Origin of the sequence: Secundilactobacillus hailunensis (assembly GCF_005405185.1) — a bacterium.
Taxonomy (GTDB): domain Bacteria; phylum Bacillota; class Bacilli; order Lactobacillales; family Lactobacillaceae; genus Secundilactobacillus; species Secundilactobacillus hailunensis.
This window is the reverse complement of the sequence record NZ_BJDO01000004.1, coordinates 1-57,671: the sequence shown is the minus strand read 5'-3', so window position 1 is coordinate 57,671 and position 57,671 is coordinate 1. Positions and strand designations below refer to the sequence as shown.

The following is a 57,671-nucleotide window of genomic DNA, read 5'->3' as shown; positions in this document are numbered from 1 at the left end:
GATCCCGTTCTTCAGGAGGAATAAAGCCCAAATGATAGTCAGTGGTCAGCACCATGGTACCGGTTAATTTCAGCCGGTAAGCCGTAACCACTACGTCTTTATTATCTAACTTAGTCGTCACTGGCTGAGCAATGACCCGGTAAAGTGCTTCGTCACCGAGATCGCCCCACATCCGGCCCTTTTTATCCAGCGTGATCGACAGCATTAACCGGTCACCGCGTTGAGGCCAGAGCGCGTTAATTTCCGGTAAATTATCCAGCGAGACCACAATGTCCTTATTAGGTAAGCCGATATTGACGAACACGCCTAAGCCGTGCTGCACCCGCACCACTTCACCAAAACCGTAATGGTCGACCTGCACTTTAGGCGCATTTCGCGTAATCTGCAGTTGGTGCTGTTCGTTTTCGTAAGCAAACCCTTTAAAGCGGCTACCCAGCTTCAGGGGCTTTTCGATTTCAGTCTTGTCGAGTCGAAACGTTAAGCCATTCGTCTGGACGTAATATTCCTTGTCATTTTCATCAGTGACTTCGCCGCTAATGACTCGGCCAAGTAACTGCGTTAATTCATTATTCATTTTAGTATCCCCGTTCGTTCTCTTGGATTGCATATCTCTTGGTATTATCGCACATATTGCTCTGCGGTGGTAGTTTATTCTCCAGACAACGGTCAAGATTGGCATGACTAAATTGCGTCATTTAGCCAAAAAAAAGCCTAACCCGCAGGCTAGACTTTTTAAATTGTAATCAATTAAATGATTAAAGTGCGTTTGAAGCACCGTGGTAAACGACACCGCGACGTGAGTCAACAGTGATCAATTCGCCATCAGAGATCTTTTCTGAAGCACCCTTAGCACCAACGATAACTGGAATCCCCATTGAGATACCAACTACGGCTGCGTGTGAAGTTAAACCGCCATTTTCAACGATAACGGCGCTGGCCTTTTCGATAGCTGGCAAGTAGTCCTTGTCAGTGTTCTTAGCAACCAAAACGCTGCCTTCAGTAGTCTTAGAGTTAGCTTCCTTGGCATTGCTTGCTAAAACGGCTTTACCAATCACAGTGTCATCGCCGACACCTTGGCCGCGAACTAACTTTGAACCGATCAATTGAACTTTCATCAAGTTAGTCGTACCGCGTTCGCCAACGGGCACACCGGCAGTGATCAAGATCAAGTCGCCTTCCTTAGCTAAGCCGGTTTCAACAGCTTTAGCAGCTGCTAAATCAAACATAGCATCAGTGTTAGCTGGCTTTTCAGCAACGATTGGGTAAACGCCCCAGTTAACCATCAAGCCACGACGAGTACGGTCATCAAAAGTAACGGCCAAGATGTTTGCATCTGGACGGTACTTGCTGATCATCCGAGCAGTGTAACCTGATTCAGTAGCTGCAACGATGGTCTTAACACCCAAGCTCTTAGCAACACGGGCAACTGAAGCACCAATTGATTCAGTAACATCAGCATTAGCTAAGTCCATGTGGTCAGTACCAAAGTCCTTCAAAGCATTTTCAGCCTTGATGTCGATCCGGTTCATAGTAGTAACGGATTCTACAGGGTATTCACCGTTAGCACTTTCACCAGAAAGCATGGTTGCATCAGTACCATCAAAGACGGCGTTAGCAACATCAGATGCTTCGGCACGTGTAGGACGTGGGTTTTCTTGCATTGAATCCAACATTTGAGTAGCAGTAATAACTGGCTTACCAATCTTGTTGCATGCCCGGATCAAACGCTTTTGTACCAATGGTACGTTTTCAGTAGGAATTTCAACACCCATGTCACCACGAGCAACCATCAACCCATCAGAAACCTTGAGGATATCGTCAAAGTTGTCGATACCTTCTTGTGATTCGATCTTAGGGAAGATTTGGACGTGTTCCATGTGCTTTTCTTCCAATAATTCACGAATGTCCATAACATCTTGTGGCTTACGAACGAATGAAGCGGCAATGAAGTTGATTTCGTGATCCAAACCGAAGCGGATATCAGAAGAATCCTTTTCGGTGATCCCTGGTAAGTTGATTGAAACGCCAGGTGCGTTAACACCCTTACGTGAACCGAGCATACCATCGTTTTGCATGGTACCAACTAATTCTTTGTTGGCATCGTCCTTTTCATCAATGACCATGTCAAGCAGACCATCATCGAATAAAACGTGACCGCCAACACTAACATCGTCAAATAAACCAGGATATGTGACCGCGATCTTATCCTTAACACCTTCTAAGGAGTCGTCCATAGAAATCCGGAGCTTGTCGCCAGTGTGATATTGGATCTTACCATCTTTTTGAACGGTAGTCCGAATTTCAGCACCCTTAGTATCAAGCATGATACCAACGGTCTTACCAGTAATCTTTTCAGCTTCGTGGACCTTGTTTAAACGGTCTAAATGTTCTTCATGGTCACCATGAGAAAAGTTGAACCGGAAAATATTTGCACCGGATTCAATTAATTTAACAATAGTGTCCACATCAGTACTAGCGGGACCAAGGGTACTTACGATCTTGGTTTTCTTCATAAGAAAAATCTCTCCTTTGAGTTTAGGACTAATTCATTCGCTTGGCTGTCTTGTGACAGTTATCACATTTAAACCAGTCCAATTTGGAATCCGTAAGTTATTTTAGCACTTTTCAAATTTAATGTCTGCGGTGTTTGTCCAAAAACTGTACATTTCCGGTATAAAAGCGTTTTCATGCCCTTTATTAAGATTATCTTAACTAACAATTTTAAGGTTTGACCTGTAATACGACGTTATGGTCACCCAAAATTTGCTCTAATGGTTTCACTAATTGCTCACTGGCTGGCAACCAAAATGACTGGCTTAAAAGCCGTTTACTGTCATCGCTGACCCGGTAAACGATCACTGGCGTTTGTCCCGCGTGGGCTTGTAAAAACTGGGTTAGCTTAGTCATCGTAACCGTTTCATCCGCGGTGGCCGTTAACCGCAAAAACCAGCGGTCACCGTGCAGCTCTTTAGCTGACGACTGCGCCGGCTTAATTGATGCTGCCTGCACCACCGAGTCAGCGACGACTTGAATGCTGCCCCGGTTAGTCTCGGTTTTACCGGTCACTAAGATCACCTGCTCTTTGGCCAGCCACGGTGCAATCTGCCGGTAGGTGTTAGGAAAGACCGTAATACTGATCTCACCCGTTAGATCACTGGCTGTCAGAAACGCCATTTGATCCCCGCGCTTGGTGCGAATCGTGCGAATCCGAGTAACGTAGACCACTAGGGTAACGTGCTGGTCGACACTAACATCACCAATCGTGACTGCCCCGCGCTGCTGCGCTAATGCAGTAAATTGTTCAACGGGGTGCCCTGACAGATAAGCGCCTAGGTATTCGTTTTCTTTTTCCAGCCGTTCATTTAATGGAAAATCCGGCTGGTGTTTAATTTTAGGTGCCAGTACTTCAAATAGATCCACACTGTTACCGCTCAGTTCCACGCTGCTGAGAAATTCCGGCAGACTAGCAATCAGTTCCGCCCGGTTATAACCGAAATCGTCAAAGGCACCAGAATAGATCAGCCCTTCGATCAAGTCCGCTTTTAGCCATTTAGAATCCAGCCGCACCAAAAATTCGTGTAACGACTTGAAGCGCCCATTGGTCTGCCGCTCAGTCATAATGCTCTGCAGCAAGTCTCGTCGCATCCCTTTGATGGAGACCAAACCAAACCTGATCTGGCCCTTTTCAAGTCTGAAGTAACTGCCGCTGTAATTGATATTGGGCGGTAAGACGGTGACCTGATGCCGTTTAGCTTCCATCAAATACAGCTTAGTTTTAACACTGTTATTTAACACGGAGTTCAGTAACGCGGTAAAGAAGGCCGCTGGATAATGGGCTTTTAGGTAGGCTAATTCAAACGCCATCTTACTGTAAGCCACGGCGTGCGAGCGGTTAAAGCCATAGTTGGCAAACCGGTCAATATAGTCAAAAGTGGCTTGGGCAACTGACGCTTCATGCCCCTTGGCAACTGCACCATCAATAAACCGTTTGCGCATGGCTTCCATGGTGGCCTTTTTCTTTTTACTCATGGCCCGCCGCAGTAAATCGGCTTGACCCAGTGTAAAGCCGGCCATTGCTGACGCCACTTGCATGACCTGTTCTTGATATACGATGATGCCATACGTGGGTGCCAGAATGGTCTTTAAAGACTCATCCGGATACGTCACGGGTTCCTGGTTGAACCGGCGCTTAATAAAGTGGTCAATATTTTCCATTGGCCCTGGCCGGTATAAAGCGTTAACAGCTGCCACGAGTTCAAAGGAATCGGGATGCAGCCGTCTCAAAACGTTCTTGATCCCGCTAGATTCAAACTGGAACACGCCATTGGTATCACCCTTTTGAAACAGTTCTAAGGTTGCTTGGTCATTCAAATTGATCTGACTGATATTTAACTCGTGCCCTGTTTGAACCTTAACGTACTTCAAGGCAGCAGCTAATAAACTCAGGTTCCGCAGCCCCAGAAAATCCATTTTCAGTAGACCCACCTGTTCAACGTAGTCCTTAGTGTACTGGGTCATTAACATGGTTTCCGACCCGTTTTGAACCGGCACGATGTCCGTTAACGGCTTGTCACTCAACACAATTCCGGCCGCATGGGTCGAATAGTGCCGTGGCAATCCTTCTAGTTTAGACGCTGTTTCAAATAATAATTTGTTAGTGGCAGAATCCGCCACCATGTTGCGCAGTGGCTGTGACTGTTCATAGGCTTCTTTCAGAGAAATATGCAGCACGCTGGGAATCGTTTTACTCCATTCGCTTAATTCGTACGGTCGTAAGCCAAATACCCGACCGACGTCACGAATCGCCTGTTTGGTGGCTAATGTGCCAAAAGTAATGATCTGCCCGACCCGTTCATGACCGTACTTTTGGTGAACATATTCCAGTACTTCTTCCCGGCGGTTATCCGGAATATCCAGATCGATATCTGGCATCTGCGCCCGTTCTTCGTTCAAGAAACGTTCGAACAGCAGATTATATTCCAATGGATCCACATCCGTAATGCCCAGCACGTAGGCTACTAGTGACCCGGCAGCCGACCCCCGTCCAGGGCCAGTGGTGATCCCAGCACGTTTTGTAAACTGCATAACATCCCAGACAATCAGAAAATAATCGTTAAAGCCCATTCGGTCAATGACGTCTAGTTCATGATCTAAGCGCCGTTGATAGGGTATGGCATCCGTCACGTGATTTTCCTGCAGCCGGTTGATCAGCCCCGTTTGACATTGGGTCAATAAATAAGCCTTAGCAGATTGCTGATCCGGTGTCTGAAATTGAGGCAATTGCGGGTGCTGAAACTTTAACTGAATCTGACAGGCTTTCGCTACCGTTGCCGTTAGTTCCGCAGCAGCTTTTAAGCCTAGATCCGCATACAAACTGGTATATTCAGCGGCTGGCCGCAACCAGTACTGACCAGTCTGTTGCTTAGCTTCTGCCAAATTACTGATGGTCGTGCCATCCTTGATCGCATTTAACACGCTCACCGCAAACCGGTCATTGGCGTCTAAATAACGGACTTCGGGCAATGCTACAACCTTCACGCGGGCATCCGCCGCTAACTTGGTCAGCAGCTGGCGCACCGTTTGCGACTGGGTGGGTGCGATGCCGATCAATAGGCTGTCTGCATCCACGACTTGACCTAACCGGGTCAATAACTGGTGCACATTATCCTGCTGCCCCTGGTCTAACCAGTACTGCAGTTCGCTTTCGCTGGGTAAGATCACCATCAAATCATGCAACCACTGCTGGACTTGTGCCACCGTCACCGGTTCCTGATCCGAGCGGGTTTGCAGAAACGACGAAATCGCCATTAAATGCTGGTAACCGGCTTGATTCTTCGCCAGCAGAACCATGGGAAAAGTCTGTTCCGTGGCAAATAAGCCGGCTAAATCAACCGTTAAACCGATAACGGGCTGAACCTTATATTTTAAACAAGTCTGATAAAATGCCACCGTCCCGTACATCACGTTACGGTCGGTCAGCGCCAATGCCTGATAACCGCGATCAGCCGCCGTTTTAACCAGCTCGTCCAGTTGATTGGTACTCTGCAGCAGACTGTAGCTGCTAATGACTTGTAAGGGGACAAATGTCATGTCTTCTCGGCTTCCTTTCTCGTTAAGATTCTGCTCTTTATTATAACAGAGACTCGCAATTGAAGGCTTTCAATTTGGTCAACAATATGCTAAAATTTCAGATGATTGCGAGGTGTCTACAATGAAAATATTAGAAGCAAACTTGGTTGTCATCTTTTGGGCAGTCATCTTTGGTGAAGTCATTGGTTACATCGGTAGCCAACTGGAGCTGATGAACTACGTCCCAATGCAAATTGGCATCGTAGCAACCATTGCTGCTTTGATCTTTACCAACGGTGTTAAATTAGTTTCAAATTCGGATACAAAAACCAACAATTAACGGTTATAAAAAAGCGGTGGTCCCTGAATCAGGGGCTGCCGCTTTTTTATTTTCAGTTAGGCTTTTTCACTCACAGCATCGTTATTAGGTGTTGCACTCGTGTTAAATACCAAGCCATCACCGGCATCATTTAAAGCCAGCTCAACCGTGCTATTGGCACTGACCTTGCCGCCAATGATCAGTTTAGCCAACGGCGTCTCAACCACGTTCGTAATAGTACGCTCTAGCGGTCTTGCTCCATAGGCTGGCAGATAACCGCGCTTGGCTAACCACTGCGCTGCTTCTGAAGTAATCGTCAACGTGATCTGCTGTTCTGCCAGTCGAGCAGACAGACGTTGAATCAGTTTGCCAACAATCTGCTCCACGTCACTCATGGTTAATGGTTTAAACATGATCGTATCATCGATCCGGTTTAAAAACTCCGGTTTAAACGACCGCTGCAGTAGACTAGCGACCTGCTTTTTGGCATCGTCTGAAATCTGGCCTTGCGCATCCGTGCCTTCCAGCAAAATATCCGAACCCAGATTAGAGGTCATGATCAACAACGTGTTCTTAAAGTTGACCGTCCGACCCTGACTATCCGTTAATCGGCCATCGTCTAAGACCTGCAGCAACAGGTTAAAGACGTCGGGATGGGCCTTCTCAATTTCATCGAATAATACAATGGAGTACGGGTGCCGGCGAACCGCTTCCGTTAATTGGCCACCTTCTTCGTAACCAACATAGCCGGGAGCCGCCCCCACTAAACGCGAAACGGATTCTTTTTCCATGTATTCCGACATATCAATCCGAATCATTTCGCTTTCTGAATCAAACAGGGATTCTGCCAAGGCCTTTGCCAGTTCGGTTTTCCCGACACCAGTTGGTCCGAGAAATAGGAAGGACCCCAAAGGCTTGCTAGGATCCTGCAAACCGGCCCGTGACCGTAAAACGGCGTCCGAAACGGCCTGAACCGCTTCGTCTTGACCAATTACCCGTTTGTGTAGATTATCCGCTAGATGCAGCAGTTTTTCCCGTTCAGTGGCTACCAGGCGGTTAACGGGGATCCCGGTCATTTTAGCAACCACCGCGGCGATTTCTTTTTCGGTGACCGATTCTTCAACCAGCCAGTCGTCGGAATGGTCCTTTTGTTCCATTGCAGCCAACTCTTTTTTCAGTTGAGGAAAGGTCCCGTGCTGTAAGACCGCGGCCTTATCCAAATCATACTGGGATTCGGCTTCGTTTAAATCGTGATTTGCTTTATCCAATTCCCGCTTTTTCTTACTTAAGGCGTCCAAGGACTGCTTTTCGTCTTCCCAGCGAGCGTTCAAACTGCCAACGGTTTCCTTCACGTCCGCCAAGTTCTTTTGAACTTCTTTCAGCCGGTTTTGTGACGCTTCATCAGTTTCCTGCTTTAAAGCCGCTTCTTCCACTTGCAGCCGCATCATTTGCCGCCGTGCTTGATCCAATTCAGTGGGTGCGGAATTCATTTCTACCCGAATGGAAGCGGAGGCCTCGTCGACGAGGTCTAACGCCTTATCCGGCAAATAACGGTCCGTAATGTAGCGATCGGACAACTTAGCTGCCGCTACTAAGGCATTATCGTGAATTCGGACGCCGTGGTGCACTTCATAGCGTTCCCGCAGTCCCCGCAAAATGGTGACCGTATCTTCAACTGACGGTTCTGCCACAGGAACTTTCTGGAACCGGCGCTCAAGTGCCCGGTCCTTTTCCATGTACTTCCGGTATTCATCAGTGGTCGTAGCCCCGATTAAATGCAGTTCGCCACGGGCTAACATCGGCTTTAACAGGTTCCCAGCATCCATGCTGCCTTCCGTTTTACCGGCACCGACAATGTTGTGAATTTCATCAATGAACATGATGATGTCCCCGTTGGACTTCTTCACTTCTTTTAAGACGGACTTCAGCCGTTCCTCAAATTCACCACGGTATTTCGCCCCGGCAATCAAGGACCCCATGTCCAGTGAGAAAATCGATTTGTTCTTCAAATTTTCCGGTACGTCACCACGGGCGATTCGTTGAGCCAAGCCTTCGACAATCGCCGTTTTACCGACCCCGGGTTCCCCGATCAGAACCGGGTTATTTTTGGTCTTCCGCGACAGGATCCGGGTGACCGTCATGATCTCGTCATCCCGGCCAATAATCGGATCGCGTTTGCCGCTGCGCATGGCCTTAACTAAGTCCGTCCCGTATTTCTCTAAGGCTTGAAAACCCTCTTCTTGATTTTTTGACGTGATTTTTTCACCCCCACGAATTTCAGTGACCTTATTTTTAACTTGTTGCAGGGTCAGTCCCTGTTCTGTTAGATAGTCACCGAGTCGGCTGCCGCTCATCTGAACGACGGCAATCACCAGCGTGTCACTGGCAATATATTCATCGCCTAAGTCTTTACGGACTTCATCGCCCTTTTGCAGCAGCCGGTATAGATCGGGTGACAGGTTTTGCCCGTAAGTGACGTTTCCATCGACTTCACTGATCTTATCAATTTCACTGTCTAATTCAGCATTTAACTTCGTGATATCAAGACCCAGTTCACTAAAGATCTGCCGGTCCAGTTGACCTGGTTGAATTAAGAATTTAAATAGGTGTGAGACACCGATCGACTGCTGTTTACGGTTAACGGCAATTTGCTGTGCTTCCGCAATCGCATCCGTCACTGATTGCGTTAAGATGTCTGGATTCATTAAACGATCATCATCCTTTACTGGTTATCCTAAAGTGATTAATTTCTGGATTTATTTTAGCATAAATCAGTCCCATAACAAACAGTTTGACCTTATTTGACCAAATTATTTTAACGGGCTTTTCGGCGACTTTTGGTCCGTCTTTGAAACACGTCATCCGCCGGTTTAAAGCCCCAGAATTTATGGCCCCGGTAAGTTTGCTGCGCTAATTTACCATGCACGGCCATGGGCTTGCCCCGCTTGGTCTTGATCTGAAACTGAACTTCTTTGCCAGCCAATAGATCAGCCACTTCCTGGGTGGTAAACCGGTGACCGCCCCAAACCTGATTAAAGCTCACTTCTTTACCCGTGCTAGTCTGGCCACCGGTTTTGGCTTTCTTAGGGTAGTGCTTGACCAATTTTTCTGGTTCACCCAGGCTGGCTTTCAGTTTATCAGCATTTTTCACCATGATCGGTAAATCATGGGTCACCGTCTGCGTTGCCGTGGTCAGCAGTTCATCGGGGTGTAATTTAAATGACCCCACCTGATCCATAAGTGTCATCAGCCGTTTGGTCGCGTTAGTACTGCTGATAATGGTTCCTTCAGTCAGGATTGCGGAAATGGTCCCCGTATCCGTCAGCGACAATGCGCCTCGGCGTTCCTTCATCAGCGCGGTCGTGCCAGCGGTAATCTGTGACAGCGTTGAGACCCGAGTCGCCCCAGTCCCAATATTATAGTGCTGCAGGTAATTCATCAGCCACTTCATGGTTGGTCTCACCGGCTTCTTATTGGCACCCTCAAAGATAAACGGTGCCGCGGTTTGACCCAGTTGGCCTTGGGCTTCACCCTGAGTCTCATCCACGTCACTGATCTGGCGGGAACTATCAAAAATCAGCTTGTAATTTAGGGCCACAGGAACGTTAAAAGCGGTCTTAAAGCTGGGATAATCAGCTAGCTCAGCGGTGACGTGGTCAAATTGATAGTCTTCTCCCAGCATAGCTAGGTAGTTCTTTGCCACCACCGAATAAATTGCCGGTCCCGACTTGCCATACTTCGACAAACCGGCCAATGTTGGCGGTACTTTTTCACCAGGGCGGTTAGCCCCGTGATCCACACTACCAGTTGTCACGTGCGTAAACCGTGGTTTACGGTGCGTCAATAAGCTTTGATCGACGTTGACCACCCTGGCAATCGCCGGGACTAATGGCAGCAACTGGTAAAATTGCGCCATGGAAATCTTGCTGTCATCCGTCCGGGGATAGCTGACGATCTTAGCCTCATACATTTTTTGATAGGTACTTAAAACTTCTTTAGCGTTGTACCCTTTCGGCGCCAGAATTGACGCTAGATTAGACAGGTCTAACAATTTCGGCGGTGCCGAATGCCGGCGAGCCGTTTTCACGTTAGTAATGGCACTGTTATGATACTGCGCCATTTCCGTGGCAGCATCCGCCTTGACTGCGTGGCGCCACTTAGCTGCCGTTTCATCATCCTTAAACTGCCGGGCAAAAACGTGCTTGGCGTTATCCTGAAATTTAACTTCATAGAAGGCTTTGCGCTTATAATTCTTAACCAACGTCGCCTGTTCGTGCACGTGGCGCACCATCAACGATTTCAACCGGCCTTCCCGCACGACCTTCACCGGATAGCCCGCCTGTTTGGTCACCGTGGTGGCGATCCGGGTCAGCTGCATGGACAGGAAGTCCCACTTGCTGCGGGCATCCGATTTCAGATAATCGCCGTCTGACTGCTGGCTGCTAATGGGCTTAATGTCCCGAAAGCCCGCTTGAATCGACCGCGCTTCCTCGTCGGCAAAATACAGCCGCTTAACCGGTTTACGCCACTTAATGGCGTTAATGATCTCCCAGGCCAGCAGTTCACCTTCACCGGAAGGATCCACATCGGTCGCAATGACCAGTGCGTCGCAGTCTTTAACGTTCTTTTTGATCTCCGTCAGATCTGATTTAGTTGATTTTTTGCGGCCAGTTCGGGGATTCTTCGCCATAATGGGCTGCTTTTCCCAACTAAAATCGGCCACCTGCCAAGGCAGATGTTCCAGCTTCCATGACCGATACTGCGCTGCCTTATCGTCTGGCACCTGTTCTTTAGGGTCCACAAACGCCATTAGATGCCCGTGAGAGTGGACGATTTTGTAGGAATGCCCCTCAAATTCACCGCTGGTTCCGCCTAACGCACTGGCAAAGTTCTTGGCAGCACTGGCTTTTTCACATAAAATGGCATATTCTGTCATCCGTTTTCCTCCGTTACCATCATTTATTGTGAGTTTAAAAAGAGTTTTAGCAAACTAGTCATTCGCTAAAGCTCTTTTTGCGAATTCATTTAACCCGCGGCTCACTGATTATTTTTTAAATTCAGAGCAATGATCTTCAAAATCACGTCCGTCGCTTGCGCCATGGTCTGCTCTGACACGTATTCAAACCGACCGTGCATATTTTCACCGCCAGCAAATATATTCGGAGTTGGCAAGCCTAAGAAGGAGAGCTTAGACCCATCCGTCCCACCGCGAATCGGTGCAATATCTGGTTTAATGCCCAGTTCCATCATGGCCTGTTTTGCCAGTTCAACCACGCTCATGTCCTTTTCGAGGATTTCACGCATATTGTAATACTGGTCCTTAAGCGTGACCTGAACCGTGCCGGCACCGTACTGGTCGTTTAACTGATCAGCGATGCCCTGAAACAGTTGCTTGCGCGCTTCAAACCGTTCCCGGTCATGGTCGCGGATGATGTAGCCCAGATCAGCCGTATCAACATCCCCACTTATTTTGTACAGGTGGAAGAAGCCTTCCCGACCGGCCGTCTTTTCGGGGCGGTCATGTTCGGGCAGCGCATCGTGAAAATCAATCGCCAGCTGGTTAGCGTTGACCATGGTGTCCTTAGCATCGCCAGGGTGCACGTTGGTTCCCGTAATGTGGACCCGACCATCCGCGGCGTTAAAAGTTTCGTATTCCAGCTGTCCTAAAGGTCCGCCATCCACGGTATACGCAAAGTCAGCACCAAAGTCCTGCACGTCAAAATGATCAGCGCCAGTCCCAATCTCTTCGTCAGGGCCTAAACCAACTTTAATCGTGCCGTGTTTGATTTCGGGATGCTCAAGCAGGTATTGCATTGCCGTGATGATCTCCGCCACACCGGATTTATCGTCGGACCCCAGTAAAGTTGACCCATCGGTGGTGATCAGGGTTTGACCCTGGTATTTCTGTAAACTGGGAAAAACTTTCGGATCTAATTGGTACTTACCTGCTGAATCTAGTTTGATCACCGAATGCCCATCGCAATTTTCAACGATCTGCGGATTGACGTGGTGGGCGTTGAAGTCCGCGGTATCCACGTGGGCAATAAACCCAATCGTGGGAACTGGTGTATCCGTATTAGCAGGTAACGTAGCGTAGACGTAACCGCTGGGTTTGGAAACATGGATATCAGCTAATCCAATTTCCGTCATTTCGTTAGCTAAAGTTTTTAGAAAGTCAACTTGCGTTTGCGTAGTTGGCACCGTGTTACTTGCTTCATCTGAACGGGTCTCAATCTTAACGTAGTTTAAAAAACGTGGAATCAGATTTTCGTAATCCATGAGTGATCATCCTTTCAAATAAACGTGAACGGGTCCGTATTTAACGCTGATGGCACAATCTCAAACTGCCACTTATTCTGATCCCGCCACTGTTCAAATAATTCGGTAAGGTGCGACTTGCAGATACTTTCAATGTGATGGCCAGGATCGATCACTGGGAAATGCGCGGCAATCATGTCATGACCGGTATGATAATACACATCACCAGTCACGTAAGCATCGGCACCCTTTTGCTGGGCAATCTTGAAGAATTTACCGCCATCACCGCCAAGGACAGCAATGCGCTGAATCGATTGGTCCATGTCAGCAGCCACTACCCGCAGACCAGCAACGTGAAAGACCTGCTTGCAGTGTTCGGCAAATTCCCGCACCGTCATTGGCTTTGGCAGATTGCCGATGCGGCCCATGGCATATTGCGTGCCTTCATCGGCTAACTTAGTCAGCTCCAAAGCAGGATGACCACCAGGATAGACACCATTCACTGCCTGCGTCACTGCCTGCAATTTGGATGCTGGCACCCGTGCTTGAAGCGCCAATTCCTCGGTGCTGTTACGTTCACCAACGGGACCCAGCTCTGGGTTAGCTCCCTGCATCGGTGTGAACCAGGTGGTGCCGCTCCATTCAAAGCTGGCACCGGAATAACGGGCCATATCACCAGCCCCGGCACCCACCATAGCGAGCCGAATTGCATCCGCATAGACCGACTGCACGTGAACCGTCAGCAAGTAATTGGTCTCACGGACGCCATCGACCATCCCAACGGTATCCGTCAAGCCCAGTGCATCAGCCAGCCAGTCGTTCATCCCGCCGTTGGCACTGTCTAAATTCGTGTGCGCGGCATACACCGTAATGTGGTGCTGCAGTAACGTGGCGTACATCTGGTTTTGCGGATCGCTCAAATCGAGGTTCTTCGCCGGGTGAAACATCATAGGATGGTGGGCAAAAATGAAGTCAGCACCAATCTTCACTGCTTCAGCCACTACTTCTGGTCTGACATCCAGTGTCACGAGCACCTTGTGAAAATCAGCGTCTAATGAGCCTAACTGCAGCCCCACCGGATCCTTGGGTTCGGCAATCGACTTGGGTGCAAACTGTTCAAAACGCTCGATCAATGTTCTAATCTTCATTTAAAATGACCTCCTGAATTTGCTGACACTCCTGTTCAAACTCCTGAATTTTCGCTTCGGGCGCGTTTTTAGCTTGTTTCATCGTTTGAATAACTTGCTGCAGGCGAGTTTGTTCACTGCGCCATTTAGTTTTTAAGACGGGACTCTTTTCTTGCAGCAGAAACGGGCCAAACTTAAGCTCCGCCGCAGAATACTTAACCGCGTGTTCTGCCGGATCCGCCACGATAATTTCATAAATGTGACCGTCTTCGGCTAAAATCCGTTCCGCCACGATCTGGTAGTGATTATCCTGCAACCAGCGCCGCACATGATCTTCACCCACGTTGGGCTGTAAAATCAGCCGTTCATGGTGGGTCAAATGCGCCTTGCCACTCTCTAAAATATTAGTGATCAGCGTACCGCCCATGCCGGCAATCACGATCGTGTCGATCTGATCATCTGGCTGAATCGCTGCTAGCCCATCGGCTAAACGGGCGGTGATCACAGCGTTTAACTGCTCACCATCAATTTCTGATACGGCGTTGTGGTAAGGTCCCTTCACGACTTCGCCAGCAACGGCGGCCTGAATAACCCCCTGTTTAGCTAAATGCACTGGCAGGTACGCGTGGTCTGACCCAATATCGGCCAAACGAGCACCGGGTTTTACGAAATCAGCTACGGTCTGTAACCGGTTGGATAAGTGTGTCCCATTCATAGGTTGGTTGCTCCTTTTCATAAATAATCGTAGTTCTATTATAGGCTAGAGGGCAAACCTAGCACAACATTTCACGCCGTTTTAATTGGTCATAAAAAAGGGTGAGTCATGGTGATTTTCCATCATGACCCACCCTTTTACATTGTTCTATCAAGTACTCGTCATCAATCGTTACCATAATTCTGATACTAAACTTCATTCAGTGACTTAATCATCATCACGCTTACGCCGTTTCAATCCAAACAGGCTCAGCATACCAGTCATTAACCCTAACAGTGATAAGGTAACTGCTTGGTTATTTCGTTCACTAGTTTGCGGTAATTTGGCTTGGCTGGCCTTTACATCATTGATCTGGTCAGTAGCACTAGTTTGAGACTGCTTAGTAGTAACTGCTGTCTTTTGAGTTGCACTAGCGTAACCAACTGTTGCTTGCGGCTGTGCAACTTTAGTTTCATCAGTTTCACCACTCGTTGTTGCTTCAGGAACCACTTGACCGTGATCAGTTGAATCAGTCGTGGTATCATCATCCTGTCCTTTTTGTGGCGTATTGTCTGTCACTGGTACTACCGTTCCCTCAGAGGTCGAGGTGACTGGCGTATCGGTAACTTCTTGTGTTGGTGTATTGTCTGGCGTTTGTGGCGTCTGTGGTGTTACTGGGGGAACTGTTGTGTCAGGTTCATCAGGTGACGTAGTGGTGCCAGGTTTGCCAGGGGTTGACGTCTCTTTAGTCGGCGTATCGCTAACTAATTCATACTGAACAAAATCACCATCATAGTTATATTTTGTCCAAGTGTTGAACTGAGCAGCACCGGGTTGAGTATCGTCAGTATTTCTGATAGCAGGTGCAACTTCATCTGTGGTACCAGGTACTAATACTAAGTGATACCCAACTGGAATAAGTTTACTGTCATGATCAGAGAACTTAGAGAGCATTGTTGGATAATCGTCTTTTTTGAATTCAACCGTATTATCATTAAGCGTCTGGCTTAAATCATCAAGATCAATGTATTGATCTTGCCCATTAGCATCAACATAGTGATACCGTGCTTTAATCGTTGAAGAACCGGTAATCTTAATACTGGCAGTCTTAGAATTAACACTGGCTTTAGCACCATTACCATAGAGGGTTGTCTGCAGAGAACCCGTGTGACCAGCCTGCAGCTTAAATGGACTTAATTGGGAATCAGTGGTCCCCGTAAAGGCAATTCGACCAGTCGAGGTATTAGCCTTCATATTTGGAATCTTCACAATCACTGAACGAACTTTAGCCCAATCAGTAATTGCAGAAGCCGGTACATAACCGCTTTCATCCGGTTGTGTTTCTTTACCAGTGATTGTCTGAGGCACTGTTGAATAAAGGACTGTCGCATTTATTGGGTCCCCAACTCCGTTCGCCAACGTGTAATTAGCTGGTACTGTGATTGGACCAGTTAAGTTAAACGTGTACTGTGAACCCCTGCCATCTCCAAGTGTTGGCAAGTTAATTGCAACTTCAGCATTACTGTTTTTAGCATTCTTCTCTAGCGAGGTGTACAAAACGGTATCATAAAAAGTTAACGTTGGGTCACCCTTATCATCACTAGTACCATTAAAGACTGGATCAATATCCAAATTACCCTTTGCTACCGATGCATCGTACAGTGCACTAGAGGTAACAATGTCCCAATTCCAATCACCTTCGTATAATTCCATCCTAAGTGCGTCGGCGCTGCCTTCAGCATACGATTTATCTGCAATTTTAGTTGTATTTGAAAGTTTAGTCGTTGGCGAAACGATGTAAATCAAGTAAGGGTACTTTCCAGGTAATGCATCGGGATTATTGGCCAAATTAACTTGCCCGTCCTTGGCACCATCATCCGTGTCGACCGTTATTCCAGTTCCAGAATAATCAATTTTAACAATGGTACGGCCATCATCTGCTTTGAAACTGCTAGTTTTAGCGCCAGGTGCTGCGTTTACGCCGGTAACGGTAGTCGCTGTAGGAATAACGAAGTAATAAATCGGTTCAAAAATCTTTCTGGTTGTTTGCTGGTAGTTACCACCAATTAGTTGTAAGGAACCAGCATCTGTTACTCCAGGAGTTGTACTAGTCTGAGCCTCGTGTGCTTCTCCTCTAGCAATACCGTCAACAATTGTTTGCGTCGTTGATGCAGAGAACGTCTTACCAGGTCGTGTTGGATCAGCATATGCTAAATCAATCGTCGAAGTGAACTGATCACCAGTCTTAACGGGTGTTCCGTCATCATAAGTTTGCGCCAGTTGACCACCAACGATAAACCTTTCAAACATTCCTGAATCCGATACGGGTGTTACATCACTAGAAGCTCTTCCCTTAGACGTATTAGCACCTGGTGCGAGACTATTCGGCGTGAGTACGATGGTCCTAATTGCTGATGCAGCTGTAGGCGTAATCTTTTGGCCAGCATCAACTGTGCCAGTTTCAGTTGAACCATCAGCTAAAGTAAGTGTGTAGTTATAACTGGTTGTTCCCGGAAGATAAAGATGTGGGGTAATGCCTGAATCAGGTGTCCGAACACTGGTAGCATCAAGGCCACTAGGAATTTTAATCGTAATTTTGGCACCCGTTGTATCACTAATAGCATCTACTTTAAACCCAAATGAAGACAGGTAAGCCGGATTATCGGCTGGATCATTACTCAAAACCAAGTTCTGGTTTGAAGCCTCAGCAGTCGTTGCAGTTTCCCCGTTACCAATGTCACTGCCACCTGAATTAACTCCAAGAATTTTAACAGTCCATGGATTGCCCACAGCCGTCAAAGTTTGACCATCTGAATTGACGACTTGTTTGAAGTTTACGGGGTTAGCAGCCGTAAGCACAGTATCGGTTGCTGGTTGTGTCATGTTAAACGACCCAATTAATTTATAGCCCAAATCATCATTTTGCCAGTGTTCTAGGCCGGTTCCTGCTGGTGCTGAGATAATGACATTCGTTCCAGCACCACCTGGTTGGGTAATCGTCTGACTATCACTAAAACCGTTGATAGCCTTAGTATCATTAGCATTTAACTTAAAATCAGTGGGTACTGGAACAGTGATCGCTGTACCACCATAATTGACTGACTTGTTGACCCAATTTGACGGTGCACTATCATCTAAAATACCATTCGGTTCGTTAACTTTAATGGAAAATACATAATCTTTATTGGGTAATATTTGAGGTACTTTTTCTGCACTAGGATAAGTCTGTACTACTGGTGATAAACTAACAGTCGGTGTAATCGTCTGGGTAAAGGTCACTGGCTTCTGGTCAACACCATTAGCTGACCAAGTGATCGTCTTCGTAACCGTCTTGCCAGCGTCCGCCATTGGATGTCCTAGTCCATAGGAATTATTGTTAACATCGAACTTAATTGTTTGCGTATTAACACTATCAATCTTGAAAGTATCGGTAATAGTATGCGTACCATCGGTATTTTTAACTTGCGTAGTTGTACCAATCGCACTTGGTAACGGTTGAACTTCACCGATTTGATACACATCAGTATTAGCTGGAATGTTAATGATGTATTTATCATTCGCTTTTGCCGTAACGTTAAGTGTCAACACGAATGGGTTGTCTGCGTTTATACCCGATTTATACCCGACTCCAGGTTTCGATAGCGTCAAAGTTGCATCTGCTGTCGGATCCCCGATTGCGGCAACTTTTTGCGGTTTCAAAGTTGCCGCATAAACCTGCGCAGCACTGGCTTGAGCAGCCTTCAACTGTGCATTAGTCGGATCGACCAAGGTTTTGGTCGTTGGCGTCTGGGTTGCCAGTGTTGATTTAGTCGCCGAATCAGCCGTTTGAGTTTTAGGCGTGTTTGTTACCGCTTTAGTATTAGTAGTTGGTGCAGTTACAGCTTTTGGCGCTTGCACTTTAGTTTGAGGTGCCGGCGTCTGTACTTTAGCATTAGGTGTTTTTACTTCAGTATTAGACGTCTGCACTTTAACAGTTTGACCATTATTAGTCGCAGCTTCCTTGGGCGTTGTACTTAAATTCGAATCTGCTGCACTCTTAGCTGCTGTATCAGTATTATCAGTTGTCTTATTGGCTGTTTGTAAACTCACTTTATTCGTATCTGTACTTGAAGCAGCCGAAGAACTCTTCGTTGAAGCGACATTGGTAGATTCAACCGGTGTTGTATCATTTTGCGTGGTTGTATCAGCATAGGCAGTTGCGTTGCCCCCGAGCAACAGCCCAGCACCAAGCGCAAAACTGGCGATGCTGGCGTATAGCCATCTCTTACCAACCTTATATGCCTTATAATGCTTTTTCAAATTTGTTTTTATCGTTTTAATGTTATTATTCTTACCAACCATGATCTGGTCCCTCCTGGTATGTGAATAACTGACAACTGCTTCCCCTGCCGATAACTATTGAGCCATGACTGTAAAGGGGGTTAATCACGTTTATCAAATTACCGGCAAATCACTATTAAACCGTAATCCTGTATGTCTGATTGTTAACCCCATTTATTAAACAATTTCATTGTATGCCAGCAAATATTTCCTGTAAATACCTATCCAACGTTTGAGATTGTCAATCTTTTTAAAAAAATCAAAATAAATGGTGACGCTTACATTAATATCCATTAATGGTTAGATAATATTCATTCAAAATAAGCAAAAAACCAGGGGTAGTTCATGGTGATCAATGATCACATCATGAACTACCCCTGGTTTTCTAATCAATAAAAATTCGTTTTAGTTACCGTGGTAATGATTACCACTAATTTTTAACCATTATCGTGTTTGCGCCGTTTCACTCCGAGCAGACTAAGCACACCAGTCACTAATCCTAACAGCGATAAACCAGCTGCTTGATCATTGCGTTCATTGGTCTGCGGTAATTTACCAGAATTAGTCTTCGAATCATTGGCTTGACCGGTCACCTTGGTAGTCGTACTAGTTGTTACTGCCAAACCAGCTTGTGCAGGCGCCTGTTCAGTGCTGACACCCTTAGTAGTAGCCGTTGATTCAGTTTTAACATTACCGCCAGAAGTTTGACTTCCAGTGGCTACCCCTTGTCCTTCAGACTGTGAGGTTGCTGGTGTTTCTGGAGCTACTGCCGTCCCCGTATTATCAACCGTCGTAACTATATCAGGATTATCAGGAGTGGTTGCCGTACCAGGTTCACCAGGTGTCGTAGTCGTATCCGGATTATCAGGTGTCGTGCCAGTATCCGGATCGCCGGGTGTTGTGGTCGTGCCAGTATTACCTGACCCACCACCAGTATTCCCCGATCCTTCATTTGGCGTTGCCGGTACGTTGAATTTAGTCAGTCCCGGTTCAAAGCTAGTTGGGTCACCGCTTCTATCTAGTGTGTAACCCGGTAGATCAGGGACGACGATTGGATCATCCGTCTTGCCAGTGACCACGATCGTCTTGATTGGCTGATCCGTCTTCGTGTTGACGTACGTGATTGACACGGTCTGCTTATCAGCCGTATAAAGAACGATCACGTTCATATTTAGTTTTGATAACTGGCTGGTCAGCATTGGCCCTTCAGTCAGCTGTTTAACGGTACTATGCGGTGTGTAACCAGCGATGACCGGATTAGGAACGGCCGCGTAATCATTCAGCGGTGCGGCATAACTGATACCCGTCACCTTATCCGTGACCGTCTTCCAATTCATCGTTTCAATGACTGGTGCAGGCGTCTTGGACCGATCCCCATTAGCAATCATATAGGTAATCGTCCGGATAGTGGTTGCCGTTCCAGTGGTTAACTGATGTACCAGATGAATCTGGAGGACTTGGTTAGGCGCTGCCGTAAAGGTATAGGTCCCGCTGGCAGCTTGCCCCTTTGCTAACGCGTAATTGGCAGGAACCTGACCGGCCGTATCCCAGTGGGCGGTACCATTTGTCGTCCCAGTTAAGGGAGTTGGCGTACCAACAATTGCCCCATCGTTATCATCATCCACGTATTCCATCAGCGCACTGGCCTGATCAACCAAGTCGTATTGGACAAAATCACCATTGTAGGAAGCCTGTGCCACGGTGCCAAACTTGGCAGCACCGTTACCAGTACCGTCAATAATTTTCGGCGTCACGTTGCCCGTTGCATCCGTGACCAGTTGATAACCGGCCGGCAAGAGACTCTTATCCTTTGCTGAGAAGCCAGTTAGCTGAGTTGGATAATTATTTTTAAACTCATCCACGTTATCAGCTAATGTCTGGTTTAAATCATCTAGATAGACGTACTGATCTTGTCCGCTAGCATCTACATAGTGGTAACGCGCTTTGATCGTGGAAGTCCCCGTAATTTTAATTGACGCGTTATCGGAACCCAGACTGACTTTGGCGCCATTGCCATAAAAGACCGTCTGTAAATTGCCTGTTTTACCGGCCTGCTGAGCAAATGGCTGCGCAGTCGTCCCCGTTAGTTCAATTCGGCCCGTTGCCGTATTGGCTTTAATGCCATTTACTTTTACGATAACCGAGCGAACCTTAGACCAATCCATTACTTCAGATGCGGACACGTAACCGGTCGTATCCGGTGTCGTTTCATCGCCAGTCACCTTTTGAAAGTCGGTGCTATAAAGAACCGTTGCATCCATTGGCGCCCCCGTGCCGCTGACGACCGTGTAATGAGTCGGCACTTTGATTGGACCCATCAGATTAAAGGTGTACTGCGACCCATTTTTACCAATGGTCGGTAAATTGATTGCTACTTCAGCATTGGAATTCTTGGCATCTTCTGCTAGTGAGGTATACACAACGTTATCGTAGAAGGTCAGCGTTGTGCTCCCCTTATCATCACTAATCCCGTGAGTTACTGGGTCACTGTTCGTATTGCCCTGAGCCAGCGCCGTATTATAAAACGAACTGGCGGTGACGATCTGCCAGTCACCAGCACCGCCCTGCATCAAAACAGCATCTGGATTGCCATCAGTATAGGTTTTATCAGTAACTTTAGTCGTATTTGAAAGCGTCGTGGTCGGTGACGCGATATACATCAGATAGGCGTAATTGCCAGGCAGTGCATCGGGATTGTTGGCTAAATTGACCTGACCAATTGTGGCAGCCTCATCGGTATTCACTGTGATTCCCGTGCCCGAATAATCAATTTTAACAACCGTATGCCCATCATCAGCTTTAAAGGTACTGATCTTAGCGCCCGGTTTAGCCGTGACGTTGGTTACCGTTGTCGCTGTAGGAATCACAAAGTAGTAGGTCGGCTCAAAAATTTGTTTCGATACTTGACCGTATTCCCCGCCCTGAACAGCTAGGTAGCCAGCCGCTTGAACGCCGGGCGTCGAACTGTTTTCTTGCTTGTAACCAATTGCTAGAGCAACAGCATCGACCACCGCTTGGGTAATGGTTGAAGTGGCCTCTTTTTGAGGCTGCGTTTCATTAGCAAAACCTAGCGTGATCGTTGACATTAACTTGTCGCCAGATTTAACCGCTCGGCCATCATCATAGCGATGCGCTAATTGCCCCTCGACGATAAAACGTTGATACGGTGCAGCTGGTGTCTTATTAGGATTCAAATTACCGGTTCTGGAGGTATTGGCACCAGGGGCTAGGTAGTTCGGTGTCAAAACCACCTTCCTGATTGCTGACCCATCAGCAGCAGTCACCTTTTCACCAGCGTTTACGCTGCCAGTCTCCGTCGTACCGTCCGCTAACGTTAAGGTATATTGATAGCTAGTGGTTCCCGGCAGATAAACTTGGGCGTTCACAGCCGAAGCCGGCGTTTGAATACCAGTTGCATCCAGACCATCCGGAATCGTAATGGTGATCTTAGCGCCGCTGGTATCGGTCATTGAATCTAAATAAAAACCAAAGCTTGATAAAAATGATGGGTCGTTGGTTGGGTCGTTATCCAGCAATAAACTTGTCTTGGAAGCTTGGGCGGTCGTGCCGGCAACCCCATTACCCACACTACCACCACCGGTATTGACCCCCAGAATTTTCACGGTCCAAGGCGCCACACTGCCAGTTAACTTATCGCCATCGGCATTCATAATTTGGCTAAAGGTCGTTGCACCATCGGCCGTATAAACGGTGTCGGTTTCCGGTTGAGCTATCTCAAAGGAGCCCACCAAACGGTAACCGCCCTGAGCTTCCCAGTTTTCAGCGCCACTGCCTGCTGGCACGTTAATGATAAGCGCACTGCCAGCACCACCAGGCTGAGTAATCGTGGTCTTGTCCGAGAATTCATTAATTTTTTGGGTATTGCCCTCATCTAATTTAAAACCAGCAGGAACTGGAATCGTGATCGTTGAACCGCCAAAATTATCACCGCGGTTGACCCGCCCCGATTGATACCCGTTATCTAGCACCCCGTTAGCTTCATTCACGTTCATGGAAAAGACATAATTCGTATCAGGCACGACCTCTGGGATGTTTTCTTGATTAGGATAAGTCATCACCACTGGCGTTAAATTAATGGTCGGCTTAATCGTTTGGGTGAAGGTCACTGGTGTTTGTTTTACGCCATTTGCTGACCAGTCGATCGTCTTGGTAACGGTTTTGCCAACGTCTGCCATGGTATCGGTAGCCCCGTAGTTATTGGCCAAATTAAATTTAATTTCCTGTGAGATCACAGCATCAATTTTGAAGGTATTCGTAATCGTAAACGCCGCACCACTCGCATGCTGGCTCACAATCGTCGTGCCGACAGTACTCGTCAAAGGCTGAACTGAACTGTATGAGAATACGGGCGTGTTAGCCGGAATATAAATGACGTAGACGTCACCCGCTTTAGCGGTCACCTTCAAGGTCGCCGTCAACGGACTTTTGGCGTTACTGCCATAACCCACTGCTGGTGATGAAAGATTTAACGTTGCATCCGCTGTGGCCACCATTTGAGCGGTCTTTAAATTCTGTGGCGCTAAAGCGGCAGCGTAAGTCTGAGCAGACTTAAATTGCTGATCACTCGCAGCTACCTGAGTTCTTGAAACAGGCGCTGGTACGTCACTATTTGACTGTTTTGTCTGAATCTGCGGTGCAGTTGACGTTGCTTCAGATTCGGGGGCTTGCCCCCTAGTCTGAGGTGTCTGCACTGTAGTGGGCGTTTGCGTTGCAGCTGATTGCGCATCATTATTCGTCGCCAACTTAGATGTTGTGTTCAAATTTGAATCTGACCCATTGCTCGTCGTTGCACCGGAATTTGTCGCTGTTTGCTGATGACCTGTATTAATGTTGGTCTTGCTATCAGCGGTACTTGCAGAACTGCCGGTATTTACAGCAGTCTTATTGGCAGCGGTACTTGCAACGTCTGCTGATGTATTAGATGCATTGACGTTAGTCGCAGTTGGTGTTGCCGATGTTGCGGTATCCGCATACGCAGACAGATTACCGCCAAGCAGCAGTTCAGCACCAAGTGCAACGCTCGCCAAGCTGACATATATCCACTGCTTGCCTGACTTATATGCCTTATAGTGTTCCGTCAAATTCGTTTCTATAGTCCTAATGTTATTATTTTTACCAACCATCTTCTGGTCCCTCCCGGTATGTGAATAACGGTTAATTTCTGACTTCTGAGTAAAATAATTAATAACGTTCAGCTAGTCACTCAAGCCCCTGTCCTACTCCTATTTGTTGACCACCTTTACTAAACAAATTAATTGTAAAACGGCAGATATTGCCTGTAAACGGCGATTATCCGGTTTAGATTGCCAGTTTTTTGGAAAATTTCTCTAATCATTTAAAGAAATAGTCACTGGTATTTAGATTCAAAATAATTGGTAAAAGCGTTTTCAAAATCATGAGGATATAAAAAAAGAAGACCAATTCATCAATGAATTGATCTTCTTTAAATACTTCATCAACCTGCGTTGACAAAGATTTCAAATTACTTTTCTATGCTTGAGTTACTCATCATTACGTTTACGCCGTTTCAGACCAACCAAGCCTAACACGCTGGTCAACAAGCCCAAGATGCCCAAACCAACTGTTGAATGACTCTGTTCGTTGGTTTGTGGTAACTTCTGCTGGTTAACAGTCGAAGAATTAGATTGACCTTCTGCAACTGAACCATTTTGAGTTGCTGCTACAGAAGTTGTTAACGTTTCAGCAGTACCAGCATTAGTATTAGATCCGAGTGATGACTGCGAACCGTTCACATTATTTGCAGTAGTTCTTGGAACTATTGCTCCTAAACTCGTGGTCTTCGTAACCCCTTTATTAGGAGTCGTTGCTTTGTTAACTGCTGTTCCTGGATTCGTGGTCTTTTTAACCCCCTTAGGAGCTGTTGGTTTGTTAACCGCTGTGCCTGGATTCGTGGTCTTTTTAGTCCCTTTACCAGGAGTCGTTGTATTTGTGACGACTTTACCAGGTGTCGATGTTTCATCTCCAGTTGTTAGCCCAGTCGTTGGTCCAGTCGGGTTACCACCTGGTTGATTTCCAGAACCATCATCACCTTTTTTGGGACCAGTTAGCTGCGGCGTGTAAGTAACAACGACGTCCTCGTTATACATTGGGACGTCTTGCGCAACCACGCTGCCAAAGAACTGCTGATCAACCTTACTTGGATTTGCAGTGTAGCCTGGCAGATTTGGTACCGTCTGCTCATAATAAGCACCTTGAGGTGTTGCCACACTCTGATCAGTTACTTCATCAGTAACAACCTTCCAAGTAACCGTTTGAACCGTTGGTGCTGGCACTTGGCCAGTAAAGCTTGGATCATCTACTACATAGTGAATCGTCCGAGTCGAAGTGGTGGTAGTGTAATCAAGTTTGTGATTTAAATGAATCTGAATTGGTGAATTATTGCCAGCCTTAAAAGTATACGTCCCACTGGTAGGCTGACCTGAAGCTAAGATATAGTGCGCCGGAATATTGCTTGCATTCCAACCAACAATACCATCGGTAGCTCCAGAAATTGTCGTTAGTTGCCCAACAACTGCACCACCATTATCATCATCCACATATTCCAAAGTCGTATTTTGTTTGTTCGGTGTATAGGTAATGAAAATATCAGCTGGATTAGTCGGCATAGTTGTCGTTGGAGCATTCGTAATTGCCGGTGTATCTGGTGACGTTGGTGTATACCCTTCAACTACAGGTGTTACGTAGTCAGAATAATTTTCGCTTGGTGTATACGTTGTTACACCAGTAACAAGATCGGTATCCGTTGTCCATTTGACAGGTTGCTGGATTACTGTTTGTTTCCCATCAACACCAACCACCGTAATAGTTCGAGTTGTGGTGCTGTTGAACCCCTGGGGTACGTCTGCTGTATGCTTATGTGCCAGTTTGATTGTGAGATTATCTGATGTATCTGTACTGAACTTATATGGTACGATAACATTTTGTCCAGGTGCTAACACGTAGTTAGTTGGTACCTTAGTGTTGTAAGTACCCGTTTCGCCAACCGTGCCGTCTAGTATTTCTGGTGTCCCAACAGTGGCATTATTATTGTCAGTGTCAACATAGGTAACCTTCAGACTAGCATTATCAGCCAATTCATACTGAACATAATCGCCGTCATAGTAGTATTGTGCAGTCTTACCAAATTCAGCTTTACCATTATTTGTGCCATCAACAATGGTAGGTGTGACTTTACCTGAATCATCCGTTACAAGACTATAACCAGTCGGGATTAAGGCCTGATCAGTAAGTGAAAAGCCCGAAAGCTGCGTCGGATAATTATTCGTAAATGTATCCACGTCATCATTTAGTGTTTTGCTCAAATCATTCAGATCAACGTACTGATCATCTCCGTCAGCATCAACGTAGTGATAACGGGTTTTAACAGTTGAAGCCCCTGTGATTTTGATAGATGTTTTCGAATCTACACTAGCTTCATTATTATCACCATAGAAAATGGTCTGCAGATAACCGGTTTTACCAGCTTGTTGTTTAAAATCACCTGCTGTTGTCCCGCTAATTTTGATTCTACCTGTTGAGGTGTTAGTTTTAATTCCGTCAATCTGAACAATAATTGACCGAATTGAAGACCAGTCAGTAACCTGGTTATTGTTCACATAACCTGTAGTATCTGGAGCAGTAGCCGTATCTGTAACCGGTTGCAGTTGCGTAGAATACAAAATAACCGGATTAATTGCAGTACCATCACCATTTGTAGTAGTGTAATTAGCTGGCACATCGACACCAGTCGAATCATTGAGCTTAAACGTATATTGAGAGCCGTTGACACCCTCTGTTGGCAAGTTAATTGCTACACTAGCCTTATGATCTTTTCCGTCATCTAACAAAGTATTAACAATAGAATCGTAAAAGTTTAAAGTACCATCACCATTAACATCGCTTGTACCATTTTTTACGGCATCAATATCTCGATTACCCTGTGCTACCGAACTATTATTGAAGGACTTCGCAGTCTCAATTGTCCAATCACCCGTACCACTCTCGCCTTCACCATTCATCAGGTACGCATTCGGATTATTTTCAACAAAGGAGGAGTCCTTCGGTTTCGTAGCATTTAACAGTTTAGTTTTTGGCGAAGCAATATATACATAGTATGGGTACTTGCCAGGTAAAGCATCAGAGTTATTAGCAAATGTCACTGCCCCCCAATAACCAGTCGTCTGACTCATATCAACTGTAGTACCAGTTCCCGAATAATCAATTTTTACCACCGTCTGACCATTGTCTGCAATAAATTTGGAAACCTTGGCACCAGTGGCTTTTGTTAATAATCCACCCGTCGAATCAGTGGTTGCAGGATTTGCAGTAGGATCAGTATACCAATAAAGACTATTAATCGATGCAACAGTCGTTGCTTTAGGAATGACAAAGTAGAAAGTTGGTTCATAAATCTTATTTGTGGTTTGACCCTCTCCATCGTTATACCGGGTTTCAAGAGTACCAGCACTAGAATTACCTGGAGCACTACTTCTAGTAATTAGGGTAATTTGACCTAACGCCACATCATCCACAATCGTTTGAGTGGTTGGCACCGAGACCATTTGGGTTTGTCCATCGTTAGTGTCAAATGCTATAGCAATGGCAGACGTCAATTTATCGCCATTTTTAACGGCTGTTCCATTGTCATAGGTAGTCGATAATTGACCAGCTGCATTGAAACTATTAGCTTTACCCAAGTCATTTGTATATGATCCTGGTGCCAATTTATTTGGAGTAAATACTGCTGTTCTAATTGCAGAATTACCTGTTACCTTGGCTGTATCACCTGCATTGACAGTCCCAGTTTCAGTTGTTCCATCTGCGAGCGTCAAAGTGTAACCCCAACTTGACGTATCTGGCATATAACTTGATGGACTAATACCCTGAACTGGCGTCGTGATACTGGTGACATCTAATCCACTAGGAACGTTAATCGTAACCTTAGCATTGTTGGCCTCAGCCGCTGAATTAAACGTAAAGCCAAAACTATTGAGATACTGAGGGCTATCGCTAGCATCCTGATTCAACTCAAGCTTGTCAGAAGCTATAGAAGAATTACCTTTGCTAGTAACAGTTGCTTTACTACCTTGTGTCGCATCAGCGTTCGCCGAAAGTATAGTAACATTCCAAGGATCGGCCGAATCAGTTAGTGGTGCACTATCCGAGTTGATAACTTGAGAAAATGTCACATTGCCATTAGCAGTGAGCGTCTGATCAGTAGTAGTTTGAGCGACATTAAAAGCCCCAACGATTTTATATTCGGGTGCATTATCTAGCGCCTGATTACCTGACTTTTCAGGAACACTAATAATAACATTAGTTCCCTTGCCACCAGGTTGCGTAATGGTTGATCCATCACCAAACCCATTAATTTGATTTGTACTATTACTATCTAAAACAAAACCTGTTGGAACTGGAATGTTAATTTCAGATCCACCATAGTTATCTGCGCTATTAACACGAGCAGTCGCTGAACTATCATCTTGCACACCATCAGCTTCATTAACACTCACACCAAAAACGTAATTTTGGTTAGGTAAAATCTTGCTAACGGTCTGTGAATCTGGATATAGCAATGAGACTGTTGACAGCTTAGTCGTTGGTTGAATCCGCTGGGTAAAAGTAATTGGCGCTTGAGCAACCCCGTTCACCGAGTACGTAATCGTCTTGTCCACTGTCTTACCTACATCCGCCATGCCAGCTGGCTGATAGGTAGCATTATTACTCAAATTAAATCTAATCTCTTGAGTTGTTGTTGAATTAGTAGTAAAAGTATCCGTCACCGTGCGTGAGCCATCAGTGTTCTTATCTGTAACTGTAGTTCCCATCGAACTAGCTAATGGAACTACCCGATCAAAAGTATATACCGATGTATCCGCAGGAATATTAATCTTGTAAACATCGCCCGCGTTAGCATTTACCTGTAAGGTTAGTGTTAACGGGCTTTGCGCATTTGTACCATACCCGACTGCATTGGCTGAAATTGTCAGCGGTGCAGCCGTATCTGAATCATCCGCTACCGCATCAATTTCCTGTGGCTGATGAGTTGTGGCATAAACCTGTGCTGCACTAGCTTTGGCAGCATCCAACTGATCTTGCGTTGGGTCAACTAAAGTTTTTTTGCAACTTGTTGATCTGTTGTAGCAACCGTTTTAGTTGGATCACTTGTCGCACTACTTGCAGAATCACCGTTAGCTACCTGTCCATTTTGGACTGTATTCTGATCTGCAGTGTTGACTTGTTTAGCTGAATCAGCAGCTGTGTTGTTAACGGGACTACCGACCGTAGTTGGTGTTTTTTGAACAGCACTTTGATTACCAGTATCCGTGGCCGTGCTGTTCTTTTCATTTTCATTTGAATTAGAAGCCGAATCATCATTTAATTTTAAATTAGCAGCGTTATCACTATTATTAGTATTTGTGTCCGTTTTTAACATCACTGTATCTGCGTTTTGCGTATTCGCTGCCGCGTTTGAAGTCGCATTGGCTTCTGTTGTAGTTGATTGTTGCGTATTATCTGCTGTAGTGTCAGCGTAACTGGTTATACTGCTCCCCAGCAATAATCCCGCTCCAAGCGCTAAGCTGGCTAAACTAGCATAAATCCACCTTGTACCAGCCTTATACGCCTTATAATGCTCTTTTAGATTGGACTTAATCGTCCTACTATGATTATTTTTTCCTACCATTTCTGGTACCCCCTAATTCTGTCTACCAATTAGTTATTTAATCTATTAAAAACAATTTAAAGTCTAAGTTGTTTAGATTCAAGCAATAATTAACAGGATTAACTATAAGTTAAACATAATCGCCTACTTGTTCTGAAAAATTACTCCTCCTATACGATGCCCCCCATCTATTGGCTTCATTATAATGTAGCGGTTTTCACATGTAAAGATTATCTGTTGTTAATTTTTCATTGCCGGCGTATTGCTTACCAACAGCATAAAAAAACACCCTGATCACTAGTCGCTTTCGACCATGAACAGAGTGTTTTCTTCTTATAATCTATTATAAATTTTAATCTTATTCCAAGAAATCCTTCAACTGCTTTGAACGTGAAGGGTGACGCAACTTGCGTAAGGCTTTAGCTTCGATTTGACGAATTCGTTCGCGGGTAACACCGAAGACTTTACCGACTTCTTCCAAGGTGCGGGTTCGACCATCATCCAAACCGAAACGAAGACGCAAGACGTTTTCTTCACGGTCAGTCAACGTATCCAGCACGCTTTCAAGCTGTTCTTTTAACAGCTCGTAAGCGGCATGGTCAGCAGGACTAGTGGCGTCATCATCTTGAATAAAGTCACCCAAGTGAGAGTCGTCCTCTTCACCAATAGGGGTTTCCAAGGAAACGGGTTCTTGCGCGATCTTTAAGATCTCCCGAACCTTTTCCGTTGGCATATCCATTTCAGCACCAATTTCTTCAGGCGTAGGTTCACGACCCAAGTCTTGGAGTAATTGACGTTGAATTCGAATTAATTTGTTGATAGTTTCAACCATGTGAACTGGAATCCGAATCGTCCGGGCTTGGTCAGCAATGGCACGGGTGATCGCTTGACGAATCCACCATGTGGCATAGGTTGAGAACTTAAACCCTTTACGGTAATCGAACTTCTCAACGGCCTTCATCAGACCCATGTTACCTTCTTGAATCAGATCCAAGAACTGCATCCCACGGCCCACGTAACGCTTAGCAATGGAAACCACCAAACGTAAGTTAGCTTCGGCCAGTTCCTGCTTAGCATCTTCATCGCCCTGTTCGATCCGCAGCGCTAACGCAACTTCTTCATCGGCAGTTAATAGCTTAACCCGGCCAATTTCCTTCAAGTACATCCGCACGGGATCGTTGATCTTGACCCCGGATGGTGCGGAAGTATTCTTTAATTCACTAGCAGTAACTTTCTTGGCAGCTTTAACGGCACGTGAATCTGGATCACCATTTTCATCAACGACACTGATACCAGCATCTTCGACCTTTTCCAGTAAACCGTCCATCTTCTTGGCAGTTAAACCAAATGGTGAGGCAATTTTATCTGAGAGTTCATCATAGGTGACTTGACCCTTTTTCTTATAGTCTTTCACCAGGTCCTTAACAGCTTTATCGTAACCTTTTTGATCAAATGTCTTGCTGCTCTTGGTGCTCTTTGCACTCTTTGTTTGTTTTGCCATTAGAAAGCCCCCTAAGCTTGTTTTTGAGACTGCTTTTGTTGTTGTAGCTTAATGTATTCAATCACAAGTTGGCGCACGCGGTCGTTATCACCCAGCCGTCGTGCTTCTTGCAATGCCTGTTCGGTTTCACCAATTTGTTTCGTTAACGGTGCCACGTTCATGATCAGCTGAATGTAATCATCAATTTCACCTTCGCTAGTTGTTTCATTTAACTGCATCGATTCAATATCGATCACCAGATTCTGCAAATGATCATCGTGAATGAAATCCACGAACTGGGCTGGTGCATAACTCTGGTGGGTTTCAAAATATCCCTGAGCCAGCGTATACACTAACTGATAATCATCGTCGGCGAAACTAAAATTTGGCAGACCAGTAACTCGCAGCCACACATCGTGGTCGTGAAGCATTCGGTAAAGTAACGCCCGTTCCGCCTTTTCAATCGGCGTGCGCTTCACCACCTGCTGTTGCTGGGTTGCCGGTTGACTTTGACCAGTTCTGACAGTTGGCGGTGCTGACCTTTCAGGTGTCTGACGGGCCGGCTTGACCATGGCTAACTGCTGTCGCAAACTGGCCTTTTCAAGTTGAAAACTGTCAGCTAATTGGGTCAAATAAACGTCTTGTTCAACGGGTGACTTCACCGTTGCCAGAATGGCTAAAATATCGTTTAAATATTGCAGCCTGCCAGTATCGGTATTCACATCATATTGTGTTTTCAGGTACCGCATTTCAAAGGCGACTGGCGTTTCTCGAGCCGATTCCAGCGCATTGGCCAGTTTAGCTTCACCATACTTTTGACGATATTCATCGGGATCCATCCCCTCTGGCATCTGAATGACGCCCAAGGTTAAACTGGAATTATCCCGTAATATCGATAGCGCCCGTTGTGTGGCCTTTTGCCCCGGAGTATCACCGTCATAGCAAACGTAGATTCGCTTGGTAATTCGCTGAATCGCATAGATCTGCTCCTCAGTCAAACTGGTCCCCATGGAAGCCACGCCATTATCCACACCGGATTGGTGCGCTGACATGACATCCATGAACCCTTCAAACAAGATCAGGTTACCCTGCTTACGCACGGCGCCCCGAGCCAGATCAAAGTTGAACAAAACTTTCCGTTTATTAAACAATTCGGTTTCCGGACTGTTTAAATACTTCGGCTGATCTGGTGTTTGGTTCAGCATCCGGCCAGAAAAGGCAATCTCCTGACCTGACTGATTACGGATGGGATACATGATCCGGTCAACAAACCGGTCCCGCAGTTCACCATCCGAATTTTCAATAAACAGCCCGGAATGCCGTAATGTCTGGTAATCGATCTTGCGCGTTTCGAAAAACGGCTTTAAGAGTTGCTTACTTGGTGCAAACCCCAGACCATAATCCGAAATGGTTTGATCAGTCAACCCGCGCTTATGCAAATAATCCAGTGCTGGCTGACCCATCTCGGTGTTCATTAAAATGTGCGTGTAAAGCTTGGTCGCATCCTGGTGCAATCTGATCAGCTGATTAGTCGGTGACTGCGGGTCGCCGTGCTGACCTTCACCAGTTGCCGCGTTAACGATCTGTGCGTCAAGCGAAACGTGTGAAAATGCCGCAACTTTGACCACCGCTTCTTGAAAGCTGAGGTTTTCAAGCTCCATTAAGAACTTGAAGACGTTGCCGCCGCGACCGCAGCTGAAACAGTGAAAAATTTGTTTATCCTCAGTGACCGAAAAAGAAGGCGTCCGTTCCTCATGAAATGGACACAGACCAAAGAAATTTTTCCCTTGCTTCTGCAATTGGACGTACTGACTAATAAAATCCACGATATCAGTTGCATCGCGGACTTGTTCAATTACCTGTTCGGGTATTCTCGCCAACGGCGCAACCCCCTTTGATTAACTACCAAATCACCTGTAAATATAACGTTTGAAGCTTGCGGACAGATTGTCAAAACAAGTTTAATAAGCATTAACTATCTTTCTTTTTTGCAATCTACCGCGTACGTAGTTATATCATACCAATCAAAGCAAATATGTGCAACTAAAACGCCTGCGTATGTGCTTAATCAACTGTATGATATTTAGCTTGATTAAGCGAACGTATGTTTGTATAATGAATTTAACTTTAAAAAGGCGGTGTTTTAAATGACCCACTTCATTAACTTAGCTGGGACCCTTCAGTCGGAACCTAAGCTAATCAAACCAGACCCCGTAATGCTGTATGTTCCTATCATAACAGATGATAGTCAAACCTTGCACTGCATTGTCGTTTCGCACGCCCTGGATTTCTTCTACCGCGCGCACGCCCAATCTAAGATTGCCGTTTATGGCCACTTTAATCAGCGCCACCAGTTCGTGATCACTAAATATTTTGTTCAGACGCAAGTTTCATAATTGAGAACAATCAATTTTCTGGCTATGGCTACCAATCAGTCCTTTTATAGTAAAAATTAAAAATAGATTAAAAAACGCCTTGACATTTCATTTACCCAAGCTGATAATGTTTGTTTATTAGCTGTCATCCAGCGAGGTGCAGCTAAAATACATACTGATGTTCGTCTAATAGACGGACTAACTAAAAGGACTGAAGACAATGATTTCACAAAGTGGACCACAACGCTACATCTCAGACAATAAGGCTTATGAACAATTACCAGGGTTCATGGCCAAGTTAAGGGTGAGAACCGTCTTATTTCTGCACGGCGAGAAATCATTAGCTGCAGCGCAACCGTATTTACCAGCCTGGCCAGACGATGTCAAAGTTGTTGACGTGCCATTTGGCGGTGAATGTTCTTTTGAAGAGATTGACCGCGTCCGTCAGATTGCGGACGATAATCACGTTGACATGGTCATCGGCCTTGGTGGCGGAAAAGTTTTGGATACCTCTAAAAGCGTCACCACTGGGACCCACCGTTACCTGGTCTTAATCCCAACACTGGCCAGCAACTGTTCTCCTTGGTCAGCCATTTCCGTACATTATAAGGAAAATGGCGAACACATTAACCATGATATTTACTTGGAAACCGCTAATTTGATGCTGTTAAATCCCAAGGTCATCTTGAACTCACCAATCGAATACTTCGTCGCTGGTATCGGTGATACACTGGCTAAGTTCTATGAATCCGAATTGATCTTCGAACAGTTGCCCGCAGACCAATACACGGTGGCATTGACCATCTCTCGGCAAATGGCCAACAATTGTAAAGCTGTTTTGTTGAAGAATTCCATCGGTGCCGTAGCAGACATGAAAGCCGGCCGTTTAACCTCACGTTGGCGCCAAATCGCTGAAACCATCATTGTGATGGCTGGTACCGTTGGTGGCTGGGGTGACGATTACGGCCGTGCTTCCGGCGCTCATGCCATCCACGATGCCCTGACTATTTTCCCAGCAACGGCCCCACATTTGCATGGTGCTAAGGTTGCCTATGGAATCTTAGTTCTACTAGCCATCGAAAATAAAGTCGACAACATTAGGGACTTACTACCGTTCTACCATGAACTCGGCCTGCCAACTAACTTGGCAGATTTGAACCTTGGTGACATTACCGACAGCGACATCGAAAAGATTGCCACAGCCGCAGCGGATCCTAGTACGCAAATGCATTTTGTCCCCACTGAAGAACCGATAACGGCTGAAGTAGTTAAGAATGCTATGCTGACGGTTGAAGATATTACAGCCACCGTTAAAGAATAGACGTTGATTATTAGAGATATTTTCCTAAACTATAAATAAGCAGCACGACAATTTCCAGACTTGGAAGATTGTCGTGCTGTTTTAATTGGGTCTGAAAACATAACAGAAGTTGACTCCTAAAATAAAAGATTAGTATCTAAAGTTCATTTCCAGCCACCTTGAACACAGCGTCTTAGCGTGCAATACTAAAATTGATAATTATTTAATAAGTAGTTTTTTCTAGAAAGTTGGGTGAAAATGATGTATCGCATGATTAGTTTTGATTTAGATGGTACTTTAGCGGACACTTTTCCAGTAATTTTGAAGTCGTTTCACAGCACGGTCAAGCAGCTTACTGGCCAAGTGATCGATGACCAGCAGATCTTTGACACGTTTGGTACCAATGAGCAAGGGATGCTCAAAAAACTGCTACCAAACGTTTCGCTAGATACGGCTTCCGATGTTTTTTATCAGGCTTATGAGCAAGCGCATCAAGCGTTACGGCAACCGTTTCCAGGTGTCCTAAATTTACTTCAAGCCTTAAAAGATAACGGCATCCAGATATCACTGCTCACCGGTAAGGGTCAGCGTTCATGTGACATTTCGCTGAAAATGCTGGGACTGACGGGCTACTTTAAGCCGATTTTGGTTGGCTCGCCAGAACGCAATGTGAAGACGGATAATCTTCAAAGCCTGCTGACCACACAGCACCTTGCACCAAACGAGCTGGCTTACGTTGGTGATGCAACCAGTGATATTAAAGCCGCTCAGGCAGCTAACGTTCACTGTTTTTCAGCCGCGTGGTCATCAAGCGTTCAATTGGATGCACTCAAAACAGTCAACGCGGACATTTATGAAGCAGTGGCAGATCTGCAGACAAAATTACTGAATTAACTAGCAATTGAGTTATCCAAACGTTTTTGGAACACGGTCTGGAGCGTCCCCTTTTTTAGATAGTTAGCCTCATTTGAATTTTGTTGACGCGGAAACAGTATCAGCGTATAGTGTTGCCATGGAAACAATATCTCACATCCACAATTAAAGGAGTCAATCCAAATGCTGGCAATCATGCAAACTAACTTCAATGGTATCGATGATCTCACCGCCCAATCCGTTTCAAAACCTAAACTAACCGCTGATAGCGTCATCGTCAAAATGAATACTGTACCTGTATCACCAACCGATTGGAAATTGGAATCTGATCAGCACGCCACCAACGAAAACTTAGCCCAGCTCCCACGGATCATTGGCATCCAAGGTGCCGGCCTAGTGGTCGAAGTCGGTGAGAACCGTGATCAGCATTTACTCAACCAGCGCGTTTTGGTGATTAACCCTGCCGGTACGTATAGTGAATACGTCCGCTCCACCAATCCTGACTGGCTGTTTCCGTTACCAGATGCAGTCAGCAACGAAGCCGCTGCTGCGCTATCTGCCAGCACAGCCCTGACGTTGAAGAAATTCATCGACAGTAGCGATGCTGATAACCTCATATTGACTGGCGCCAATTCAGTGATTGGTTTGACCTTACTACAGCTGCTGCACGGCGAATCAAAACCGATTTATCCAGTCGTTACGGCCGAAAGTCTGGCCTATTTCAACACACAGATGCCAAACCTCACCGCCTATACCAGCGATCAGCTACCAAAGTTGACCGGCAAGACGTTGATTCTTGACACTGTCGGCATCGTTGGTTTGTTGGAAACCTTGGTGACACACACCACCAACGCCAGCGTAACTTCAATCGTTATTATGAAAGATCCTGGTCTGCCCAACTTTAAGTTCATTCACGACGACTTTAATGCTGATGATTACCGGCTGTTTATTCAACAGCTGGCTACTGGCGAACTCAAACCGCTGATCAATCGCACTTTTCCTATTGCCGAGACAAAAAAGGCCCAGCACTTTGCAAAGGAAACGCATAGTCGTGGCCGAGTTTTAGTCGCATTCTAGGGGTCTTTGTTAAATTTTATTGGTTATTCATTAATATCAGAAATTGTAAACTCAATTTTCAAATATAGCGCTGATGATTGCTCATCAGCGCTATATTTTATTCAGAATTTTTAGATTTTACGTCAGAAAAACATTGATTACTTACAAAATCAACGCTTGGACCGGCAATGGATTTTCGGTGATTTCACTGGACAACCGATCAATTGAAAAGCCAGCGTTACTGAGCTGCAAAATTCTTTTACTATCTGATCGATAAACCGGCCACTGTAACTGGACTTCTGGGGTCAAAGTTGGTTTACCCGTCTGCACAAAAGCCAAAAACGCAGCTTGCAGTTGTTTAATTAACGGCCGTGAATCAGGAAGAGCAGTCGCCAAATTCATCAATAAGGCATCCGAAGTATGCGTGCCACCAAGGACGCTGGCGTGTAAATTGTATACCGTTGTATTAGCGTTAGTCGCATAACGTTGTGCGGCACGGTCCGCAGGTAAGCGGTACATGGCATAGCCAATGGCACGCCCCATTTCAGCTGCCGTCTGTGTCCCTTTTAACACAAGATCTGCATTCTCGCCGAAAAGGTCATTAGCTGATTGTCGTAAAATTGCCGGATTGCCCTTAGCCATCTTCGTCTGCATTCCATATTCGTTACTACTGGATGACACCACCACAGCATAAGGATGCAAATTGAGTCGCTCTTGCAAGACATCTGGCCAACTACTGCTGATGGCTTCCTCATCAATCACTGGACCAAAATCGTTGGTATTCGCGTGATCGTTATATTTCGCGATGGCTGCGATGATTGTGTCTGGTGTCGCTGTTAGTAAGTCTCTTCCATTACTCAATTCATTAGTTGTTAAGAAGCGTTCACTGATCTTTTGAGCTGTTTTCATATCACGAATGGTTTGAAAAGCACCGCTGACCGTCCAAACATTTTTAATTTGATCCATGACGTCAAAGTTCGAAGCCATCAGTGCGGAAATGGACTTGGCACCAGCTGAGGAGCCGACCAGGGTAATCTTGCCTGGATCACCACCAAATTGGGCAATGTTAGACACGACCCATTTAATCGCAAGTGCCTGATCATACAGCCCGCAATTGGTGTCGCCCTCACGAAAACAGCTCCACCCCAGAATACTGACGCGGTAATTAATCGCAACGTAAACCACCGGCGCGTCCTCAAGCCATCTCATAGTTGGTGTAATTGAATTACCGCCCATCGTGAAGCCACCACCAAAAATATCAATTACTACCGGCAATTTACCCTTTACGTTCGGTGTTGTCACTCGCAGATTTAAACACTCTTCACCAACCTTGGTATCCGCAGCCGGCGCAAACATTGCCACTATGGGGTCTTTCAGTTGTTCTGGCGACACCTTCATTAACGGTTGAAGTGGCTGAATCTGCTCGATGTTGACCGGTTGGGTGCCACCTTTATGGTAAGGTTGCGGCCGTTTGAATCTTTCAGCCTCTCCAAACGGAATACCAGTGAAGCGATAATGACCGTTTTGCTGGGTACCTGCTACAATGCCACTCGTAGTACTAATTTTCATAATTAGCGCCCTCCTTTAACGTTTTGCAATTCGTAAACGGGTTCAATTGGCGAAATAAGCTACTTTTCATACTAATTATCTATAACTGAAAATCAAGTCCGTCAACGAGGAATTGAACATGTTGGTTAAACCTGATACTGTACTAACTCATTTTACTCTTTTACTAATGTATCGATTAGCGTATCATAAAGTTTATTAGGGGGAATGCATATGCAGAAATCGCTTTTAACCGCTCTAGCTGTCGGCATTGGTTTAGCGGGTGGCACCGCCTTTGCACCAACCACTGCTAGTGCGAAAATAATTAGTAATATGCCAGCCCACTTCCATCACACATGGTATAGTCACCATTGGAAAATGAAATTTACTAAACACTACCTTCAGCAAGGCAAGACTGGCCATAGGTACAATCTTAACTACCATTTTAAGCACGTTTCTAAGTACGGTAACCGATACACACCAGAAGTCATGGCTGATATTGGTGCCTTCAAATATTCACATGGCTATATGTACACTTACGATGGTTCTGGTGCTTGGCAAAAATGGCACCGTTAACCAAACTCATGTGCAACTAAAAAGCGCACTGATAATCGGTGATTTCACCCTTATCAGTGCGCTTTTACAGTTATTTAATTTAACTATCAGGCAGCTTTACTGGTACCCGTTCGATAATTCAAGCGGAATCCTGGTTGAACGTTAAAGATATAGACGTTGAATCGAATTGCGTGACTGCCAATCGACTCACCCTGCATTTGAACACCGTTGGCTAACAGATCATTGCCAGCAAACACCGGTTTCACCTCGTAGCGCACGTAATGTGAGCGACTGCTTCGTAAGTAACCGGCCACTTGGTTTTCGTACTTCTCCATACCAGGCGCATTTAGTGAACGCGTCCCGGTCATGAGATTTTTCATGTTATTGTTTTGACCCGTCAGCTGATAACCAATTAAATGGCTCCGGTTGTAAAGCCAGCCACCATGGCCGCGTTTATTGTGCCAGCCGGTAGGATCAACATATAACGCTTGACGCTCAGTATGCGGCATCAGGCGTTTGTTTAACATGGCATCCGCGGTAGTGACTCGGTTCAACCGGTCCAAGTTACCATAATGCTGCCAAGCACCCTTGTTAATACTCAACCGATTTAACTTCGGCAGATCATGATTAATAATCACGATCTGCTGACCGTGATACTTGAGTTTTTGCAGTCCAGAAGCACTGGCTTTCGCCTGCTTAATGTGCTTCACAGGTACGCGTTTGACAACGGTTCGACGCTTAATGCGGCGATGATGCGTCCGTTTATGATGTGTTGCGGTTGCCTGATCCGTTGCGGCTAAAGTTAAGCCCCTATGCTTAGCTTTTTGTAAACTGACCCGATACACTTTTCGCGCCCGGTTTAGCCCACGATTATGACGGTGATAAAAATAGTGCTTACCCGTCTTCGTCACGTAGACCATAGTTGCAGCATTAGCGTTGCTTGGTTCGCCAGTAGCACCTACTGGGACGGCTAAAATCGTCACCGCTACGATCAACGACAGTACCGTTTTGAACAATTTTGACATTTTCTCTTCTCCCCAACAGACTAGTAATAATCCGTTATTATAGAATTAGTAACTTGTTAATTATACAAGTCACGCTATATTGGGGTCAATAACAAATATGATTTAAAGCGTAATGATTTACTTATGGAAACGCTTTGAATTTTATTGATTTTTCTACAATTAAAAAGCGCATTTGGACTATTATTCATCCCAAATGCGCTGATCTAAGTTCAATTTTCAATTAATCTTTATAATCCGCCATCATCTCATCAACAACGGCTTTAACCGGCTGAATCTGGTGAATCACCGAGATACCAGTACCAACTGAAACGTAACCATGTTCCAGGTCACCTTCCAGCATACCGATCCGCATGCCACTGGTACCACCCATTAATTTCGCATTATCAGTAAGGGCTTCTTTAGTCGGCTTTTCTTGATCATTTTCAACCAGCTGAGTTGAGCGGGTTGAACAAACCACTGATGCCATACTCAACGACTATACTGAAGGTATCATGGCCAGTGTTGCAGCCCATGAAAATTCTTTACGGACCCTTATTCTTCAAGATAACGGTTTATTTTTGAAGCAATTTACCGAAACAATTCAAGACACTGTCCTCAAGGGCTCTTCTGAAATCGCTGATCATTTTACCGTGAATACACAGCTCTACTCATCCTATCTGGCTGGGGCAATCTCCGGCTTCATCTTCAACTGGTTCAAAAAACCAATCTGCGATTTACAAACTGCTACTAAGGCGCTTAAAATCATTCATCGCGAAACAATGACCGTCTGCATCACAGAGCTAAAAAAGGAAAGTCATTGTTAGCCCATTTTGAAGATTAACCGTTCTGAGTCTCAAATTTCATTAATCAACACAAAAAACCAGCCTGAGCCTCCGCCGCTCAAGCTGGTATTTGATTTCAGTTTCATTAATAGCGTAACTTAATTATATCACTTTTAACATCATTGTCGAGTAACTCAGCAGACTAGCCCGCTAAGTACCAAGAAATTAAATTGGGTCACCCTTAATGAACGTTAATTACATTACAACTAACTATTTAACGATCAATTGGTTCAGATCACCCATCCGCAAGATCAAGTCAGATAACTGGCTCAACTGACTGAGACGGTTGTTTTTAACCTTTTCATCCTTGGCCATGACCATCGTGGCATCAAAGTAATCGTTAATGACTGGTTTCAAGGCTGCTAAGGCATCATAGTAAGCTGGAATATCCAGTTCTGATGCTTGTTGAGCGACCTTATCCACTGCAGCTTTCAACTTTGGTTCACTGTCGTTGTCAAATAAACTGGTATCTACAGCAGTCACCTTACTCTTGTCAGCTTTCTGGGCAATTCGCAAGACCCGCGTTAAAGCTTCGATAGTCCCCTTGAAGTGATCATCGTTTTGATGATCACTCAGCACTTGTGCAATGGTGAAGTTATCCAATAGATCAGTGTTGGGTCCGCCAATGACGGCATCAACAACATCGTGCTTCACCTTTTCGCCAAGCAAGGTAACTTTGATCCGATCCTTCAAGAAACCGCCAACGGCTTTGACTTGTGCCTTTTGGTCCAGGTCAGGTGCCACGTTAGCACTGGTTTCAGCATCAATAGCAGCGTCCACCATATCTTGGTCAAGATGCCACTTGTTGGTCCGAACGATCCGGACGATCCCAGTAGCTTGACGACGCAAAGCGTACGGGTCGTTAGAACCGCTTGGAATCATGCCAGCAGCAAAGAAGGTCAAGATACTGTCTAATTTGTCAGCAATGGCCAATACCGCACCAACCGTTGATTCAGGCAGGTCACCATCAGCAGAAATCGGCATATAGTGTTCGCGAATGGCTTGGGCGACCACTGGGTTTTCGCCATTTAATAAGGCGTACTTCTCACCCATGACTCCTTGCAGTTCGGCAAATTCACCGACCATACCGGTCACTAGATCAAATTTGTAAATGTGAGCAGCCCGAACGACATCTTTGATCTGAGCATCCGTTAAGCCAAGTTTCTGACCCAAATTAGCTGCAATCACTGCTACCCGTTGCATCTTTTCATACATCGTACTGATCTTGTCATGGAAACTAACTGACTTTAATTTTTCAACGTAGTCATCAATGGTCAATTTTTGGTCTTCTTGGTAGAAGAACATGGCATCTGACAAACGAGCAGCTAATACTCGTTCGTTACCAGCAACCACGTTTTGAATGTGATCGGCATTCCCATTACGAACGGAGACGAAGTGCGGCAACAACTTGCCATCTTGATCCAGCACGTAGAAGAACCGTTGGTGGTCACGCATCGAGGTGATCAGTACTTCATCGGGAATGGTCAGGTACTTTTCATCAAAGCTGCCAGTAAAGGCGGTTGGCCATTCAACCAAATTGGTGACTTCTTCTAACAGATCTGGATTTAATTTAATGACCCAGTTATTATCTGACGCAATCTGTTCGATTTGTGTCTTGATCTCGGCTTTTCGCTTCTTAGCGTCAGCAACTACGAATTCTTTGGTCAATGCGTCTTCGTAGTCGGTAGCATTTTTCAAAACGATCGTCTTCCCTAAGAACCGGTGACCACGTGTCTGGCGATCAGTCTTAATGTCGAGGATCTGGAACGGAATGACCTTATCATCAAGTAAAGCTACCAGCCATTTGATTGGGCGGATATATTCAAAGTGATAGCTGCCCCACTTCATCATGGTTGGGAAGGTCATGCCGGTCACGACATCCTTCAAACCAGCCAGAACGGTTTCAACCGATTGGCCAGCAATGTGTTTTTCAACGTAAACGTAGTCGGTACCCTTCAATTCTTTGAAGGTGATATCGTCAACGGTGACACCTTGGCCACGAGTAAAGCCTTGAGCCGCTTTTGACCAGTTGCCGTCTTTGTCTAAGGCGATCTTCTTAGCTGGACCCTTAACTTCTTTATCGATATCTGGCTGTTTGTCAGCTAAGCCGCTGATTTGAATGGCTAATCGGCGTGGTGTTGAAAACGGCGTAATATCATCGAAGCTGATTCGTTGTTCTTTGAGGTACTTCTTGGTTTTTTGAACTAATTGTTTGATGGAAGGTGTGACCACGTGAGCGGGCATTTCTTCCAACCCAATTTCAAGTAAAAATGTATGTGCCATTATTTGTCCTCCCCGTCTTTTAATAGTGCTTGGCGCTTTTTCTCATCCTTGATCAACGGGAAGCCAAATTCCTTTCGTTTAGCAACGAAGGCTCTGGCAACACTGTGTGCCATCCGCCGAATCCGAGACAGGTAGCCGGCTCTTTCAGTAACGGAGACCGCACCACGTGCATCTAACAGGTTAAAGGTGTGCGAACACTTCAAAATGTAGTCGTAAGCGGGGTGAACCAGACCGTTAGCAATCTGCTTCTTGGCTTCTTCTTCGTAGTCGTCAAACATCTGCATAAGCATCTTTTGATTCGACTTCTCAAATCCGTATGTGGAATGTTCGATTTCTGGTTCCCGGAAAATATCACCGTACAGCACGCCATCGCCCCATTCCAGGTCGAAGACGCTGTCAACGTCTTGAATATAAGAAGCTAGTCGTTCAAGACCGTAAGTGATTTCTGATGTAACCGGATCCACTTCCAGGCCACCAACGATTTGGAAGTAGGTAAATTGCGAAACTTCCATCCCGTCCAGCCAAACTTCCCAACCAACACCGGCACAGCCCATCGATGGGTTTTCCCAGTTATCTTCAACGAAGCGAATATCGTGTTCCAAGGGATCGATACCCAATTCTTTGAGACTGTTCAAATAAAGGTCTTGAATATTTTCTGGTGAAGGCTTCATCACCACTTGGAACTGATGATGTTGATATAACCGGTTAGGGTTTTCAGCATACCGGCCATCAGCTGGCCGTCTAGATGGTTCCACGTAAGCCGCGTTCCAAGGTTCTGGACCGATTGCCCGTAAGAAGGTGTAAGGACTCATAGTCCCGGCACCTTTTTCCGTATCATAAGCCTGCATCAGCATGCAGCCTTGCGCGGACCAATATTGCTGCAAGGTTAAGATGATTTGTTGCATTGACAATTTCTTGGTCATAAACCAATATCCTCCTAATATATGGTGGCGATGCCAAATTTCAGGGCACAAAAAAACGTCCCAACGTAGTCTGATAGACTTACGTAGGGACGAAAGTTATTTTCGCGGTTCCACCCTACTTCTGGGGTGACCCCAGCAGCTTCGTTTGCATCAGCTCTAAAAGTGCCAATTGATTCACGCTCACTCCGGCTCACACCTATCCCGAAGTCGCTGTCTCGCGTTAAACCAACCCTCTTTTGTCATCGCCAATCACTATTCAATTCTCCATAAGTTTAAGCGTCTGCAAAATAAAAGTCAAACCGAATTGCGAATTATTTTAAGTTCACCTGGCCCTGTTTTAACGACAGCCAGATGGCCATCACGATGAGAATAAATGACGCGGTAAAGGCCACGTGCATCCCCGAAATAAACAAACCCGGCTGAGTGGGTAAATAAGTGGTGACTTTAGTGTGAGCAAGCATACTCATGACGTTAAACAACACCGTGGTGGATAGCGCGGTACCAGACACCATGCCAATATTTCGCGCCAGTGCGTTAATGCTGCCGGCACTGCCGAGCTGGTCTTTGTCCACCACTGACATCACGATGTCGCTGTTAGGCGACTGAAATAAACCGGTACCAGTGGCCATGATCACGGTAATGATACCATAGACCCAAAGGGAACTATGAAGGTCTAAAAACCAGTACCCTAACTGTGAAACCGCAACGGTGCTTAATCCCAGCGTGACAATCTTAGCAGGATTAAAGCGATCAGCTAACACCCCGCCAATCGGTCCGGCAATCATCGTAACTACTGGAAAGATGATCATGAGTAAACCTGCTTGGCCAGCACTTAACTGTCGAGCGTCTTCCAAGTAAAATGGCATGAGCACAACGGTGAAAAAATTCGATAAGAAAATTAAAATCGCGGCACCGATCCCATAGGAGAACGGTTTGATTTTAAAAATACTCAACGGTATTAATGGGGTAGTACTTCGGCGCTCCGCACGGATAAACCAGAAAATCGATATCAATGCAATTACGTACCCAATCACCGGAACAACAGTGAAATAGCCCACCTCTTGCCCCCAGAAAATGGCTAAAAACAGACTAATAATCAACAGGGCAAAAGAAACCGATCCAGACCAGTCGATTTTCTTATCTGCTGATTCAGGTGTGGACTTGGGCAATACGATTTGACCCAGAATAATGGCAAAAATTCCTAATGGCACATTGATCCAAAAAATGTAGCCCCAACTAAAATGTGACAGAATTAGCCCACCAACACCCGGTCCAGCAACAGCACCAAAGGATACGAAAGTACCAATTAGCCCCATGGCCTTGCCACGCTCCTTTAAACTAAATGTTGCGGTAGTAATGCCGTAAGTGTTGGATAAAGTCATCGCTGAACCGATTCCTTGAATTACCCGGCCTAGCATCAGAAATTCAAAAGTCCATTGAAGACCAGAAATGAAGGAACCAATAATGAAAATAGCGGTACCAATACGAAAGATCTTAATTTTACCGTACATATCACCCAATTTACCGAAAAATAGCAATAACGCACTGACGACGATCAGATAAATCGAAACCACCCATTCAATCTGGTTCATAGGAATCGCCAGCTGCTTAGCCATGATTGGCATGGCAATGTTAACAATACTGGAATCCAAATTACTCATAAACGCGAAAATACCAATTGAAATTAGGATCCACCACCGCCGTGGCTCTGCCTCATTCATTTTAACAGCCCCCTTAACTACTCTTATGAGGCTGATTATACCTGTAAATCGTAGTTGAGGGTGCGTTAAAGCTCACTAAATACCGTCATAATTTTAAGCTATACCAATTATATAGTTTACGATGTAAAATAAATTATTATGATTAATTGTTATGTTTACATAGCTTATATTGTGAATAACGTATTTCATATAAACGTTGATATTAAAGCATTATTGTATCTAAAATCACAAGCTAAAGCGTTGTAACCGGATTCAAAACAGGCTATTCTCAATCTGTATCAAGATGTAGACCCTAGCTAACCAATTATTTTATGATTCTTTTTTACAACCTTTAAGGAGGCATTACGTCATGGCTTATGCAACGATCAATCCCTACAATAATGAAGTGGTCAAAGAATATCCTTTTACAACTGATGAAGAATTACAGACGACCTTAGCAACTGGTCACGCACTCTATAAGCAAAACCGGCAACAACCAATCGCTGAACGGGCAAAGATTCTCCACAATGTAGCTGCCAAGTTACGCGAACATTCCGCTGAACTGGCCCGGGCCTGCACCATTGACATGGGTAAGCTGCTGCGAGAATCCGAAGGTGAAGTTGAACTGGTCGCCATCATCGCTGACTGGTTCGCTGATCACGGTGAAGAGATTCTGACACCTGAAAAGGTAGATACGATTGCGACTGGCTCGGCTGAGATTCGTCATTCAGCAACCGGTATCGTGATGATGGTAGAACCGTGGAACTTCCCTTATTATCAAATCATGCGGGTCTTCGCACCAAACTTTATCGTTGGCAACCCAATGATCTTAAAGCACGCTGCTAACACCCCAACGAGTGCCAAAATGTTTGCGGACGTAGTAGCCGAAGCGGGTGCCCCAGCTGGGTCATTAGTGAACCTCTTTCTGTCATATGACCAAGTTACTGAAGCAATCGAAGACCCACGGGTTCAAGGCGTGGCGCTGACCGGTTCCGAACGTGGTGGGACTGCGGTTGCGCAAGCAGCTGGCAAGAATTTGAAGAAAAACACCATGGAACTTGGTGGGATGGACCCGTTCATCGTGCTAGGCGATGCCAATATGGATGACGTAGCGGATATCGCATGGCGAGCACGACTCTATAACACCGGTCAAGTATGTACCTCATCCAAGCGATTTATCGTCATGGATAACGTCTACGATGAATTTGTGGATAGTTTGAAGGAAAAGTTCAGTCAGGTTGTCCCTGGTGACCCGTTGGATCCTAGTACCTCACTGGCACCCATGAACACCAAAAAATCCAAGGACAAATTACAGAAACAATTAGACGACGCGATTGCTGCTGGTGCTAAAGTGGTTTATGGCAACGAACCTATTGATTTGCCAGGTCAATTCTTCAAGCCGACCATTTTAACGGACATTGACAAGGACAATCCGGCTTACTCAGAAGAAATGTTTGGTCCAATTGCTGCCGTTTACAAAGTTCACTCTGAAGAAGAAGCCATTGAACTGGCAAATGATAACCCTTATGGTTTAGGTGGCATCGTCTTTGCTGGTGATGCCGACCACGGAGCCGAAGTAGCCGCTCAAATCGAAACTGGGATGGTCTTCGTTAACAATTTCATGGTGACCTTACCAGAATTACCATTCGGCGGGGTCAAATTATCCGGTTATGGCCGTGAAATGAGCCATATCGGTGAAATGGCCTTCACTAATGAGCAACTCATCGTAAAAACTGAAAAGCCGAACTTGGATAACGTTGCTGGTGGTTTAGTGGCAACTGACATTCCACCAGAAAAGTAACGCATCAAAACTGCATTGAAGCGAGGTCGTGATATAATGCTTCCTCGATTTCATATTTCACTTTTGACGGTCTTATCTTTTGAAGTGTTTTTATCTTAGTTGATTCACATACTGTTCTCTGTTTTCTGGAGCCCAATCAATCTATGTTGCAGAAATGCACATAAGGATTCATTCCGCTCCGTGAAACTGGCAACTCATAGTGGGGTCGCTCTGGAACTATTTTCGGAAAATCGCCGAAAAGGATTTCCGCCGTCTCCCGTAGTTTTAAGTGAGCAAAAGACGCTCACTAACAACTACCTTCACCATGATTCGCCAGTTTCACTCCGCTGCATTTCAGATCCTATGTTTTCAGCAACGTAACGATTGGGTTGCTGTCGCAAACGGTCTACTGAACTAAAGTAGCCTAGTGGTAAAACTGTTATGTTGACCGAAAAATGACGAAATTCAGGGGATAATCCTTGATTCTTTCAAAAAAAACAGAGTTTCAAGAAATCCGGATTGGATTTCTTGAAACTCTGTTTTAGAAGACCATGATTTTTAACTTATGTTACAGACTCACAAGTCAATTTATCTAACAATATGGAGTCTTTCATTCAGTGAATCCTGAATATTTTTCTATCATTCTACTAAAGGTTAAAAGTTATCGGGGGTAATGGCTGGAATTTGAGTTTTGGCGCGCGATTAGACTATATTAAAGTATTGAACTAATAACCCCTTTCTTACCATCTTCAGTTAAGAATTCAGTTGAAATATTTACCAATATAGGATTAAGTCATAATCCCATTTACTGACTCTTTCGGAATTTTCTATTGACTAATGATTTAAATTGAAAAATTATCTAACCACTCAATATCAACTATACCAATTAATAAATACATAAGATTTTTGATAATATTTAAATAAGCTTTATTTAATCATAAGCTATGTACATTCTATGATTAATAAAGCGTTTAATATATATTAAGTCCCCGCTATTATAGTATTTTTAAAATCATTGTAGTTATAAGCGAAGTTTACACGTAAGCGCTTGCAAACATATTAAAAATGCACTACGGTTAAGGTGTACCAAAGATGTATCAGACATCTGTTAGTGGTTAAATAATTGATCTATTATAATTATTACCAACCAAAAGGAGAAATTATTTATGGCTTATGCAACAATCAATCCTTACAATAATAAGGTTGTCAAAGAGTATCCGAATGCAACAGAAAAAGAACTACAGGCTGCCTTAGCAACCGGCCATGCACGCTATAAGAAAAACCGGCAACAGCCAATCGCTGAACGGGCAAAGATCCTCCACAACGTGGCTGCCAAGTTACGCGAGCATTCTGATGAACTAGCCCGGGCCTGCACCATTGACATGGGTAAGTTACTTAGCGAATCTAAAGGTGAAGTGGAACTAGTTGCCATGATTGCTGACTGGTTTGCTGATCATGGAGAAGAAATGCTCGCCCCTGAAAAAATCGATACAATCGCCACTGGTACAGCTGAAGTTCACCATTCACCAACTGGTATCGTCGTGCTGGTAGAACCATGGAACTTCCCGTACTACCAAATCATGCGGGTCTTTGCACCAAACTTTATGGTTGGTAATCCAATGATCCTAAAGCACGCTTCCAATACACCAACTAGTGCCAAAATGTTTGCGGACATTGTCGCTGAAGCCGGCGCTCCTAAGGGTTCTTTAGTCAATCTCTTCTTGACATATGATCAAGTAACCGAAGCGATTAAAGACCCACGGGTTCAAGGTGTCGCACTGACCGGTTCCGAACGTGGTGGGACTTCCGTTGCCGCAGCCGCTGGTAAAAGCCTCAAAAAGAACACGATGGAATTAGGTGGTATGGATCCATTTGTTGTTCTCGGCGATGCCAACATGGACGATGTAAACAACGTTGCTTGGCGGGCTCGACTTTACAATGCTGGTCAAGTCTGCACTTCATCAAAGCGGTTCATTGTCATGGATAACGTCTACGACCAATTTGTTGAGGACCTCAAAAAGAACTTCAGCAAAGTCGTTCCTGGCGATCCACTAGATCCGGCAACTTCACTAGCACCAATGAACTCCAAGAAAGCTAAGAATAAGCTTCAAAAACAAGTAGATGCTGCCATTGCTGCTGGTGCTAAAGTCGCTTATGGTAACAAACCAATTGACTTACCTGGTCAATTCTTCATGCCGACCATTTTAACGGACATTGACAAGAACAATCCAGCTTACTCTGAAGAAATGTTCGGTCCGGTTGCAACTGTTTATAAAGTTCATTCTGAAAAAGAAGCCGTTGAAGTGGCCAATGATAACCCTTATGGCTTGGGCGGTATCCTCTTTGCTGGAGATGCCAACCACGGTGCCGAAGTGGCTACTCAAATCGAAACTGGGATGGTCTACGTCAACAACTTCATGGCCAGCTTGCCAGAATTACCATTTGGTGGTGTTAAGCTCTCCGGTTACGGCCGTGAAATGAGCCATATGGGTGAAATGGCCTTCACTAACGAACAATTGATCGTTAAGGCTGATAAGCCAAACTTGGATAACGTTGCTGGTGGCCTGGTTGCCGGCGATGTACCAACAGCTAAAGATGCACCAAAAGCCAAAAAGACATCAAAAGCTAAATAGGTTAATTAGTTTCTAAGAATAAACACTAAAGCGTCTGCAATTCGCTGAATTATCAACCGAATTGCAGACGCTTTATTTTACTCTTTTTTAGAATTATCCAGTGGTTTCCACTTCGTCATTTGATCAATGAACCGTTTTGATCTGGGATAAACACCGATGGTATCCGAATAAATCATGTCCAGTGCTCGCCGCAAATGCTGCTTGGTCTCTTCATGCACACTGATAGTTTTTAGCTTGGTGAGATCAACGGCTGAAAACTGATGCAGATAATAAATTGTCCGCTGATCTAAATCAAGCCGGTTCGGATCCAAATGCCAGTGCGCCTGACACAAGAGACCCCCATACGATTCAGAATAATCAAACGGCAGATCCGTCCGACCGCAGATCACACATTGGCGGAGGTTGGGTTCTACCCCAAAAAGGCTCATCATTTGCACTTCAAAAATATTGGCAATAATGGCTTCATCCAGTCCGTCATTGATCAAGGACAACGCGTGGAATAACCGCGGATACCAGCTGCCCAGTAGTTGATTATCAGGGATCGCCATATCTAGCAATGACATAATATAAGTCGCATAAGCATTTTTAGAAATGTCCTGCCCGATTTTCGTAAAATTGGCAGTATCCTTAGCCGCATTGATAAATGAGAGCCCTGGTTCACGAATATCACCCGCGTATACACCATACGTAAACGGCAGTAAGTCAGCAGTCATTTTAAAACCACGCTTTTTAGCACCGCGGATAAAAAACATCCGCTTGCCAGCTTCCTGCGTAAAAAATTTAATCAGCATGTCGCGTTCACGATATGCTTTTTGATACATGACAATGCCATGAAAATTCATGAGTTGTCCGGCCATTGTATCACCACATTCTAGTAGTCGTCTTTACGATACCCGTATGACTGCAGTGCCGAAGATTTGTCACGCCAGCCAGGCACAACTTTGACCCACAGTTCTAGGTAAACTTTATCACCCAGCAGGTTTTCAATGTCCTTACGAGCTAATGTCCCGATCTTCTTTAACATCGAACCGCCCTTACCAATCAAAATGTCCTTTTGAGTTGGTCGGTCAACGATGATAGTCGCTTGAATATGAACTTTCTGCTCATTTTGACGTTTCATCTTTTCAATCACAACCGCAACTGAATGCGGAATTTCCTGACGGGTCAACTGGAAGATCTTTTCACGAATTAATTCAGAAACGATAAACCGTTCTGGATGGTCCGTGACCTGATCATCTGGGTAATATTGCGGGCCATGAGGTAATTTACCCACTAGCTCGTTAAGCATTTCCTCAACGTTATTGCCTTCCAAAGCGGATATTGGCAGCACTTCTTGCCATTTTAAAGCATCCTTATACTGATCGATTACGACCAATAAATCATCCGGGGTAATCTGATCAATTTTATTAACGACTAAGTAAACCGGCTTTTTAACGGTCTTTAGCCGATCAATAATGAAATTATCACCCGCCCCGCGACGTTGTTCAGCGTTAACCATCATGATCACCGCATCAACTTCGTTAAGGGAAGATAAAGCTGATTTCATCATGTAGTCCCCTAGTTCACTCTTCGGCTTATGAATCCCCGGTGTATCAATAAAAACGATCTGGGCATCATTAGTTGTGTAGATCCCCTGAATTTTGTTACGCGTGGTTTGTGGCTTGTCGGACATGATAGCGACCTTTTGGCCCACCACTCGGTTGAGCAAAGTCGACTTACCGACATTTGGCCGGCCAACGATGGCCACAAAACCGCTACGATAATTTGGATTGTCCAAATTTATTTCCCCCTATTAGTTAAATGTTAAAATTGAACGTTAAATTCTTGCATGAGTTCTGGAATAAAAATCAAGCAGCCGATCACTACAGCAAAAAAAGCCGCAATTAAAACGCCACCAGCAGCAACATCTTTCGCTTTTTTAGCCTCTTTGTGATAATGCGGGCCAACGATCAAATCAACGATCGATTCCACGACGGTATTCAGCACTTCCGCGACCACCACCACAAAGATGGCTAAGGTGATCCACAACCACTCATTGACAGTCAGTTGCAGCCAAATTCCCAGCAAAACAGCGATTACCGCCATGACAATGTGCTTGCGAAAATTTCGCTCAGTGGAAACTAGGCTGTAAATGCCGCTTAACGCATGAAACAGCGATTGAAAGAAATTTTTATTTTTTTTGACTTGTTTATCGTTTAAGCCCATAAGCGTCAAGTATATCCCTTTGTAATTTGAACATTACCTTTTCATCTGCTGGCTCCATGTGGTCATACCCGTTGAGATGGAGGAACCCATGAACGACTAAAAAGCCCAGTTCCCGTTCGTAAGAATGTTCCAAATACTCTGCTTGTTCGCCGACTTTATCCACTGAGACAAAAATATCGCCAATGTTTTCGGGAATTTCGGCTTCCAGTTCTTCATCCATCACGATTGGAAATTCATCGTCTTCATTACTGCTGTCTTCAATCGCAAAACTGATGACATCCGTTGCCCGATCAACGTCTCGATACTTACGGTTGATCTCTTGAATCCGGTCGTTATTCACAAACGTGACTGACATTTCGGTGTTTTCTTTAAGTTTAATGTATTTACCGGCATATTCGAGAACGTCTTTCACCAATTGAATGTGTTCTGCTGGTACGCCATCTTTAGTTTCATCATAAATTTCTAGATCCATGTTTTATACTCGTCCTTATTTATTTTTCCACAGCTTCATAAGCGTTAATAATTGCTGCCACGACAGGGTGCCGAACAACGTCATCCGACGTAAACGTGACAAAATCAATGTGGTTAACATCCTTTAAAATATGAGTTGCTTGTACTAACCCGCTTTGACTATGACGTGGGAGATCGATCTGGGTGATATCACCGTTAACAATCATTTTTGAACCAAATCCCAGTCGGGTCAAAAACATCTTCATTTGCGCATTGGTCGTATTTTGAGCTTCATCCAAGATCACGAAAGCTCCTTCTAACGTTCGGCCACGCATGTAAGCCAACGGAGCAATCTCAATCACACCGCGATCCATCAGCCGGTTAGTATGATCCGCACCCAAAATCGCGTAAAGCGCATCGTAGATTGGCCGCAAATAAGGATCGACCTTATCCTTTAGATCACCAGGTAAAAAGCCCAGGCTTTCGCCAGCTTCAACGGCTGGCCGGGTCAAAATGATTTTTTCAACGTCACCGCGCTTTAAAGCCGCAATCGCCATAACAACTGCTAAATAGGTTTTCCCGGTCCCAGCCGGGCCAACCCCAAAGGTAACATCGTTGTGCTTGATCGCGTCAATGTACTGCCGTTGCCCGTAATTTTTAACGCGGACGGCACGGCCCTTAGCATCCTTGATCAAAGTTTCCGTATATAGATCCAAGAAGTATTCCAAAGTTCCTTTGTCGGCCATCTTCATGGCGCTAATAACATCGGCACTATTCAGCTGAATACCCTTCTGGATCAACTTATCCATGTTTTTTAGAATCGCCATCGCCTTTTGCACTTGGAATGGTTCACCGGAAACTTTAATGGAATTACCAAAGGGGTGGATCGTCACGTTTAACCCTTCTTCTAAGAGCGAAACGAACTGATCCTGCGCGCCCAAAATAGCGACTCCCTGTTCCGGATTTGCTAAGATATATTCTTTTTCAGTTTGCGTATTTTCAGCCAAAAACAATGGACTCCTTTACATTAAATTAGATTTCTTAGACCATTATACGACAATCCCGTCATAAAAGCTCGAACAAGTGGTTACACAAGCGATTGACCCCGATTTTGATGTCCAATTCGGCAAAACTTTCAATTCCAATATAGCCTTTCCCAAATGACTAATTATGGTAATTTTGAACCCACAGATAAATCAAATTTAACGACTGAATTAATGCTACCAAGCCTTAGTTATTTGCAAATGATTGACGTCAATCCAGTCCATAATGATTGCTTGATTAACTAGCAATTTGTATTTTTGCCATCGCCATTAAGAATTACTGCTATACCATATTATTGCATTATACAATTTTAGAATTGTATAATGCAATAATACGGTAATTTTCACCCAATAATAGTCAAAATTTGATCCCGCAATTCACGTGCAGCACATTGTGGATCAACTGCTCGCATAATGGCTGAAACGACCGCGACACCGTCGACACCTGCTGGCTTAACCGCTACGACGTTACCGGCGTTTAACCCGCCAATTGCGTAAACTGGCACGCTAACTGACTGCTTGATTTGCTTTAACGTTTCCACGCTGGTCCGAACGGTCTCAACGTGGGTTCGCGTGGGAAAAATGGCGCCAGTGCCAAGATAATCAGCCCCCTGCTCAACCGCTAGTTGTGCCTGATTTAACGTCTTAGCAGTTGCACCAATGATCGCCTGGGGGCCTAAAATCTCCCTAGCAACGGCCACCGGCAAATCTTTTTGACCGAGGTGCACACCGGCTGCCCCTACCGCCTGAGCAATATCTAATCGATCATCGATGATAAGCGGTATTTGAAACTGATCAGTGATTTGCTTAACGGCGTAGGCCCGTTGAAAATACTGCAGGCTGGTTAATTTTTTCTCGCGTAACTGCACGAGATCAACACCGCCTTGACAGGCTGACTCAACGTGTTTAAGAAAATCCGACTCAGAATAATTTAACGCATCCGTGACTAAGTAAAGCGGCCGATTACTGATTTTCATAATTCCCTCCTGATCGCACAAACCTTTTTCAAACCTCGCCAACAGTCTAACGAAAAGTCTGGCGCTTGTCACGTTGATTTTCTTCTCTTGACTTCCGCAACGTTCTAGCTTATAAATATAAGCGATGAGTCAATTAACTGACTCAAATCATAATTGAATAACGTTAGTTCGTCTGGGGTGCCTGATTGGCTGAGATTAAACCCATCGAACCTGATGTAGTTTGTACTACCGAAGGAAGAGCGACTTTTACTGAACGATCAAGTCAAAAGGCTTTTCTGCACGAAAAGTCTTTTTTGTGTAGATAAGTGCTTTTAATTGAACGCGTCAGCCCCTTTCTCGGAGACAAACGGAAAGGGGCTTTTTTTATGGTTACTGTAAACGGCGAGCCATTCGCTAAAGCTGCTGGTCAAAATTTACTGGCATTTTTACAACAGCGCAAAACGCCCGTTGATAACGTGGTGGTGGAATTAAACGGGACAATTATTCACCGGCCCGAATACGAGCAAACGCTGATTAAACCGGACGACAAACTCGAACTGATCTCGTTTGTCGGCGGCGGTCGTTAAGGAGGCCATTATGCAACCAACTATTCAAGGAATGGCCATCAAGGACGTCTATCAGGGCATGAAAGCCCGCAACGTTGCCGATTCCACCGACCGCTTAACTGCTGCTCACGTGGCCATCGCCGGTGCCGGCGGTCTGGGCTCCAACATTGCCATTGCACTGGCTCGTATTGGCGTCGGTCACTTAACGCTCATCGATTTTGACCAAGTTGAGCTGAGTAATTTAAACCGCCAGCAGTTTAAGCTCAGTCAGGTCGGCATGGACAAAGTCACTGCATTGAAGCAAAACCTGCAGGAATTCAACCCGTTTGTCACCATCACGACCCGGGTACAGAAGGTTGACCACGATAACGTGGACGAAATTTTCGGCGATGCAGACATCATTTGCGAAGCTTTCGATAATCCCAGCGCTAAAGCAATGTTATTGGATGCGGCTAGCGAATTTTTCCCAAATAAACCAATGGTGATGGCAACCGGCATGGCTGGCATTCATAGTTCAAACTCGATCATCACCAAACAGGTTCGCCCTAACCTGTACATTGCAGGCGATGGTACGACGGCTGGTGCCGAGGGTCTGATGGCACCAAGAGTCATGATTGCTGCGGGTCATGAAGCCAACATGATCACGCGTTTAATTTTAGGTCAAACAAAGATTTAGGAGGAAGATAACATGTCAGAAAAAACAGATCTGCTCACAATTGGTGGACATACGTTTACGTCACGTTTCATTCTCGGTTCCGGTAAATATTCCTATGATTTAATTGATTCAGCTATCAATCAGGCCAAGGCACAAATCATTACTATGGCTTTGCGCCGCACCGATTCCGCTAAGGAAAACATCCTGAATTACATTCCAGAAGGGATCACTATTTTGCCTAACACTTCGGGTTCTACCACTGCTGACGAAGCCATTCGCACGGCCCGATTAGCGCGAGAAATCAGCGGCAGTGACTTTATTAAACTCGAAGTGGTCCCCGACAAGAAATACTTGATGCCAGACAACGCCGAAACCATCAAAGCCACTGAAGTACTGGCCAATGAAGGCTTCATCGTCATGCCCTATATCTTACCTGATTTAAACACCGCGCACCAGTTAGTTGACGCTGGTGCCGCTACTGTCATGCCTTTAGCAGCACCAATTGGGACCAACCAGGGGTTAGCTACAAAGGCGCTCATTCAAATACTGATCGATGAAATTGATGTGCCAATCATTATTGATGCTGGTATTGGCCGCCCTAGCGAAGCTGCTGAGGCGATGGAAATGGGTGCTGATGCCATCATGGCCAACACCTCCATGGCTACAGCGAAAAACATTCCGTTAATGGCAGAGGCCTTCCGCTTAGGCGTTGAAGCCGGCCGTAAAGCTTATTTAGCTGGTCCTGGCCGCATTATTGAGCGCGGTGCAGTGGCCTCTTCACCACTCACTGGCGTCAGCAAATGATTCGTGCGACCGACGAATGGGTAACCTTTGAACGTCATTTTCAGCAAATTATTCAGCTTTCCGCTAAAACTGTGGGTCAAAACCGGTTAGTTTATTCGCCCAGCTGGGTAAAGGCGCAAGCCGCCTTAATTCAATTTGGTCAGCAAGCCGGTTTAACCGCTATGGTCGATCATTACGGCAACGTCTACTTGGATCTCCCTGGTGAAGACGACCACGTCATTGCCACGGGTTCCCATATGGATACAGTGCGCAATGGCGGAAAATTCGACGGTTTATATGGTGTCCTCGGTGGTCTGCAAGCAATCACCATGCTTAAAACTCGTTTTGGTGCGCCCCGACACACGCTGCGCCTGATCTCTTTCAGCGAGGAAGAAGGCAGTCGCTTTAACACCACTTTCAGCGGTTCCAAATACTATGCCCTGCACCAATCAGTTGGTCCGTTAACCGATCAAAACGGCATTAGCTTTGAACAAGCCCGTAGTCAAGCCGTTGAACAGCTGCAAACCATCAGTAACATCGTGGTTAAACGGCCTGCATTACCGATCAGCTTTACTGAGCTCCACATCGAACAGGGCCCCAGACTGATTAACACGCACGCTGCAGTTGGACTGGTCTCTGGTATCGTGGGTCAAAGACGCTGGTCAATCACCGTTCATGGCGTGTCTAATCACGCGGGAACGACCCCCATGAATGACCGCCATGATGCCCTTCAAGCTGCAGTTACTATCATCTATCAGTTAAACGGTCTTGCTCGTCATCTGAGTCCCAATCTCGCTTTTACGGTTGGTCAATTGACGGTCTCCCCCAACACTTCGAACGTCATTCCGGGAACCATCCAATTTACGATTGATGCGCGCCACGCCGACGACCGCCTGTTGGATCAGTTTGAGCAGTTGATTGGTGAAACCCTCAACCGCCAAGCCGATCCGCAAATCAAATGTGCTTCAAAACGTTATGGTAAAGATCTGCCCGCGACGTTTGATTCAGATCTGCTGGCGCAAAATAAGCAGCTGGCACAGCAGTTAAGCCTGACTTCTCAAATCATGGCCTCTGGTGCTGGTCATGATAGTTATGGGTCTAAGCTTTTTAGTGTTGATTAAGTTCAACACTGAGAAACTTAGGCCTGTTTTTTTGCAAAAAAAGGACACCTAGTCTCCCAGGCGTTATACTTT

The 57,671-nt window shown here is 45.4% G+C and carries 39 protein-coding genes and 1 riboswitch (1 of these 40 running past the window's edge); of the genes, 13 read left to right on the top strand and 26 right to left on the bottom strand.

The genetic code is table 11. The features are described 5' to 3' along the window. The 3 genes from FFM73_RS01990 to dnaE form a co-directional block, all read right to left on the bottom strand. Positions 1-574 carry the 5' portion of a CvfB family protein gene (locus FFM73_RS01990; RefSeq protein WP_137630116.1) on the bottom strand. The gene continues 335 nt to the left of window position 1, outside the view, so 574 of the gene's 909 nt are visible here — the first part of the coding sequence; its start codon is at positions 572-574; its stop codon lies off the left edge, out of view. Between the two features lie 181 nt (positions 575-755). Next, positions 756-2,513, bottom strand: a complete 1,758-nt coding sequence (pyk, locus tag FFM73_RS01985; protein ID WP_137630115.1) for a pyruvate kinase — start codon at positions 2,511-2,513, stop codon at positions 756-758. 208 nt (positions 2,514-2,721) lie between these two features. Beyond that, positions 2,722-6,090, bottom strand: a complete 3,369-nt coding sequence (dnaE, locus tag FFM73_RS01980; protein WP_137630114.1) for a DNA polymerase III subunit alpha — start codon at positions 6,088-6,090, stop codon at positions 2,722-2,724. Between the two features lie 121 nt (positions 6,091-6,211). On the opposite strand from dnaE, the gene FFM73_RS01975 reads away from it, so the two are divergent. Then, the gene (locus FFM73_RS01975; RefSeq protein WP_137630113.1) at positions 6,212-6,409 is read left to right on the top strand and encodes a YjzD family protein; all 198 of its coding nucleotides are present in this window, start codon (positions 6,212-6,214) and stop codon (positions 6,407-6,409) included. A 56-nt stretch (positions 6,410-6,465) separates the two neighbouring features. On the opposite strand, the gene clpB is transcribed toward FFM73_RS01975, so the two are convergent. From clpB to dnaG, 11 genes are all read right to left on the bottom strand, one after another. Then, positions 6,466-9,093, bottom strand: a complete 2,628-nt coding sequence (gene clpB / locus FFM73_RS01970) for an ATP-dependent chaperone ClpB (protein ID WP_137630112.1) — start codon at positions 9,091-9,093, stop codon at positions 6,466-6,468. Positions 9,094-9,203: 110 nt separating this feature from the next. Further along, entirely contained in the window at positions 9,204-11,324 is a 2,121-nt protein-coding gene (locus FFM73_RS01965; protein ID WP_137630111.1) for a DNA topoisomerase, read from the bottom strand. 101 nt (positions 11,325-11,425) lie between these two features. Next, positions 11,426-12,667: a peptidase T gene (gene pepT / locus FFM73_RS01960; protein WP_137630110.1), complete on the bottom strand. Its 1,242-nt coding sequence runs from the start codon at positions 12,665-12,667 to the stop codon at positions 11,426-11,428. A gap of 14 nt (positions 12,668-12,681) precedes the next feature. Then, on the bottom strand, positions 12,682-13,794 hold the full coding sequence (locus FFM73_RS01955; RefSeq protein WP_137630109.1) for a Nif3-like dinuclear metal center hexameric protein: 1,113 nt from the start codon (positions 13,792-13,794) through the stop codon (positions 12,682-12,684). After that, complete coding sequence (locus FFM73_RS01950) at positions 13,784-14,488, bottom strand: tRNA (adenine(22)-N(1))-methyltransferase (RefSeq protein ID WP_137630108.1); 705 nt, start codon at positions 14,486-14,488, stop codon at positions 13,784-13,786. Before FFM73_RS01950 ends, FFM73_RS01955 begins: the two co-directional genes overlap by 11 nt. Positions 14,489-14,695: 207 nt before the next feature. Then, positions 14,696-18,808: a KxYKxGKxW signal peptide domain-containing protein gene (locus FFM73_RS01945; RefSeq protein WP_137630107.1), complete on the bottom strand. Its 4,113-nt coding sequence runs from the start codon at positions 18,806-18,808 to the stop codon at positions 14,696-14,698. Positions 18,809-19,224: 416 nt separating this feature from the next. Then, positions 19,225-23,931: a KxYKxGKxW signal peptide domain-containing protein gene (locus FFM73_RS01940; RefSeq protein WP_137630106.1), complete on the bottom strand. Its 4,707-nt coding sequence runs from the start codon at positions 23,929-23,931 to the stop codon at positions 19,225-19,227. Positions 23,932-24,309: 378 nt separating this feature from the next. Then, a complete protein-coding gene (locus FFM73_RS01935) occupies positions 24,310-28,896 on the bottom strand; it encodes an LPXTG cell wall anchor domain-containing protein (RefSeq protein WP_137630105.1) in 4,587 nt (1,528 codons plus the stop codon). Positions 28,897-28,916: 20 nt separating this feature from the next. Beyond that, positions 28,917-29,492 carry a KxYKxGKxW signal peptide domain-containing protein gene (locus FFM73_RS01930; protein WP_137630104.1) on the bottom strand — a complete coding sequence of 192 codons (576 nt, stop codon included), beginning with the start codon at positions 29,490-29,492 and terminating at the stop codon, positions 28,917-28,919. A gap of 337 nt (positions 29,493-29,829) precedes the next feature. Next, positions 29,830-30,972 (bottom strand): RNA polymerase sigma factor RpoD, encoded by a 1,143-nt coding sequence (rpoD, locus tag FFM73_RS01925; protein WP_137630103.1) that lies wholly within the window; start codon positions 30,970-30,972, stop codon positions 29,830-29,832. Positions 30,973-30,983: 11 nt separating this feature from the next. Beyond that, complete coding sequence (dnaG, locus tag FFM73_RS01920; RefSeq protein WP_137630102.1) at positions 30,984-32,831, bottom strand: DNA primase; 1,848 nt, start codon at positions 32,829-32,831, stop codon at positions 30,984-30,986. A 267-nt stretch (positions 32,832-33,098) separates the two neighbouring features. Between dnaG and FFM73_RS01915 the strand changes: the two genes are divergently transcribed. The 4 genes from FFM73_RS01915 to FFM73_RS01900 all read left to right on the top strand — a co-directional run bounded on the left by FFM73_RS01915 (position 33,099) and on the right by FFM73_RS01900 (position 36,576). Then, the gene (locus tag FFM73_RS01915; RefSeq protein WP_137630101.1) at positions 33,099-33,347 is read left to right on the top strand and encodes a hypothetical protein; all 249 of its coding nucleotides are present in this window, start codon (positions 33,099-33,101) and stop codon (positions 33,345-33,347) included. Between the two features lie 199 nt (positions 33,348-33,546). Further along, positions 33,547-34,647 (top strand): iron-containing alcohol dehydrogenase family protein, encoded by a 1,101-nt coding sequence (locus tag FFM73_RS01910; protein ID WP_137630100.1) that lies wholly within the window; start codon positions 33,547-33,549, stop codon positions 34,645-34,647. 237 nt (positions 34,648-34,884) lie between these two features. Continuing rightward, positions 34,885-35,520, top strand: coding sequence for an HAD family hydrolase (locus FFM73_RS01905; RefSeq protein ID WP_137630099.1), 636 nt, complete (start codon positions 34,885-34,887; stop codon positions 35,518-35,520). Between the two features lie 162 nt (positions 35,521-35,682). Further along, positions 35,683-36,576, top strand: a complete 894-nt coding sequence (locus FFM73_RS01900) for a quinone oxidoreductase family protein (RefSeq protein ID WP_137630098.1) — start codon at positions 35,683-35,685, stop codon at positions 36,574-36,576. Between the two features lie 141 nt (positions 36,577-36,717). On the opposite strand, the gene FFM73_RS01895 is transcribed toward FFM73_RS01900, so the two are convergent. Then, a complete protein-coding gene (locus tag FFM73_RS01895; protein ID WP_137630097.1) occupies positions 36,718-38,124 on the bottom strand; it encodes a carboxylesterase family protein in 1,407 nt (468 codons plus the stop codon). 210 nt (positions 38,125-38,334) lie between these two features. Between FFM73_RS01895 and FFM73_RS01890 the strand changes: the two genes are divergently transcribed. Next, a complete protein-coding gene (locus tag FFM73_RS01890; RefSeq protein ID WP_137630096.1) occupies positions 38,335-38,676 on the top strand; it encodes a hypothetical protein in 342 nt (113 codons plus the stop codon). Positions 38,677-38,762: 86 nt separating this feature from the next. Here FFM73_RS01890 and FFM73_RS01885 read toward each other — a convergent pair whose 3' ends face one another. Then, positions 38,763-39,680, bottom strand: coding sequence for a DNA/RNA non-specific endonuclease (locus tag FFM73_RS01885; protein ID WP_137630095.1), 918 nt, complete (start codon positions 39,678-39,680; stop codon positions 38,763-38,765). 220 nt (positions 39,681-39,900) lie between these two features. Beyond that, positions 39,901-40,146, bottom strand: coding sequence for a hypothetical protein (locus FFM73_RS01880; RefSeq protein WP_137630094.1), 246 nt, complete (start codon positions 40,144-40,146; stop codon positions 39,901-39,903). Between the two features lie 25 nt (positions 40,147-40,171). Between FFM73_RS01880 and FFM73_RS01875 the strand changes: the two genes are divergently transcribed. Beyond that, a complete protein-coding gene (locus FFM73_RS01875) occupies positions 40,172-40,483 on the top strand; it encodes a hypothetical protein (protein WP_137630093.1) in 312 nt (103 codons plus the stop codon). Positions 40,484-40,711: 228 nt separating this feature from the next. On the opposite strand, the gene glyS is transcribed toward FFM73_RS01875, so the two are convergent. From glyS to FFM73_RS01860, 3 genes are all read right to left on the bottom strand, one after another. Next, positions 40,712-42,784, bottom strand: a complete 2,073-nt coding sequence (gene glyS / locus FFM73_RS01870) for a glycine--tRNA ligase subunit beta (protein WP_137630092.1) — start codon at positions 42,782-42,784, stop codon at positions 40,712-40,714. Further along, complete coding sequence (glyQ, locus tag FFM73_RS01865) at positions 42,784-43,707, bottom strand: glycine--tRNA ligase subunit alpha (protein WP_137630091.1); 924 nt, start codon at positions 43,705-43,707, stop codon at positions 42,784-42,786. The genes glyS and glyQ overlap by 1 nt, the downstream gene beginning before the upstream one ends. 311 nt (positions 43,708-44,018) lie before the next feature. Then, positions 44,019-45,428, bottom strand: a complete 1,410-nt coding sequence (locus tag FFM73_RS01860) for an MFS transporter (RefSeq protein ID WP_137630090.1) — start codon at positions 45,426-45,428, stop codon at positions 44,019-44,021. 349 nt (positions 45,429-45,777) lie between these two features. Between FFM73_RS01860 and FFM73_RS01855 the strand changes: the two genes are divergently transcribed. Both FFM73_RS01855 and FFM73_RS01850 read left to right on the top strand, forming a co-directional pair. Continuing rightward, positions 45,778-47,208, top strand: coding sequence for an NAD-dependent succinate-semialdehyde dehydrogenase (locus tag FFM73_RS01855; RefSeq protein ID WP_137630089.1), 1,431 nt, complete (start codon positions 45,778-45,780; stop codon positions 47,206-47,208). A 1,145-nt stretch (positions 47,209-48,353) separates the two neighbouring features. Then, positions 48,354-49,820, top strand: a complete 1,467-nt coding sequence (locus FFM73_RS01850) for an NAD-dependent succinate-semialdehyde dehydrogenase (RefSeq protein ID WP_137630088.1) — start codon at positions 48,354-48,356, stop codon at positions 49,818-49,820. 77 nt (positions 49,821-49,897) lie between these two features. Here the strand turns inward: FFM73_RS01850 and recO are convergent, their stop codons facing one another. The 6 genes from recO to thiE form a co-directional block, all read right to left on the bottom strand. Then, positions 49,898-50,677 carry a DNA repair protein RecO gene (recO, locus tag FFM73_RS01845; RefSeq protein WP_137630087.1) on the bottom strand — a complete coding sequence of 260 codons (780 nt, stop codon included), beginning with the start codon at positions 50,675-50,677 and terminating at the stop codon, positions 49,898-49,900. A 14-nt stretch (positions 50,678-50,691) separates the two neighbouring features. Continuing rightward, positions 50,692-51,597, bottom strand: a complete 906-nt coding sequence (era, locus tag FFM73_RS01840) for a GTPase Era (protein WP_137630086.1) — start codon at positions 51,595-51,597, stop codon at positions 50,692-50,694. Between the two features lie 26 nt (positions 51,598-51,623). Continuing rightward, positions 51,624-52,025 carry a diacylglycerol kinase family protein gene (locus tag FFM73_RS01835; RefSeq protein ID WP_137630085.1) on the bottom strand — a complete coding sequence of 134 codons (402 nt, stop codon included), beginning with the start codon at positions 52,023-52,025 and terminating at the stop codon, positions 51,624-51,626. Further along, positions 52,009-52,497: an rRNA maturation RNase YbeY gene (ybeY, locus tag FFM73_RS01830; RefSeq protein WP_137630084.1), complete on the bottom strand. Its 489-nt coding sequence runs from the start codon at positions 52,495-52,497 to the stop codon at positions 52,009-52,011. Before ybeY ends, FFM73_RS01835 begins: the two co-directional genes overlap by 17 nt. A gap of 19 nt (positions 52,498-52,516) precedes the next feature. Continuing rightward, complete coding sequence (locus FFM73_RS01825; protein WP_137630083.1) at positions 52,517-53,482, bottom strand: PhoH family protein; 966 nt, start codon at positions 53,480-53,482, stop codon at positions 52,517-52,519. Positions 53,483-53,862: 380 nt separating this feature from the next. Continuing rightward, positions 53,863-54,495 (bottom strand): thiamine phosphate synthase, encoded by a 633-nt coding sequence (gene thiE, locus FFM73_RS01820; protein ID WP_137630082.1) that lies wholly within the window; start codon positions 54,493-54,495, stop codon positions 53,863-53,865. A 163-nt stretch (positions 54,496-54,658) separates the two neighbouring features. Continuing rightward, a riboswitch (TPP riboswitch) is annotated at positions 54,659-54,750 on the top strand. A 110-nt stretch (positions 54,751-54,860) separates the two neighbouring features. Between thiE and thiS the strand changes: the two genes are divergently transcribed. From thiS to FFM73_RS01800, 4 genes are read left to right on the top strand one after another with little or no spacing between them, the layout of a single operon-like run. After that, on the top strand, positions 54,861-55,061 hold the full coding sequence (gene thiS / locus FFM73_RS01815) for a sulfur carrier protein ThiS (protein WP_137630081.1): 201 nt from the start codon (positions 54,861-54,863) through the stop codon (positions 55,059-55,061). Between the two features lie 10 nt (positions 55,062-55,071). After that, positions 55,072-55,716 carry a sulfur carrier protein ThiS adenylyltransferase ThiF gene (gene thiF, locus FFM73_RS01810; RefSeq protein WP_171001158.1) on the top strand — a complete coding sequence of 215 codons (645 nt, stop codon included), beginning with the start codon at positions 55,072-55,074 and terminating at the stop codon, positions 55,714-55,716. A 12-nt stretch (positions 55,717-55,728) separates the two neighbouring features. Beyond that, the gene (locus FFM73_RS01805; protein ID WP_137630080.1) at positions 55,729-56,499 is read left to right on the top strand and encodes a thiazole synthase; all 771 of its coding nucleotides are present in this window, start codon (positions 55,729-55,731) and stop codon (positions 56,497-56,499) included. Then, a complete protein-coding gene (locus tag FFM73_RS01800; RefSeq protein ID WP_137630079.1) occupies positions 56,496-57,599 on the top strand; it encodes a hydantoinase/carbamoylase family amidase in 1,104 nt (367 codons plus the stop codon). The genes FFM73_RS01805 and FFM73_RS01800 overlap by 4 nt, the downstream gene beginning before the upstream one ends. Positions 57,600-57,671 lie beyond the last annotated feature (72 nt).

Excerpts from the sequence above, each read along its gene's own strand:
- pyk (WP_137630115.1), bottom strand. The coding sequence starts at position 2,513 with ATGAAGAAAACCAAGATCGTAAGTACCCTTGGTCCCGCTAGTACTGAT.
- dnaE (WP_137630114.1), bottom strand. The coding sequence starts at position 6,090 with ATGACATTTGTCCCCTTACAAGTCATTAGCAGCTACAGTCTGCTGCAG.
- FFM73_RS01975 (WP_137630113.1), top strand. The coding sequence starts at position 6,212 with ATGAAAATATTAGAAGCAAACTTGGTTGTCATCTTTTGGGCAGTCATC.
- clpB (WP_137630112.1), bottom strand. The coding sequence starts at position 9,093 with ATGAATCCAGACATCTTAACGCAATCAGTGACGGATGCGATTGCGGAA.
- FFM73_RS01965 (WP_137630111.1), bottom strand. The coding sequence starts at position 11,324 with ATGACAGAATATGCCATTTTATGTGAAAAAGCCAGTGCTGCCAAGAAC.
- pepT (WP_137630110.1), bottom strand. The coding sequence starts at position 12,667 with ATGGATTACGAAAATCTGATTCCACGTTTTTTAAACTACGTTAAGATT.
- FFM73_RS01955 (WP_137630109.1), bottom strand. The coding sequence starts at position 13,794 with ATGAAGATTAGAACATTGATCGAGCGTTTTGAACAGTTTGCACCCAAG.
- FFM73_RS01950 (WP_137630108.1), bottom strand. The coding sequence starts at position 14,488 with ATGAATGGGACACACTTATCCAACCGGTTACAGACCGTAGCTGATTTC.
- FFM73_RS01945 (WP_137630107.1), bottom strand. The coding sequence starts at position 18,808 with ATGGTTGGTAAGAATAATAACATTAAAACGATAAAAACAAATTTGAAA.
- FFM73_RS01940 (WP_137630106.1), bottom strand. The coding sequence starts at position 23,931 with ATGGTTGGTAAAAATAATAACATTAGGACTATAGAAACGAATTTGACG.
- FFM73_RS01930 (WP_137630104.1), bottom strand. The coding sequence starts at position 29,492 with ATGGTAGGAAAAAATAATCATAGTAGGACGATTAAGTCCAATCTAAAA.
- rpoD (WP_137630103.1), bottom strand. The coding sequence starts at position 30,972 with ATGGCAAAACAAACAAAGAGTGCAAAGAGCACCAAGAGCAGCAAGACA.
- FFM73_RS01915 (WP_137630101.1), top strand. The coding sequence starts at position 33,099 with ATGACCCACTTCATTAACTTAGCTGGGACCCTTCAGTCGGAACCTAAG.
- FFM73_RS01910 (WP_137630100.1), top strand. The coding sequence starts at position 33,547 with ATGATTTCACAAAGTGGACCACAACGCTACATCTCAGACAATAAGGCT.
- FFM73_RS01905 (WP_137630099.1), top strand. The coding sequence starts at position 34,885 with ATGATGTATCGCATGATTAGTTTTGATTTAGATGGTACTTTAGCGGAC.
- FFM73_RS01900 (WP_137630098.1), top strand. The coding sequence starts at position 35,683 with ATGCTGGCAATCATGCAAACTAACTTCAATGGTATCGATGATCTCACC.
- FFM73_RS01895 (WP_137630097.1), bottom strand. The coding sequence starts at position 38,124 with ATGAAAATTAGTACTACGAGTGGCATTGTAGCAGGTACCCAGCAAAAC.
- FFM73_RS01890 (WP_137630096.1), top strand. The coding sequence starts at position 38,335 with ATGCAGAAATCGCTTTTAACCGCTCTAGCTGTCGGCATTGGTTTAGCG.
- FFM73_RS01885 (WP_137630095.1), bottom strand. The coding sequence starts at position 39,680 with ATGTCAAAATTGTTCAAAACGGTACTGTCGTTGATCGTAGCGGTGACG.
- FFM73_RS01880 (WP_137630094.1), bottom strand. The coding sequence starts at position 40,146 with ATGGCATCAGTGGTTTGTTCAACCCGCTCAACTCAGCTGGTTGAAAAT.
- FFM73_RS01875 (WP_137630093.1), top strand. The coding sequence starts at position 40,172 with ATGGCCAGTGTTGCAGCCCATGAAAATTCTTTACGGACCCTTATTCTT.
- glyS (WP_137630092.1), bottom strand. The coding sequence starts at position 42,784 with ATGGCACATACATTTTTACTTGAAATTGGGTTGGAAGAAATGCCCGCT.
- glyQ (WP_137630091.1), bottom strand. The coding sequence starts at position 43,707 with ATGACCAAGAAATTGTCAATGCAACAAATCATCTTAACCTTGCAGCAA.
- FFM73_RS01860 (WP_137630090.1), bottom strand. The coding sequence starts at position 45,428 with ATGAATGAGGCAGAGCCACGGCGGTGGTGGATCCTAATTTCAATTGGT.
- FFM73_RS01855 (WP_137630089.1), top strand. The coding sequence starts at position 45,778 with ATGGCTTATGCAACGATCAATCCCTACAATAATGAAGTGGTCAAAGAA.
- FFM73_RS01850 (WP_137630088.1), top strand. The coding sequence starts at position 48,354 with ATGGCTTATGCAACAATCAATCCTTACAATAATAAGGTTGTCAAAGAG.
- recO (WP_137630087.1), bottom strand. The coding sequence starts at position 50,677 with ATGGCCGGACAACTCATGAATTTTCATGGCATTGTCATGTATCAAAAA.
- FFM73_RS01835 (WP_137630085.1), bottom strand. The coding sequence starts at position 52,025 with ATGGGCTTAAACGATAAACAAGTCAAAAAAAATAAAAATTTCTTTCAA.
- ybeY (WP_137630084.1), bottom strand. The coding sequence starts at position 52,497 with ATGGATCTAGAAATTTATGATGAAACTAAAGATGGCGTACCAGCAGAA.
- thiE (WP_137630082.1), bottom strand. The coding sequence starts at position 54,495 with ATGAAAATCAGTAATCGGCCGCTTTACTTAGTCACGGATGCGTTAAAT.
- thiS (WP_137630081.1), top strand. The coding sequence starts at position 54,861 with ATGGTTACTGTAAACGGCGAGCCATTCGCTAAAGCTGCTGGTCAAAAT.
- thiF (WP_171001158.1), top strand. The coding sequence starts at position 55,072 with ATGCAACCAACTATTCAAGGAATGGCCATCAAGGACGTCTATCAGGGC.
- FFM73_RS01805 (WP_137630080.1), top strand. The coding sequence starts at position 55,729 with ATGTCAGAAAAAACAGATCTGCTCACAATTGGTGGACATACGTTTACG.
- FFM73_RS01800 (WP_137630079.1), top strand. The coding sequence starts at position 56,496 with ATGATTCGTGCGACCGACGAATGGGTAACCTTTGAACGTCATTTTCAG.